The sequence below is a fragment of the Aestuariibacter sp. GS-14 genome (assembly GCF_006494365.1).
Lineage (GTDB): Bacteria > Pseudomonadota > Gammaproteobacteria > Enterobacterales > Alteromonadaceae > Alteromonas > Alteromonas mangrovi.
The window spans coordinates 1-57,671 of record NZ_VHIP01000018.1 but is presented as its reverse complement, the minus strand read 5'-3'; the positions used below and the strand labels follow the sequence as shown (position 1 = coordinate 57,671).

Sequence of the window (57,671 nt, the reverse complement as noted above, 5' to 3'; positions counted from 1 at the left end):
TACTAATCCCAAAATTGGTCTTGATTACAAACCAACTGAAAACACCCGCCTGCGTGCGCAGTGGGGCACCTCGTTCCAGGCGCCAAGTTTAGCGGATACTGGCGCAGCGGTAGACACTCGGGCAATTGTATTACCGGTTAGCCCTTGGCTGGCCAGTGATGCCGCGGGTACGGACTTCTTCCGCGGCACTATTCTACTGGCGGGTGGAAGCGATGGTTTGAAGCCGGAAGAATCTGAGTCTTACAGCGTTGGTTTTGACTGGACGCCGGATTTTGCCGACGACCTGAGCGTAAGCGTTACTTACTACAACGTGGATTACTCCAGTGCAATCAACCTTGCACCGTTTTATACACCGAGCGTTTACTTTAATACGCCTGGGTACGCAGCTTACTATACCATTAACCCTACCCTTGAAGAGGCGCTGGCTGCCACTGAAGGCTTCCGCATAGACGGTGCGCCGGTAGAGTCGCTGTATGCAGATGGAAATTCTGCGTACATGATAGCGGATGCCCGTCGTTACAACATGACGGCCACGCGCTTGTCTGGTCTGGATTTCGATATTCAGAAAAGCTGGCTGGTGGATTTGGGTAAGATCAGTGCGGGTGTGTCTGGTACTTACACGCTGAAACGTGAAGCTCAGGCGGTAGCGGGTGATGCGTATGTTGATGAATTAGAAACCGGTACATTTGGTAAATACAACGTAGTGGCATCGGTGGGTCTGTCGACTGAAAAAACAAACAGTCTGATCCGCGTGCTGCATAGCGATGGCTGGGAGAACGCTTATGCCTCTCTGGATTCATTAACTACAGTGAATGTATTTACCAGCTACTCGCTGGGTGATATGGGCAGCTTCGAAAACGTGGACATCACCATGAATATCGACAACCTGTTTGATGCCGAAGCGCCTTACTTTGATGACGCAAACGGCTTTGATGGCGGTAACGTGATTGGTCGTGTGTTCTACCTTGGTGTTAAAGCCAAAATGTAATGAGTGTGTAACCTCGTGTGGGTAAAGGCGCGCAGAGTGTTCTCTGCGCGCTTTTTTTCGTTTTAACAGAGAGTAAATGTCACGGGAAGATTAGCGATTTACACTATAGTTGGATGACTCCTGCGCTTAAAATATGTTAAAAATAACAAGTAAACGTACCCTAATTGTTTTGATAAACAGTCATATGGGTTGCGTTTCATTTATCTAACACTCAGGAAGTTATGTACTCTTGCAGTCTCTTTGTCAGAGGCAGGGCAATGGTGCGTAGAAAGGATCTAACATGAAAAAAATAATAACAGCACTACTGCTGCTATGTGCATACATAGGTTCAGTCAATGCCGATTCCATCCCATTAGAATCATTCGCAAAGCACGCTCAGTATCAGTCAGTTAAGATATCACCAACCGGAGAATACCTTGCGTTTGCCGCGTTGGAAGAAGGCAAACGGGTGATTGCTGTGGTACAACGTTCACCGGCCAAGCTACTGAACGTGATTCGCTTCAGAGGCAACGAACAGGCCGGTTCGTACTTTTGGGCAAACGATGAAAGACTGGTTGTAGGTTTGCAGATCACATTGGGCTATTTCGCCAGGCCTATGGGTACCGGCGAATATTACGCAGTTAATTACGATGGCTCAAAAGGCCGAAATATTTTTGGTTACCGCAGCGAAGAGGGGGTCGCGTTTAACCCGGTTTTTGAATCTCCATCGGTTTTGGACATGATGTGGGACGACGATAAACACATCCTGATTCAGGGGATTCCAGTTAATAATGATTCGTCAAATTTAACCAACGTGTACCGGTTGAATATTTACAATGGCAGAAAGCGCCAGATTACCCGCTCCCCTTTGAAACAAGCTCAAATGTTGTCAGATAACAACCAGCAAGTGCGTTATGCAGTGGGTGCTACGGCCAAAGAGGGCAAAAACGTACTGCAAATTTATTATCGCGAAGACAATGACGCTGACTGGTCATTGCAAAAGGAATTTGATAACGATGATGACTCGTCGTTTCAGCCTTTGGGATTTACTGCTGATAACAAAGGCATTTACATACGGTCTGATCATCAGAATGGTCGCGATGGTATTTATCGCTACGATTTGAACAGCGAAGAAATGACCATGGTTTATCAGCATGATCGTGTAGACATTTCTGACTTTGACATAGACCGCAATAACGTGTTGTATGCGGTGCAGGTAGAGCCAGATTACTCATACACTGAAGTGGTTGAGCCTGCGCACCCAATCGGAAAATGGTACCCGCCGCTGATTAAAGCGTTCAACGGTGCCCGCGTGCAGATCACCTCTGCAACCGCAGATTTCACCAAGTTAACGGTATTCGTAAGCAGTGATCGGGATCCTGGTTCGTTTTATCTGTTTGATACCACCAAAGGCGGGGTGGAACAGTTAGCTAAAGTAAAACCCTGGATTGATCCTAAACAAATAGGCAGCGGTTTCCCGGTGGCGATACAAGCGCGGGATGGTTACACCAACTATGCCTATGTTTCTACACCAGTAGGTAAAGAGAAAAACCTGCCGCTGGTAATTATTCCTCATGGCGGGCCGCATGGTCCTCGCGATTATTGGGCATACGACGATGATGTCGCGTTCCTTAACGACAATGGATTTGCAACTATCAAGGTGAATTTCCGCGGCAGCGGTGGTTATGGTAATGCGCATGAATCCGCAGGCTACGGTGAGTGGGGCGGATTGATGATTGACGACATGACCGATGCGGTTAAATGGGCGATTAAAGACGGCCTGGCTGATCCGGATCGCATCTGTATTTATGGCGCTTCGTATGGTGGGTATGCGTCGTTAATGTCGGTGGTAAAAGAGCCGGATCTGTACCAATGTGCGGTAGGGTATGTTGGCATTTACGACATGGCAATGATGTTTGAGAAGGGCGATATTCCAGACAGTCGCTTTGGTCAGAATTTCTTAAAGCAAGTGCTCAGTAAGGACGAAGCCAAACTGGATGCGTTCTCGCCAGCCAGACATGTCGACAAAATAAAGGCCGAACTGTTTATTGTGCATGGTGAACAAGACGAGCGAGCACACTACGATCACGCTCTGTTATTGAAATCAAAACTCGATGAAGCCGGAAAATCCTACGAGTGGATGACACGGGCGGAAGAAGGACATGGTTTCTACAAAGAGGAAAACAGGCAGGCGCTTTACGAAGCCATGCTAACGTTTCTGAATAAGCACATTGGAGAGAAGTGAGTACATAGTAGTGAGTACATAGTTATGTACTCTCACATCGTCCTGTTGCTGGTCTGTGGTTATAGCAGGCCGGCACAGTACAGAATTCTGTACGACTATAGTTAGCATAAAACAGGCTTATCGAGGGGGCGTTAAACGGCGGTCGTACTGGTCTTTCGTTCAATTTACATACGCTATTAGTCTTAAGCGCACCTGCTTGGCCTGCACAGTACTTGTCACGCGGGTTTGGAGTGTGTAAAGTGCCCCACAGTTATAAGTTAATACAAGCGGAGAGCGCAAATATGCGAATAATACTTCTCGGTGCACCAGGTGCCGGTAAGGGAACACAAGCGCAGTTTCTGATGGGCAAATATGGTATCCCGCAAATTTCTACGGGTGACATGCTGCGTAGCGCAATCAAGGCAGGTACAGAAATGGGGCTTGCTGCTAAGAAAGTAATGGACGAAGGGAAGTTGGTATCCGACGATATCATCATTGGTCTGGTAAAAGAGCGCATTGCGCAGGACGACTGTAAAGCCGGCTTTTTACTGGATGGATTCCCGCGCACAATTCCTCAGGCAGATGCCATGAAAGAAGCGGGCGTTACCGTTGATCATTGCATCGAGTTTGATGTGCCGGACGACGTTATTGTCGACCGTATGGGTGGCCGCCGCGTTCACCCTGCGTCGGGCCGCGTTTATCATGTTGTCTACAATCCGCCTAAAGTGGAAGGCAAAGATGATCAAACGGGTGATGATTTGATTATTCGTGATGACGATAAAGAAGAAACGGTACGTAATCGTTTAAGCATTTATCACGAACAAACCCGGCCATTGGTAGATTACTACACTGCCGAGGCTGCTGCCGGAAATTGTGCTTATCACAAATTAGACGGTACTCAGCCGGTTGATCAGGTTAGTCAGCAACTGGCTGCACTACTTGGTTAATCAGACCATCTAAGAAAAGCTGCCGGTTGGCAGCTTTTTTGTTTGTGCGCTCGCTGAATAATACCAATCCGCATAGAAGTTTACCCACTCAGCAACACTGGCAGGCTTTTTAGCTAGGCTTGGTTGCACAGGTTTGGTGGTTCCAAATCAAGCAGGCGTAACAACGCTAAAAAGCCTGCCAGTGTTGCCCAAAGGGAGTGGCCAAAACGACTTATATCTGTGTTGCGCCCTCTGGACATAGAATGGCTATGCCTCAGAGTGCGCGTCGTGATCTAAGTCGTTTTTACTCACTCTGAGTGAGCAAACTTCTATGCGAATTGGTATAAAATCGCTAACAAATCCTTTACCTGCTCGCGGGCAAACTGTCACAATGGCACCGAATTAATTGAAGGAACAGTGCCATGTTGTTACTCCCAGTTACCGCTTTTTACGCCAGTATTCTTGCCCTGGTTTATCTCTATCTTACAGCGCTGGTTATTCGCTTTCGACGCCAAAATCGCATTGGTGTGGGCGATGGCGGCAGTGACGTGTTACAGCGACTTATTCGCGTACACGGTAACTTCGCGGAATACGTACCGTTAACCTTGATCCTGCTTGCGGTGCTAGAAATTAACAGTCAATCCACCTTGTTGATTCACTTGCTTGGCGGCGCTCTGGTGATGGGGCGGGTTTTACATGCGTACGGATTACGCCATTCCGCTGGCGCAACCTGGCAGCGATTGGTGGGTATGGTACTTACGTTGCTCACGTTGTTTATTATTGCCTGTATTAATTTAACGCTGATTTATTGGATGCCATTTCTGTGAGTAAGCTTACGTCTTTAATGACCCCCGCCTGCGTAATTGATGCAGCTAAGTTTCAGCACAATATCCGCCGTATGCAGGCTGTTGCCGCCCGCGATAATCTGGTGCTGCGTCCACATGTAAAAACCTTAAAGTCTTTGGCTGCGGCAGAGTTTTATGCACCTGCCAGCGGCCCGATAACGGTATCGACGCTGGCCGAGGCCGAGAGTTTTGCCAGCGCGGGTTACACAGACATTCTTTATGCAGTGGGATTAGTGCCTAATAAATTTGGTCGTGTCGCAGCGCTTTCAGCACGAGCCAATAGATTTACGGTGGTACTGGACAGCATGGCAGCCGTGAATGCACTGATAGCCTACGCCACTCAGCTGGAACATCCGTTACAGGTGATGCTGGAGGTGGATGTGGATGACCACCGCGCCGGACTGTTACCTGTGTCTGATGAGCTGGTTGCATGTGCAAAAGCCATCGTAAGTACGCCACAACTCCATTTCAGAGGGGTAATGACACACGCGGGTGGCAGTTATGATTGTTTTACCCAGCAAGCGCGGGATGCGATTGCTGAACAGGAATGCCAGTTAATTGCGAAAGCGGCAGCGCGATTAGCCGAACACCAGATTGAATGCGAATTGGTGTCTGCCGGATCAACACCTACCGCATTGGCAAATACTCGTCATAAAGGGATTAATGAGCTTCGCGCTGGCGTTTACGCTACATTTGATTGCGTAATGGCAGGGTTGGGTGTGTGTACTGTTAACGACATTGCGCTCTCGGTGCTAACCAGTGTAATTGGTCATCAGAAAGACAAAAACTGGGTGATTGTTGATGCGGGTTGGATGGCGCTGTCCCGCGACCAAGGCACAGCCTCACATGCTAAAAACTGCGGATACGGGTTGGTCTGTAACAGTGACGGGGAAATTCTGGATGGTTGGTATGTCAGCAGCACCAATCAGGAGCACGGCATTATTTCACATATCGATGGCAAGCAACCTGATGACGCATTGTTTGGCTATGGCACGATGCTGCGTATTCTGCCTATACATGCCTGTGCAACCGCCGCACAATTTGAGGCTTATCAGGTGGTCGATACCGAAGGCAATGTAAAGGACGTCTGGTCACGCATTTCAGGCTGGTAAACTTCTATGCGAATTGGTATCAAACGTTACAAATGATACATATCGACACATTTGGTTACTGCTTAGCGAGCATTGTTACACCTGTTTGGTTGTGTACAGCAAAGGATCCTCTATGATCACAATTACGCAACAGATACTTAGTACAGTTGTTTAGCGTAGTTAACTGAGTCATGGTTGCTAACTGATAATATTCGTTAAGAGGAGCCACAAAATGGATTTTAGCAAATTAAAGAAAATGTTGTTGGTAGCAGCGGTAAGCGCATTACCTGCGCTATCCTTTGCACAGGATGTTGAAGTGATCACCGTTGAAGGCGGAGAGGGTCCAATCCTGAGTCGTAATCAACAGGAATACAGCCTGGCCGTTGAACAAGCGATGCTGGCACTGCACGCAAAGAACTACGAAAGTTCTTACCGTCTGTTGACGAAAGGTGCCCGTTTTGGCAACAAGCAATCGCAGTTTTATCTGGCGATGAGTTATTTCAATGGCTGGGGAACAGAAATTGATAATAAGCAGGGCTGGTTGTGGTTAAACGTGGCAATGGAAGCGCGCAATTCACAGTGGAACCATTCGTTTAAGAAAATAGCCGACGCTATTCCTGAAGAAATTCAAACTGCCTGGCAAGCTGATGTGGCCCATCATATTGAAACCTATGGTGCCCAGGCTACAGAGCATAACTGTAAGCGTTATCGTCCAACCGGCAGCAGCATTACCGAAATTATTTGTGAGCGTGAATTCGATGGTTCTTAAGCGCCATCAACGCAAATGAAATAGCACAGAGAGCCGGTCACGGATTGACTGGCTTTTTTGTTTTTGCTGCGCCCATGCTTGCCATAACTCAATGTTGTCGCGATTTCCCAAGGTTGCATGACAGGCGAATCGCGGTACTATGGTAGCAGGATGTGTCCAGACGTTTTAAACAGCATGAAAAGGTTATTCAGAAGTGTGTGTTTGAGTGTGACGGTCATGCTAAGCAATGGTGTTTTTGCTGATTCATCATTGATGGTCTTCACAGAAAGCTCCCCGCCATATCATTATGTAGAAAATGGCAAAGTAATTGGCGAAGTAACAGACAAAGTGCGCAACATTATAGCGCGGGCAGGGTATACGGCTGAATTCAAAGTATTTCCTTGGGCGCGGGCGGTATTGAACACGCAGCGTCACAATCGGGCGCTTATATTTTCAATTGCCCGTACACCAGAGCGGGAAAATCAGTATCAGTGGATTGCGCCGGTAACTCAGTTTGAGTTGGGTATTCTCGCACTCTCTGCCCGCAACGACATTTCAATTTCAAACTGGCGTGATTTAACGGCGTATTCCGTTGCCACGCAACGGGGTGATATAGCCGAAAAATGGCTCAAGGAGCTCGGCTTTAAGGAAGGTCAAAATCTGATCGCCTGTGCTGATATTGTTTGTTCATGGGAAGAGCTCAAACGGGGCACAGTGGATTTTATTATCGAAGATCCCCGGTTAGTTGCCGATACAGCTGAATTAGTGGGCCTGAAGGTTACCGACGTCACCATGCACCAACTTATCCCTGAGTTATCGGTTACTGCTCATTTGGCTGCCAGCTCAACAATGCCGCCGGCAATTGTTGCCCGATTACGCCGCGCCGCCAACGAAATTGGTTACCGGCCCTAGGCAGGTAATCAGCCGTTGAATCTCACCATGGAGTGACAGAAATGGAAAAACTGTTTTTAGGCATTAAAGGCCACGTTGTGTGCCTGGAGAAAGCGACGGGAAAGACGCTTTGGGATACCAAACTAAAATCGACCTCTGGCGTTACCAATCTGCTATTTGAAGACAACAGAGTGTTTGCGTATTCCGGTGGGCATTTGTTTTGCGTTAATGCAGAAAACGGTAGAATTCTCTGGGAAAACAAACTGGATGGCTTTGGCTATGGTGCCTGTATAATTGCCAGTGAAAACCAAAATGCCAGTTTGATCACCAGTCAGATTCAGGCTCAGCAGTCTTCAGCGGCTACCGCTGGTATTATTGCTGCTACAGCAAGCACATCAGCGGGTGGCGGCGAGTAGAAAGCAGATGTACTACTCAATTTGGATGGGTATTGAGCTGCTACAGAATTGAGCGCGGTGATAATGTTGCAAGTCTCCTTGGTAAGAAAGACTACAAACTCAACCGTTTTTCCCGATATCGCTATGCAAGTCAGTGATGGTGAATAGGGAAGACGACTAACGGGAGCAAGTTATTTAATTAACCGCTCCCGTAACGATTAGCGAATTACGCCTTGTGGCGCTCGCGAAGGATCCCAATAGCATCAGACATCGACATATCGCAGGCATGCAGCAGCACCGTTAAGTGATACAGCAAATCGGCCGCTTCGTTTTTCAGCTCTTCGGTGTCCATAACAGTAGCTGCCAATGCGGTTTCTACCCCTTCTTCACCTACTTTCTGGGCGATGCGTTTTACGCCTTTACTGTAAAGTCTGGCGGTGTAACTGGAGTCTGGATCGGCGTTTTTACGCTCAGCCAGAATGCGCTCAAGATCGCCAATAAAGGTGTAATCAGCAACTTCACCATGGAACCAGCAGCTTTCTTCGCCGGTGTGACAGGTTGGGCCATTTGGCTTAGCCAGTACCAACAAGGAGTCGGCATCACAGTCGGCACTGATGCTGACTAGATCAAGCGTATTACCCGATGTTTCGCCTTTTTGCCATAAGCGCTGCTTGGAACGGCTAAAAAACGTGACTTTGCCACTTTCCAGTGTTGTCGTCAGGGCGTCCTGATTCATATAACCTTGCATCAGTACTTTGCCGGTAACGGCATCCTGCACAATAGCCGGTAGCAGGTTGTCCATTTTATCCCACGCCAACTGCGCAAGTGTTTGTTGTGTCACTTTCATATTTACACCCTTGTTGGTTAACCCTGGCGAAAGCGTTCGCGCATGGCTATGCCTTCGCTAACCAGCGTGGCTTTGAGTTCGTCAATGTCAATAATGCCTTTGTGGAAAACAGACGCTGCAAGCGCGCCATCCACATCGGCTTGCTTAAATACATCGGTGAAGTGAGCAATGGCACCCGCACCGCCAGAAGCAATCAGCGGAATATTACAAATATCACGAACGGCTTTTAGCTGAGCAAGGTCGTAACCCTGACGCACGCCGTCCTGGTTCATACAATTCAGTACGATTTCGCCGGCACCGCGTTGCTGTACTTCTTTGATCCAGTCCAGTGTTTGCCAGGCAGTTTGTTGAGTGCGGCTTTCGTCACCGGTAAACTTGTATACTTCGTACTGGTTGTTGTCTTTGTTGTAAAAGCTGTCGATACCAATCACCACGCACTGCTGTCCGTACACATCGTGAAGCTCGTTGATCAGGTCCGGATTGGTCAGCGCTGGTGAGTTGATTGATATTTTATCTGCACCCATTTCAAGGATGCGGCCTGCATCTTCAACTGATTTGATACCACCGGCCACGCAGAACGGGATATCAATAACCTGCGCGATGCGGCTCACCCAGCTTTTGTCTACCACGCGTTGGTCTGAGCTGGCGGTAATATCGTAAAACACCAGTTCGTCTGCGCCGGCTTTCGCGTATTGTTCCGCCAGCGGTACGATGTCACCAATGATTTCGTGGTTGCGAAATTGTACGCCTTTAACCACTTTGCCATCGCGTACATCCAAACAAGGAATTATCCGTTTTGCCAGCATGCAATAGCCTCCTCAACGTTGAATTTACCTTCCAGTAACGCCCGGCCTAAAATCACGCCGCCGACGCCGGTAGGGCGTAAGGCACGAATGTCGTCCAGCGAACCAATGCCGCCGGAGGCCTGCCAGCTTACTGCCGGAAACTGTTTGCACACTTCGGTGTACAGCGCCACGTTAGAGCCCTGTAAAGTACCGTCACGGCTTATATCGGTGCACAGAACATGTTTAGCACCGACTTCAGCAAACTCGCTCAGGATGTGTTCCAGTGACACACCCGAGTTTTCCTGCCAGCCGTGGGTGGCAATAAACTTGTTACCTTGTTCGTCAATGTTGATATCCAGGGCCAGCACAATGTGTTCAGGGCCGTATTTCTCAACCCAACTCTTCACCAGTGCCGTTTCTTTTACCGCCAGAGAACCAACGACAACACGGCTTACGCCGGACTCTAGCAACTGAGCCACTTCCTGCTCACTGCGAATACCGCCGCCAGCCTGAAACTTCATGCGTTTGGTGTCGACCATGTGTTTAATCAGGGTAAGCTGACGCTTACTGGTGTCTTTGGCACCGGTCAGATCCACAATATGAAGCCATTCTGCACCCTGGTCGGCATAGCTATGCACCACATCAACCGGTGCTAAGGTGTACTGAGTTTTCTGGTTGTAGTCGCCTTGATAAAGGCGAACGACCGCGCCGTCTATTAAATCAATTGCTGGAATAATCATTACATGTTCACAAAGTTAGTTAACAGTTGTGCACCGGCTTCACCAGAGCGCTCAGGGTGGAATTGCACACCGTAGAAATTATTGTGCTGAATGGCTGCCGAAAAGGACTGGCCATATTCACACGATGCCAGCGTATGTTCATACACAGGCACCGCAAAACTGTGCACAAAGTAGAAATACGTACCTGCATCGATACCTGCAAATAAGGCTGAATCTATTTTTGGCGAAATGGTGTTCCAGCCCATGTGCGGTAATCGCAATTCGCCCGCTTTCAATCGGGTAACTTCACCGGGCATCAGTTTAAGGCAATCAATCGTGCCGCTGGTGGCTTCATCAGACTGCTGCACCATCAACTGCATACCAAGACACACGCCTAGTACAGGCTGCGTGAGCTGTTGAAGCGTAGGGATCAGGCCTTTACCGGTAATGCTCTTCATCGCAGCGCCCGCGCTGCCCACGCCGGGCAGAAACACTTTGTCGGCCGCTTTGATGACGGATGGATCGTCTGACACGGTAACGGCAACGCCTAAACGTTCCAGCGCAAATTTTACCGATGAAATGTTCGCACAGCCGGTATTAACAATCACAATGGTTTGTTGTGACATTACAAGGCTCCTTTACTGCTTGGCAGGGCATCACCCTGACGCGTAATCGCCTGGCGCAATGCACGGCCGAAGACTTTGAATAAGCTTTCAACCTGATGATGCGCATTGCCCTCAGTGGTAGATAAATGCAGGGAAAGTCCCATGCTTTGCGACAGCGAATAGAAGAAGTGCTCTACCATTTCAGTGGCCATTTCGCCTACCTGATCGCGACTGAAATCTGCCTCGAATTTGAGGTAAGGGCGGTTAGATATATCCATGATGCATTCCGCCCGGCACTCGTCCATGGGCAGCGCGAATCCAAAGCGTCCAATGCCGCGTTTATTGCCAAGGGCTTTTTTCAGTGCTTCGCCTAATGCCAGCGCGGTGTCTTCAACACTGTGGTGATCGTCGATGTGCAAATCGCCGTCAACTTTTACCTGTAACTCGAAGCCGCCATGGGTGGCAATTTGGTCGAGCATATGGTCGAAAAAGCCAATACCAGTATGAATACTGGACTTGGCCGCAGAATCTAAATCCACGCGCACATGAATGTCGGTTTCAGATGTGGTGCGGGTCACTTCGGCAATGCGGGCTGAGGCTAGCAGTTGCTTTTCAATCATTGGCCAATTCAGGGTGTCGCGATCGTAGCGAATGCCCACTATGCCCATGTTCTCGGCCAATTGAATGTCAGTCATGCGATCGCCAATGACAGCAGAGCGGGTAAAGTCGACTTTGCCTTGTTGCAGGTAGTCTTTTACCAGTCCCAGTTTGGGTTTCCGACAGGTACAGTTGTCGGCATCGAAATGCGGGCAAATCAGCACGTCGTCAAAGGTTACGCCCTGGCTTTCGAAAACCGCCATCATGGCATTGTGTGGTTTTTCAAAATTGGCCATCGGGAAGCTATTGGTGCCCAGGCCATCCTGGTTGGTTACCATAACCAGCTTATAGCCAGCCGCTTTCAGCTTGAGTAACACCGGGATCACTTGCGGCTCAAAGGCCAGTTTCTCAAGCGAATCCAACTGCTTATCGATAGGTGGCTCTTCTACCAGTGTGCCGTCACGGTCGATAAATAAAATGGCTTGCTGACTCATGACTTGGCTCCTGTCTGATTAAAAAATGTATTCAGCAGCGACAGCAGTCGCTGGTTTTGTTCCGCGTTGCCAACAGTAACGCGCAAACAGTGTTGTAAATTCAGTTGCTTGGACTGATCGCGAATAAGCATGCCTTCGCTTACTAAAAATTGCATGATGTCACTGCTTTGCGGGTGACGGAACAATATATAGTTGGCTTTTACATCGCCCATCATAGTCACGCCCGGCAACACGGCGAGGGCGCTGCGAAGGGCATCGCGTTCGGTGTTCAGGTAGCTCACCTGTTCGCGCATGCGGGCAACGTTTTCTTCACTGAGTGCCTGGGTCACGATCTGTGCCACCGGCTCCGGAATAGGGTAAGGCGCAATCACTTTCATCAGCGCCTGAATAATCTCTTCGTTTGCCAGCGTAAAGCCACATCGTAAGCCAGCCAGCGCAAAGGCTTTAGACAGCGTACGCAATACCACCAGATTGGCGTACTGACTGAATTTAGTGGCCCAGGTATTGGCCATATCAAATTCAATGTAGGCTTCGTCCATTACCACCAGTGCACGATCTTTAAAGTGGGCCAGAATGCGTTCCACATCGGCTGCTTTAACTTGTGTGCCGGTAGGGTTGTTGGGCGCACAAATGAAAACCAGGTTGACGTTGTCTACTGCACAAATGCCATCCACATCGAGATTGAAATCTGGTTTAAGTGGTACGCGCTCTATGCCCACATCACAGGTTTCTGCGCTAATTGCATACATTCCGTAGGTAGGCGGACAAATCAGAATGCGATCTTTACCCGGTGTACAAAAGGTACGAATCAGTAATTCTATGCCTTCATCGGCACCCCGGGTGACCATCAGTTGGGATGCCTCTAATCCTGTATAACGGGCGTAACCTTTAATCACGCCCGACGGTTGGCAAGACGGGTAACGATTAAAGTTACTGTCGTCAATGCTATAGGGGTTAGCAAACGGCGATTCGTTGGCATTGAGCCAGTCCTGGCCACCGGAAAATAACCGGCGCGCAGACTCATAAGGCTTCAGTGGCACCAAATTGGCGTTGATAAGGGTATCAACTAACTTACTCATATACGGATCTCTACTTCGAATCGTTACGTTGCAAGGCTTCCAGGCGATAGCGCACGGCATCGCGGTGCGCGTCTAACCCTTCGGCATCAGCCAGTTGCATTATAGCGGGGCCCAGATTGCGCATGCCGTCAGCGGATAACTCCTGAATGGTGTAGCGGCGCATAAAATCGAGCAGGCCCAAACTGGAATAATTACGGGCATAGCCATAGGTAGGCAACACGTGATTAGTACCAGACGCATAATCACCAGCGCTTTCTGGTGACCATGGCCCTAAGAAAATAGAACCGGCGTGTTTAATTGCTGGCAAATGATCCCGGGCGTTGTCTATTTGCACAATCAGGTGTTCCGGCGCATAAGCGTTACTGACTTCAATGGCCTGTTCTATTGAGTCGGCCAGAATGTAACGGGCATTCTGCATGGCTTTGCTTGCAATACTTTCACGCGACAAACGCGCAAGTTGAGCGGTGACTTCCGCTTTCGTTGCCTCTATCAGCGCCTGACTTTCTGAAACCAGAATGGCCTGAGAATCCGGACCGTGTTCTGCTTGTGAAAGCAGGTCAGATGCTACGAATTCCGCACTTGCATTGGCGTCAGCCAGCACCAGTACTTCAGATGGGCCAGCAGGCATGTCGATGGCCGCGCCATCAGCTCGCTGACTAACCTGTTGTTTGGCTTCGGTTACAAAACTGTTACCCGGGCCAAAGATCTTGTCGACCTTTGCTATGGTGTGAGTGCCAAATGCCATTGCAGCAATGGCTTGCGCGCCACCACACAAATAGATTTCTTCGATGCCACACAATTTGGCCGCGTAGGCAATTTCCGGTGCAATGCGCTGTTGCGCATTGGGCGGTGTGCACAGCACGCGGCGCTCACAGCCTGCAACTAGCGAAGGGACGCCAAGCATCATTACCGTAGACGGCAATGGCGCACTGCCGCCCGGGATGTAAAGACCAACCGCTTCAAGGCCGGTAAAGCGCTGTTCGCAAACCACGCCAGGGGTAGTGGTGAGGCGAATATCTTCAGGATATTGTGCCTGGTGGAACTGTTTTACATTGTTGAATGCGGTTTGAATGGCACTTTGTACCTCTGCAGAAACTTGCGCTGCAAGCGCATCCCGCGCTTCAACTGACAAAGGTAGCGCTGACAGCTCAGGGCAATCAAACTTGCGCGTATAATCCAGCACTGCGTCGTCGCCGCGCGCTTTTACGTCGGCCAGAATGCCCGCTACGGTATTGCGCAGTGACTCGCTGTCTGCCATTGCCGGGCGCGACAGCGCTGCGGTTTTGTCGGCAGTGGAAAGCGTTGACCAGTTAATCATTGATAACCTCTCAGTTAACCCATCATTTTTTCAATTGGCATTACCAGAATTGAACTGCAGCCCAGTGCTTTTAATTTTTCCATGGTTTCCCAGAACAGATTCTCAGGGCTTACCACGTGGATAGCTACTGTATCGTCAGAGCCCGCCAGCGGCAGAACTGTTGGGTTTTCCGCACCTGGCAGCAGGCTTTTTACCTGTTCCAGATAAGCCTTGGGAGCGTGTAACATGATGTACTTACTTTCTTTTGCCTGAATCACACCGTCGATACGAGGCACTAAGCGGTTGATCAACGCCTGTTTTTCCTCGCTGATTTCACCGTCGGCGCGTTGAATTAATACGGCTTTTGAACGGAATATCACTTCTTCTTCCTTGAGGCCGTTGGCTTCCAGTGTGGCGCCGGTTGATACCAGGTCGCAGATTGCGTGGGCCACACCTGCACGAGGGGCTACTTCTACTGAACCGGTTAACATTACCGCTTTGGCATTAACGCCGCTCTCTTTGAAGAAACGCTCCAGTAGGTAAGGGTATGTAGTGGCTACTTTTTTGCCTTCCAGTGATTTAACACTTTCGTAGTTAAATTCGTTGGGAACGGCAATCGATAAACGGCAACCGCCGTAATCTAAACGACGCAGTACTTCGAAGTCTGAGGCTTTGCCCGCAGCGCGGCGTTCCAGCATTTTCTCTTCAAGCTCATTTTCGCCAATGAATCCCAGGTCAACTACGCCATCCATAACCAAACCGGGAATGTCGTCGTCGCGGACGCGCAGCAGGTCAATATTTTCATTGGTGGAATGGGCAATCAGCAGGCGATCACGAATGTTAAGTTTAATGCCAATGGCTTTGAGTAGTGCAATGCTGTCGTCACTCAGGCGACCTGATTTTTGAATTGCAATACGTAATCTTCTGCTATCACTCATGGTGATGTTCCTCTGTAAAGTCCTGAATTTGGTACGCCTTAAACGAAAAACCCCCGGAAGTCTCCTTCCGGGGGTCGATAACTGTATCTGCGCCACTGGAAGGAAATAATAACCTTCCAGCACAAACCTGAAAGGTTATGCTCTATGATGGTGGTGATGCATGGCGGCGCGTTGAGTCATTTGAAATCTGTTCACTAAAATTCGACGCGCAAACAATAGCCAAGTCGCGCAATCATTGCAAGCCTTTTGCTACGAATTGGGGCATAAATGCACTATCAAACAGTTATAAGTGCTACGATTTTGGTATGAATCATTTGTTGTTGATGTTATTTTGACCAAATGTATAGGGCATCTTATTTCAACGCTGACTGGATGATAGCGAAATGAGTAACGATCTGTTGTTTTCTGTGATCCCCAGAGAAGGGAAAACCCCCGTTGTCGCAGACGAACGGGTTAAACGGGTGAGCAAAGAAGCGCGCACAAAACAGCTGTCGGACGAAGAAAAGGAAACCCATGACGAAGAGCGATTGGTGAGTGAACAGCAGCAGTATCGCTTGCAGCGAAAACAAGAGGGCGGTGGGGAACCGTCGGATCAGTCTCAAAAGCAGGCAGAACAACAGATGTCGGACGAAGCTGCTGACGATGACATTACCTACGACAGCCACGGGGAAACCGAACACCACTGTGACGAAGATGGCGGCCAGCCTCACATAGATACGTTTTCCTAATTTTTTAGCACTATACTAGACTACAGTTAATAACCTGACTCTCATCGAATTAAGAAATATAAATGGATATCGATTCGCTCACGCAGCTCAGTATAAATTTGTCCAATCCCAGTCTTGAACAATCCAAACAACTGAGAATGGTGTGTTATGCCATAGCCGATACCATTGAAGGGGCTAACCGCGTCAGTTTATGGAAGTTTGATCAGCTGAAAACGACTATAACTTGCACAGCCATGTTAGCCGATGGGGAATTTACCGAGCCTGAAGGCGTAGTGTTAAAAGCGGAAGATTACCCTGAGTATTTTAATGCTATTCTAGCGTCCGATGTTATTCGTGCACCAGATGCACGTAATCACCCGTTTACCCGGTGTTTTAATAAAAATTACTTTCCTGCCGTTAATGTGTACTCCTTACTGGATTACATTTTCAGCAATGATTTTGCGCCATTTGGCATAATTTGTTGTGAAAGCGTGGGCGAAATTGTGCAATGGAGTGACGACGATTTAGCTAACCTTAAACGCGCGGCCAGAATCGTGTCTATTTTTTCAAACATTCGCAATCTGGCCTAGGGCCTGTTGTTCTTCGCTGTACAACTTTTGGTCTATATGAAAGCATTTTAATCGCGAAACAGCCCTGCAGGCATAGTTGTTCTGCGTCAAAGGGCTGTGACAAAGAGTAAAATGCTTTCATGACGACCCCTTCGGGCAGCGCCCGTAGCCGGCTAGCGTGTATCATTTATACTGTGTTGACTGTTTTTGATTTAGTCCACTAGACCTGCAAACAGTCGCCTTGTCTAAATGACACACGGACTGCTGCAAAATTGAACAGCAAAGAACAACAGGCCCTAACAGTTAAGCATCATCACACTCGCTTATTAAACTCAATTATTGCGTAGTTGCTGTGTCATTTTCCGACTTATCCAGCCAAAGCAGGAATGCTGGCAGGAATATCAGATCAATGACCAGTGCACTCACCAGTATAATAGCTGTTAATAAACCCATATCAGAATTCAGCGCAAAACTGGACAGGCTCAATACACCAAAGCCTATAGCCAGCACAAATGTGGTAACCACCAGCGCCTGCCCAATGGTTTTGAACGCGTAACGGTTGGCTTCTATTGCAGACTTGCCCTGTTCCCGTGCTACCCGGTACTTACTCAAATAATGCACGGTATCATCCACGATAATGCCCAGAGTCATACTAAGTACAACCGACAACGCCATGTTAATTTCGCCAGATAGCATGGCCCATATGCCAAAGCCAAGGCCCGCAGGTAATAAATTAGGCACCAGACTGATCAAACCTAGTTTTAAGGATTTAAGGGCAAATATCAGCAGAATCGAAATCAGTACCAAAGCAACCAGCGAACCTTTCAGCATGCTTTGCATATTGGTTTCGCCTATGTGTGCGAACATGAGTGCTGGACTGGCAGCCGTGATTCGCAAATCGGGCGCTAGCTTGTGAAAAAAGTTAGCTGCGCGCTGTTCGAACGCAGTGAGTTCCTTGCTGCCCAGGTTATCCAACGTTACGCTGATGCGCGTGGCGGATTTGTCCATGTCTATCTGGTTGTTCAGATCCAGGCCATAGGGTAGGGACATTTCAAATAACAACAGGTACTGCGCAGCTAAATCCTTTTCCAGAGGTAACTGGTAGAAATCCGGATTGTCGAAATTCATGTTCTTGTTGAGCTTCTTATAGGTATCCGTAATCGATGACACATGATCCACTTCTGGTTGCACTCTGAGCCATTCAGTAAATGCAGCAACGGATGTCAGTACTTCAGGTTTATTAATCCCCGACATTTCATCGGTGTAAATAGCAAAGTCAATCGTAGCCAGACCACTGAGATGGTCCGACTGATAATCGGCGGCCTGACGAAAGGTATTGTCCTGGCTGAAGTACTTAATTGCGATGTCGTTAAGTTGGTTGGTGGATGCAAGGATCACTGCAGCAATAAACACAATAGCGCTATAAGGCAAAATTCGGCGGAAATAACGAATTACCCATTCACCCAACGCAATCAGATTCAATGCCAGGCCCGATGAGCGGTTCGCCGGTGGCCTGACCGGCATAACAGAAAGCAGTGCGGGTAGCAGGGTTAATGCCAGTAAACAGGCCAGCATAACGCCAATAGCCGTTAAATTGCCCAGATCCACCAAAATGGGCACATCGGAAAAGTTAAGGGTTAAAAAGCCAATGGAAGTGGTGACGGAAGTAATAATCACCGGCATTTTGTTAAGCGTAATAGCGCGTTGCAGGGCATCCTGTTTAGACATGCCGTCGCGCATATGTTGAAACCAGGACGCGATAATATGCACGCAGTCTGCTACTGCTAAGGTCATTACCATGGTGGGCACATTAACGGTTGAAACACTCAGGAAAAACCCCGCCCAGCCAGCAAAACCCATGGTGGCAGCGATGGTTGCTCCCACAATTAAAAGCGTTGCCAGCGCTGCCCAGAGGGAACGCAGAAGCACGCCAATTAAAATAATAATGATGGCAAACATAGCAGGAACCAGCGTACTGGCATCGTCGTTAGCCGCTATTTGGAATGCATCGTTTAGCATCACCACCCCGGTAAGGTGGAACTGATGATCGGGATGTGTTGCCGCCGTCTCGCTGGTGAGTGCTTTGATGAACTGGGCAATTTCGGCTACTTCTTTGGTTTGGTCGCCGTCGCTCATTCTTACCGTAATACTGATCACTGCTACCTGGCTGTCGGGCGACACTAATCGATTTACTACGTCGGGTTCAGTCAGTGCTACCGATTTAATATTGTTGATGAGATCATCCGACAACGTTTGCCAGTCGGGGTAAAGTTTGTCTACGATCAGATCGTCACCTTCAGAGTAGGTGTGCTGAAAGTTCGTTACAGAATTTACCCGAATTGAATAGGGTGTTTGCCATGCCTGTTCAGTAAGGGATTTTATTAAATCCAGGGTGTTGGCATTAAACACATTGCCGGTGTCTGGCACGATGAGCAGATTAACGGACTCCGTTTTATTAAACGTATCCTGCATTTCTTCGAACGCAGCGCGCTGAGGGTTGTCTTCTCTGAAAAAGGTTTTGTAATCTCCGCGGAAGTACAAATACTGGCCGCCGGTTGCCAGACCTGCGATAGCAATAAGACTGATAAGAATAATGGTAATGGGGTAGTTATACAGCCTGAATGCAGACCTGTTAGCCATGTGACGTCCTTTGTGTTGTTATAATGGCCTTAACGTGCAAAGCAATTTTGCCTTACAACACTGCCTATTTGTGACCGGAGTTGTATACTCACACTATGACATGGTGATTCGCGTTTTTCCACAGTCGGCGTATTGATAGAGAGGGGTGTATGAGTATTGCCAGTATTATGACCAAGCGTGTGGTGTGCGTCATGATGGATGACTCACTGGATACTGTTCGGCACATTTTTGAAGCCAGCGGATTTCATCATTTACTGGTAGTCGAGGAAAACCGTTTGGTGGGCGTGGTGTCTGACCGCGATTACCTTAAAGCTATCAGTCCTTTCATTGATACCGTAACCGAACGAATTCGCGATCGGGCAACGCTGGATAAACGCGTGCATCAGATCATGTCGCGGGAATTAATTACCTTAAAATCCACAGATACAATGGTTAAAGCCATTGAATTGTTTAATAAACATAAAATTTCTTGTTTACCGGTGCTGGATGAGCGTGGCAAGCCGATTGGCATAATAAGCTGGCGGGATATTTTTAAGTATTTTGCCGCATCGGTAGCACAAAGGCGCATGTCCTGAGTCAGGCGCCTTTGGCTGTTACATCAGGCTTTAGCGGCTAATTCGAGCAGAGCCTGACCATCAAGCCGGTACTTTATCCACTCGCTTTGTGGCTTTGCACCCAGAGATTCATAAAAATCGATGGCGGGCTGGTTCCAGTCAAGCACGCTCCATTCAAACCGTCCACATTGGTTATCTACCGCTATTTTCGCTAGTGCAGTGAGCAATAGTTTGCCCGCACCAATCCCTCGGTGGGATTGCGATACATACAAATCTTCTAAATAAATACCATACTGGCCCTGCCAGGTGGAATAACTGAAAAAATACACTGCAAAGCCAACCGGTTCACCGTTCAGCTCACAAATAATCGCATGGGCTTTGGGATTATCGCAGAACAGGGTGTTATGAACATGCTGAGGAGTGGCTTTCGCCTCGTCTTCGGCCTTTTCGTATATGGCCAGCTCGCGAATAAAGTGCAGAATGGTTGCCGTATCGTCAATAACGGCCGGTCGAATTGTACAAGTCATTATTCAAATCCTAAAGACGCATCAGGTAATGCTATGCAACACCTGATGCGGTTTATACGTCAAAGATCAGAAGATTGGGGCGACTGCGGAAACAGTTTTTGTTTGGTGCGCGCAGCGCCATCTATCAGCCATTTTACGCCATTGCTAATATCCTGCAAAATCAGGTACAAACAAGGCACCAGTATCAGTGTTACCAGTGTGGCGTAAAGTACCGATGACCCCAGTGCTGCGGCCATAGGGATAACAAACTTGGCTTGAAGACTGGTTTCAAACAAAATCGGCAATACACCCGCAAAAGTGGTAATTGACGTAAGGGTAATTGCCCTGAATCGTGCACTACCAGCCTGCCGTGCGGCGTCAAGAATAGAATATCCCTCAGCGCGTTTTTGGTTAATGTAATCGGTCATTACCAGTGAATCGTTGATAACCACACCGGCAGCAGCGATCAGGCCAAAAGTAGACATCAGGCTCAGATCGAGATCCAATAGGAAGTGTGACCAAATCGCCCCGGTCAAGCTGAAGGGGATAACCGACATAATGATAATAGGCTGACCATAACTTTTTAGCGGAATCGCTAACAGGATATACACCATGATCATGGCCGCAGTGAAGAACATAACTTGCTCGTCTTGTTGCGCCTGTTGTTCTTCAATATCCCCGCCTAACTGCATTTGAATATCTGGATATTCTTCAAGCAAAGCTGGCAGGATTTTTTCATCGATAGTGCTAACTACTGCATTAGGCTCAACTAGTTCTTCGTCAATCGCGCCCCATATATACACTGAGCGGAAGCCTTCTTCGCGGCGAATATAACTTATCCCGGGCTCTTCACTGAGCGCGACTACATCACCCAGTAATACTTCAACACCGCTGGGTGTTTGAATGACTGTATATTTCAAATCAGAGAAACGTTCACGGGTTAGGCGAGGGTAACGCACCATAACCCGGACTTCCTCACCGTCGCGAATGACGCGCTGCGCTTCGCCACCATAGAAGCTCAGTCCCACCTGATTGGCAATGCTGCGTAAAGTCAGCCCCAGTTCATACGCTGCCGGTAACAGGGTCATTCGCACTTCTTTGCTGGCAGGATCAATGGTGGAGCTGATATCGTATAAGCCTTTTTCCTGTTGCAGCATCTGAATAAAGCGCAAGCCCGCTTCGTTCAGGGATTTGATATCGGCACCATAAATCAGGTAACCAAATTCACCGTCATCACCGCCACCGTTAACGTCATCTTCGATACTGAAGCTTTTCATACCTGGAATTTCAGGTATGTTTTCACGCCACTTGCGGGCCAATTCGAAGGTGTTGAAATGGCGTTTGTCTTCGTCTACAAGAGGAATTACCAAACGGGCTTCCGTGCGTGATTCATTGAATGCTAACAAGTCCTTGATCATGCCACTGCCGTATTCACGGATGGTTTGTTCTTCGATATCCCAAATAACCTTTTCAATGGTTTTCAGGGCTTCAATGGTAGCCATATCCGACACGTTTTCGTTCATCTCAATGCCAATTGACGGGAAGTCGTGAGGCACCTTGGGATTGGGTACAATACGCACGTGATTGCCGGCTACCAAGCCCCAGCTTAACATGAGCAGCGCAATAAAAATGGCCAGAACCAGCCAGCGGATCTCAATGGCTCTGGTTACCGTGCGACGGTATGGACCATTAACAAAGGCATTAAACCGGTTGTTAAATTTAACACGCCAGCCATTCGGTTTTACCGGTTGGAATTTAATGTTGGCGATGTGTGCGGGCAGGATCAGCTTTGATTCAATTAAACTGAATGTCAGACACAGGATCACTACCACCGCAATGTTATAAAAGAACTCACCTTCAGGGCCGCTACTAAGTGTGAAAGGGGCAAAAACCGCGATGGTAGTTAATACCCCAAAGGTTGCTGGCGTTGCAACTCGCTTGGCGCCGCGAATAACGTTATCAACACCACCTCCCTTGGACTCTATTTCCGAATAGGCGCTCTCACCAATAACAATGGCATCGTCAACCACGATCCCCAGCACCATAATAAAGGCGAACAATGACAATATATTCACACTCACGCTGAACATCGGCATCAGCATTACAGCGCCGAGGAAACAAAGCGGAAGACCAACCATTACCCAGAACGCAAGGCGAAAACGCAGGAACAGGGTAAGCATCATGGCTACCAGAATCGCACCCTGAATCAGGTTGTTCAGCATCATTTCCAGACGGGCATTCAGGTAGTAAGTCATGTCTACCAGTTCTTTTAGTTTTAGACCGGCTGGTAGTTCTTCATTTTTGTGCGCCATATAGTTTTTAACTGTTTCGGCAATGGGCACGATGTTTTGTGATTTGGTGGCATTTACCGCTATGAGAACGGCATTTTGGCCGGTGTAGCGGAAGTAGCGTTCGCCTTCCGTAAAACCGTCTTTGATGACGGCAATATCCGACAGCAGCACTTTTGCACCGTCCGGACCCACTTTAACCGGAATACTTGCGAACTCATCGCCATCGTAGTACTGGTTTTCAATACGCACAGAAACCAGGCCAGCATCTGTGCGTAACTGACCTGCCGATACGTTGGCAGAGTACTGATTAATGGCATTTGCTACATCAGAAATAGTGAGGTTATACATCCTCAACATCTCAGGTTTTACTTCTATACCAATTTCATCGGTAGGTACGCGGGCATTGGCCAGAGAGATAGACGATAACTGTAGCAGTTCATCTTCAATTTCACGGGCAATAGGTTTGAGTTCTTCCAGCGGAATATCACCCACCAGCGCCATTTCATATACCTGTTGCTGGAATTCAGCCTGTGAAATGGTGACCGGTTCCATATCGGCAGGAAAGGTCGCAATACTGTCAACGCGCAGTTTTACCTTGTCGAGTACGTCAGCGAGTTCCTCGTCTTTATCGATTTCCAGTGATACCCGACCATTGTTACGGTAGGCACGGGAAATCGTGCGCTTAATTTCACTGACGTCTTTCAGGCTCTCTTCAATTTTAATCAGGATGCTTTCTTCAATCTCCTGAGGCGAGGCGCCTGGATACTGGGCACTTATATTTATGTAGTTAATTTCGATGTTCGGAAACATCTGTCGCTGAATACTACCGTAACCGGTGGCACCCATGATCAGAATAAAAAACATCAGCAGGTTAGCGGCAACCGGATTTCGTGCGAACCACGCAATTAAGCCACTCTGCGTATCTAAAGGATCTTTCATTTCATGCCTTCCGTGACTTAAGGTTGCTTCGCGACCAGTTTCTCATTGGCTATTACTTTCACAGCCATGCCACTTTGCGGGTATTCAGGTAAGGTCATTACAATGCGATCCTGACTGTTGATATCAGCACGGATCAGAAAGTCACTGCCTACTTCTCGGACCACGGTTACCGCTTTGGGTATCAGCTTATCTTCGCTGTCCAATACCCAAATCTGGCGTTTGTTAATGAGTTCCTGCGGAATTTTGTAGATATTTTCAAGCGTCTTACCGACAAACTGAACCTGGGTGTAAGCGCCGAATTTTAGTGCTGGCAAGCCTGATTTGATGCCGTACGGGTCGTCAACGCGGGCAACCAGATGCGTCATGCGGGTACTGGTATCAACAATGCCCGTATCGCGATGTATAGTACCCACGCGGGAAATAATGTCGTCCTGGCGGTTCATTAAGGTAATCGTGGCTTCTACATCGCCAAATTGCCCTGGCAGAAACGCTTGATCAAAACGAGCCAGTGGAAATACCACTTCCCCCATTTCAATATTATAGAGCAAGGCCGCTGTACTGCCGGCAGCAACAAAATCGCCACTGCCAATGTTGCGCGAAACAATAAGCGCATCGTAAGGGGCAGTAACATCACAGTTGGCTAAATCGCGCTTGGCTATTTTCAATTGTGCCTGAGCCGCTTTTAATGCTGCTTGGGCACTCAAAATTTGCGGTTTGCGCAGATACAAGTCAGTAACCTGTGCATCGGGTAAGGTGGCGGCTTCGCGCTCGGCCACACGTGCCTGCGCTTTTTCCTGAATCAGAGCAGACTCTGCGGAAGCAAGATTCGCTTCCGCTTGAAGCAGCGCAGCTTCATAAGCGTCCTTTTCGATACTGAATAGAATTTCACCGCGTTTAACTATGCCACCAGCTAAAAATTGCGGATTCCAGCTAGTGATTTCGCCGCTGACTTGCGCTGACAGATTAGTGGATTCTAGTGGTGAAAGTTCGCCGAATGCTTCAATTTCAACCGGATACGCCACTGGGGTCAATTGCGTTATTTTCACGGTTGGACGTGTATCCAAAGGTTTGTTTTCACCTTCTTCCTCACCAAGCGCCGTTACGCCTTTCATGGCACCAAAACCTACCAACAAAACTAAAACGGGTAGACCGATTTTTATGATCCATTTCATAGTAAAAAACTTCCAATAACCCTTGTTGATGCACTGTTATCATTATTATTGACGATATCCCGCGCTAAACAGAGAACTCAAATGTAACTGTCTATGAGTAATGTAAAGATACCGTCACAGTTGTGCGTTTATCATTGTGATTTGTAACCGAACGTCAGTCTGCAAAGCGCAGCTAAGGCACACCGACAATGCCTGCCATAACAGCAAGTCGAATTAAGGAATCAGTGTGGTAACTTAGTACAATTTATAGTCTTACTAATGATGACGCAGATAACACCTTATTGCGACCCTTTTCTTTGGCTTTGTAAAGTGCCTTGTCGGCAAGTGAGAGTGCTTTGTCCAAACCTTGTTCAAAATCCAGTTGAGCAACGCCAAAACTCGCCGTCACTGATACGCTCTTTTGCTGAATTTCGATCGGTGCAGAGGCTAATGTCTGGCGTACTTTTTCTGCAAGTACCACGCCGTTTGATTCATCGGTGTCGGGCAGCACAAACAAAAATTCTTCGCCACCCCAGCGGGCCACGCCATCCTGTTGCCGGATAGACGATTTAAAAAGGGATGACACATGCTTAAGAATAATATCACCACCGTCATGGCCGTAGGTGTCATTAACACTTTTGAACCGATCTATGTCGCATAACACCAGAGTGAGCGGGGCTTTTTGACGTCTGGCCCGCGCAGTTTCAAACTCAATAAATTGTTGAATGCCGCGGCGATTAGGTAAAAGGGTAAGCGTGTCTTGTTGTGCCTGTTTCTCAAACTTGGTACTGAGATCTTTTACAATATTGAAGCTGGTTTGACGACTGTGTTCATAGAATGCCGACAAAAAGGTGACTGTTGCAAAGGAATACAGCAACCGCAGTTTAAATTCGGTTGTGTATTCAGCAACAATAAATATGCCATCGGCTGCAAACAATAAGTAACTACACAGCGCCATAAACACAATAACCGTGATCACGCCGTAAACCACGCCGGCAAAGAACATCGCAACGGGTGGCAGCACATAAATCCAAAGCGGACCCGTATTGGCTACACCGCCGGAGGCAACCAGAAATAACATCAAGCCCGCCAGTGACACCACCAGAATCAAAGGCGCAAGTACATGGTTATACAGCAAGCGGGAATGTAAGAGTAATGCCTTGCACAGCCCAAACAGGGTAGCTGAACTCAACAGCACAGCACCCAGCACATTGTCGTTATCTGTGAGAGCCCTTACACCTAACATTAACGTTATTGACATCCCCACCATGGCAAACAGATTAATGACAATGATTTTCCGATTGGTATCTTCATCGTAAACCTGTTTACAACCACTGGTGATTAGCCAGTTTACAAAACGAGTAATGCGCTTGGTGAGGATATTAATAGTGCTCAATTCCTGTCACGATCTGGTTAGCTAACTTCGTAACGAGCTCACGCATTTGTTCAACCGAATGCGCAAATCCGTCTTTATTCAGTGGCGAATTAAAAGCAAACTCAACGATTTTTCCGGATTGCGGTGATCGTCCTAATCGATAAGTGCCACGCAGTATGACCATTCCATTGTGCGAGGGAATAAAATCTTCAATTGAGATATCTAAAATGTAGCCCGACTGTGTAGCATTTGTCCATACACTTTGTGTGTGTAATCTTATTTTGTGGGTATTTGCCAGGTTGTCTTTAAGCGCCTGGGCAAAGCCTTGCTCAAAGGGTTCTGACCACAGGTGTTGCGGTGAAAAGTGCAACTCACTGCTGCTGAGCTGAACGATCAGACTTTGCTGTTTCAGGTAATCGGGTAGTGTGAGCGATCGGAGTTCTATCACAGGCCAGTTTGTAATGTCCTGAATTTCAGCGGTTTGCGCCGTTTCGTGAAGCAAATAGTAGTTCATGGTAACAGGCTTGCTGCTGCAACCGGCTATTGCCATGGCCATTAAAAAACTCAGTGCTGTTTTGGTCATGGGTTTACCCCTTGTGCTTTGGGTTGAATGTCAACCGTGGCATTATCTGAAAATATCAGCCCGTTTGGCGTGGTATTTAATTGACGCAACAATGGCTGTATGGCGCGTAAGGTATCTTGAAGTGCATTCATGGTTTCAGCAATTTCCGCTTTACTTAAGCCCCCTTGAGAGTAGTGCTTCAAAAGGGATTCAAAAGACTGTAACGCTTGTTGAATTTGGGCGTTTAGCTCTTTTGTATTGAAAGCGGCAAGTGTTGCGTCAAAGTTGTCGCTGGTTTGGTTTACCGAAACCGCTGCGGCTTCCAGGGTTTTTACCACATCACTTACCTGGGAAATCAAATCCTCCAGCGGTAAGGCATTGATTTTGTCCATGATAGCGTCAGCCTTCTGGGTTAGCTGCGTAAATTCATTGGATACGGTAGGAATAACATCGTAGCCGTTAATGGTTTGTATTGCGGCTAATTGCTGAACATCCACATGCTGTAAATCAACGTACAAACCGCCAGTCAGCACATTACCCATTCTCAATGTGGCACGCAGATCCTTGCCAATCCAGCGGGCAAGACGCTCTCGTAATAATTTAAGACCGGATTCGCTGTCTTCCAGACGAACTTTCCCCGGATAGAGATTCACGAGTACGGGAATAGGGTAGTCATCGTCAAGTAAACTACCCAGTTCAATTGCGTCGTAATTAATGGCAGCTACTTTACCGATTTGTAAACCACGGTATTCCACAGGTGCGCCCACAGTCAGGCCCCTCACGCTTTCTTCTATCAACAATATGTATTGCGCCGCGTACTTGTAGCGCTCATCTGCGGCAGCGTCGTAGTCGTTGTAAATAACAAATTCTGCGTCATTTTCTATCGCTGCGCCTTTGCTTACTCCCAGCGGATTACCAAAGGTGACGCCGTTGGCTAACAGAGTTTCCAGACTACCGGTTTGAATGGTTAGGCCGGTTGAGGCCAATTGCAATTTAACGCCACTGACATTCCAAAAGCGGGTATTGGCGTTGATGAGGTTATGGTAAGGATCGTGTATGAAGGCGCGGTATTCTATTACCCCTTCTTCAACATTGAAGATAACTTCTTCAAACTCACCTACTTTAAAGCCTTTATAAATAAGAGTGTCACCGGGTTTATAGGTGAGTTCATCATTCTGACTGGTAAGTTTGACGTGGAGCCCCGGTGTGCCTGGTGGTGTAACCGGCGGTCGTTCCAACGCGGTAAAATGAAAGGTTTCCTTATCGCCACTTTCTGCAGTCATAGCAATAAAGCTACCTGAAAGCAGCGTGTTTAATCCCGAGACTTCTGACACCGAAATACGCGGCGCGACTACCCAAAACTGAGTGTTTTCATTTAGCAGATGTGCTGCGTTGTTTTCGATTCTGGCGGTTACTGTAACACCGTTTAAGTCGGGGTTCAGCTCAATGCGTTTTACCTGGCCGATGTCTAAATCGCGCACTTTAATCGGTGTTTTATTGATTTCGATGCCGCTTGCTGAAGGCATGTTAATGGTGATCAACGGCCCTTGATTTTTCCACTGGTAATACACCATCCAGCCACCCACCAGTAAGGCAAGAATAGGAATTACCCAAACCTTGGAGATGGGGGTAGTGGGTTTTATATTTGCATCTTGGGTCATGGTGTACAGACTGTCCTTTGCTGCCAGATTAGTCGGGTATCAAATGTCATTGCAGCCAGCATGGTAACAAATACTAAGGCACAAAACGCCAGCGCTGCCGGTCCGGGATAAATAGATAAGGTACTGCCCAACTGGATCAGCGCTACCAGAATAGCAACAACAAACACATCTATCATCGACCATCGGCCAATAAATTCAATAAAGCGGTAATAGCGGATTTGCCTGTCAGGCCGGGTTAGCTCGTGGTATTGAACTGCATAGGTCAAACCAGCCAAAACCACCAGTTTGGCTATAGGGATGAGTATACTAGCACCAAAAATAACCGCTGCAATAGGGTAGGATCCGCTTTGCCATAAACTGATCACACCGCCCATAATGGTATTGGGTTCGTCATTGCCAAACAATTCAGTATGCATGATGGGGAGCGCATTAGCCGGTATGTAAAGTAGCACGGCCGTAAACAATAAAGCCCAGGTGCGCTGAATACTGAGACTCGCTGCTGCCGGGCTAAGCGGCTTAATTTGAGGTAAATCGCCGTTATACAGCCAGATTTTTATACGCGTATCGTCAAAGTAAAATAGTGCAGCACTCATACAAACACTGAATAACACGAAAGCGTAAAACGACATGCCAATGGCGACATCTGCCAGAGAGGTTATCTTTATCAGGCTCACCAGCGTTCCCAGTAAGAAAATTTCCGCCATGCTCCAGGGCATTAACACTTCTACCCAAAATAATACGGTCTTCATCCAGTTTTGAGGGGTGGCAAACAGGCGGCCCCACAATAATATCGTTAACCCAAGTAACACGAGCCCGGGTAAAACAAGCGTGGCAAGACCTGTTATAATTGCAAGGGAGAGATAATCCTGGTCAATCAGCACAGACAAGCCTCCGGGTAAATCAATGTTGTTTTGCTGGCCGCTGGCACGAAAGGATAAAAAGTTAAAAGGCAATGACAAGCACAGAAAAAACAGCGCGCTAACAGCTAACGACAAGCAAAGTGCGTAATCCTGTTTGTGATAAATGCTCAGAGTGTGACCGCACCTTGGGCAAACTGCGCGTTGTTTGTGCTGCAAATGCGGCACATTCACGGTGGCTTCGCATTGTGAGCAAATGAGTTCGCAGGATGAGGTTGTTTCGGACATGATGAGCGCCAACAAACATGTAGATACACAGATTACCTCAGATGAGGGCTTGTTTGTAGTCTGATAGATTGAGAAGGTTGATAATTAACATAAAAAAGGCAGCGATGACGCTGCCTTTTGTGTTCGTTTTTTAATGCCCGGTTTAGTAACTTGCGTTACCAGGTGTACGCGGGAAGGGGATAACGTCACGCACGTTTTGCATACCGGTTACATAAGCAACCAGACGTTCAAAGCCCAAGCCAAATCCGGCGTGTGGTACGGTGCCGTATCGACGCAGATCACGGTACCAACCGTAGTCTTCTTTGCTAAGGCCCATTGCTTCCAGACGGCTGTCAAATACATCCAGGCGTTCTTCGCGCTGCGAGCCGCCAATGATTTCGCCAATGCCCGGTGCCAGCACGTCCATGGCTGCTACGGTTTTGCCATCGTCGTTCAGGCGCATGTAAAACGCTTTAATGTCTTTCGGATAGTTTTGCATGATGATGGGTGCACCAACATGCTCTTCCGCCAGGTAGCGCTCATGCTCACTCGACAGGTCGATTCCCCAGCTAACCGGGAATTCAAAGTCTTTGCCGCAGTTTTCCAAAATAGAAATGGCGTCAGTGTAGTTCATGCGAACAAAGTCACTGTTTACCAGTTTTTCCAGGCGGCTAATGGCATCTTTATTGATGCGATCAGCGAAAAAGGCCATGTCATCCGCACGCTCTTCCAACACCGCTTTACACACGTATTTCAGCATGTCTTCCGCTAATTGCGCAATGTCACCTAAATCGGCAAAAGCCACTTCCGGTTCAATCATCCAGAATTCAGCGAGGTGACGGGACGTGTTGCTGTTTTCAGCACGGAAAGTCGGGCCGAACGTATAGATTTTTGACATCGCACAGGCATAGGTTTCACCGTTCAACTGACCTGATACCGTCAGATAAGCTTCACGACCGAAGAAATCCTGGCTGTAATCCACTTTACCTTGATCGGTGGTTGGGATGTTCATCATGTCCAGCGTGGATACGCGGAACAATTCACCCGCACCTTCGGTATCGCTGGCAGTGATAATGGGCGTACTTACCCAAAAATAGCCGCGTTCGTGGAAAAACCGGTGGATCGCCTGTGACAAACAGTTGCGAACGCGGGTTACCGCGCCAATCACATTAGTACGTGGACGCAGGTGCGCGTGTTCACGCAGGTATTCGATACTGTGACGTTTTGCAGCCATTGGGTACGTGTCAGGATTTTCCACCCAACCCACAATGTTTACTTCGACGGCATCTAATTCGAGCGCCTGGCCCTGGCCTTCAGATGCCTTCACAGTGGCAGTAACTGCTAAAGAACAACCCGCCGTCAGGCGTTGTATGTCAGCGTAATTAGGTAACGAATTCAGCGCAATGACCTGCACAGGGTCAAAACAGCTGCCATCATGCAAGGCAATGAACGACAAGCCGGCTTTTGAATCACGACGGGTGCGAACCCAGCCTTTTACAGTTACCGTTTCGCCAACCGCGTACTTACCAGCAAGTACGTCGACAACGGGGGCGTGTGTCATGGTTATTCTCTCCAACAAATAGATTTTGTGCTAAAACGCAAATCATCGCACAGCCCTTGGTTGATTGCATCCAGATTTATTAAACAAAAATCGAAAAATGCCGATATCTACAGTGAATCGGTCAAATTTGTATCGCTGGAATTTACGGTTTGATTGATTTTCGAACAAACAAGGTTGCGAAGAAAAGTGAGAGGCAGTATGGCAGTACAACAGGCTATTCGATTTGGTGAAGATCGCCGCAAGAAATCGCGCGAACAGGATGCGTACTATCGGATCGTCATAACCCTGAATTCCCTGGTGTGGTTGGCGTTGGTGGTATGTCTCATTCTGTTTCATTTTGCACGTCCGGAAATGGTGAGTGGTGTGCAGCAATTCTGGGGGATTGACGGGCGTACCAGCTGGTCACCCGAGTACATGAGCGCATTAATCCGATTACTGCAGGTTTGCCTGGGAGCCAGTTTGCTGACGATGTTCTTACGCTCTCGTCGCAGCCGCAGAAAAGAAGACCATTACGGCGTGAATTTATTTATTTTGGCAGGGATCAGCACGGTTAGTCTGGTGACGATTAATTCTGTGTTACTGGCATAGCCGGTTTTACAACCCGGTAATTTCGGTTCTCAACAATGTGCAAAAGGCTGAGCGGAATCGCTCAGCCTTTTTTGTTTTTCAGCCCACGAACGCGCTGGTGATCAGTAAGTAGGTATAGCCAATATAAGCGAGCAGGAATGCGCCGCCTTCAAGTCGGTTCAGACGGCCAGGTCCTTTTATTCCGATACAGAAGATAAACAGCGCTACAGAAACCACTAACATAAACAGCGTGTCGCGGTACATAAAACTGCTTTCAACTTCCATAGGCTGGATCACGCCGGCAATGCCCACCACAGCCAGGGTATTGAACATGTTCGAGCCAATCACATTGCCCAGAGCAAGATCGTGCTCGCCCTTTTTAACCGCAATCAGCGATGAAGCCAGTTCGGGTAACGATGTGCCAATGGCAATAATTGTTAAACCAATAATGACATCACTTACGCCAAAAAACGTAGCAATTTCGACCGCACCCCACACCAGGATTCGGGAGCTGATGATCAGTAATAACAGTCCTACTACAAGCCAGATACCATCGCTTTTTAAATTTGCGGGCTTGCTATTGAGTTCTTCGCTGAACTCCTCGGCGAGCGCGTCTTTGTCTCCGCGGATCCCGGTCCAGATACTCCAGGAAACCAATAATATAAACAAACCCAATAAAGAAAAGGCGTCGTCCTTAGAGAGGGTGAAATCCAGTAATTGCCAGGCCGCAAAAAAGGTTAGCCCCAGCAAAATGGGCAATTCTTTACGGATAATTTCAGAACGGACAGCAATAGGGCTAATGAGTGCGGTTATCCCTAAAATCAATGCGATGTTGGCAATGTTCGAACCAAAAGCATTGCCAAGCGCAATACCCGAACTGCCTTCCATTGCAGCAATAACCGACACAATGATTTCGGGTGCTGAGGTGCCAAAACCAATGATCAGCATCCCGATTAACAGTGGTGATAAACCAAAATGACGCGCCACCGATGCTGCGCCGCCAACGAATTTATCGGCGCTCCACAACAACAACGGTAACCCTAAAACAATAGCGACAATCGCTAACAGCATACACACTCCTTCAGTAACGCAGCGCTAGTTATAGCGCTTTCAGCAGGATAGTGCATAACCTCTGAATTGTGAACTGCTGATCCGACCAATCTACCCAAATAACGCTATGAAACAAAATGATCTGGCGGTGTCGGGAAATTTAGCGGGTATTAACGATAGCAGTCGTGACGACAAAAATTATCCGTTTTAGATGTACGTCAGAGTTCGCTAAACTTGATGACTAATTAATCGCTATGCTGCGCATGCAATTGTGTATGTGTTTGGGCATAGCGGCACAATCAGGAAATCTGAACGCAACTATGCACAACACTTTAATTATTACGGACATCGCTGAACAACTCGACTTGCCAGACTTAACGGTATTGACCTTTCAGCAATACCTGCAGGATTACCCCAAACTGAACGAGCCCAAAACGCGCGTGATTAACCTGTGTGACACAGGAAAATACCTGAGTCAGGGGTACTATTGCTCTTTATTAGCAGAAGCGAGACAGCACCGTGTAATTCCTGGTGTAAACACCATTAACGATTTGCGTCCTGGTCAAAAAGAACTGGAGTCACCCTCCGTTTCAATCAAACCCCAGGAGCGCGAAGCGCTGGAAAGTCTGGGGGGAGAATTATATGTGTGTTTTGGTAAAACGTCTGACGTCCGTTTAAAGCGATTGGCGAAACAGGCGTTTGCTCAGTATCCAAGTCCATTGTTGCAATTGGTATTAAGCAGTGAAGTGTCGGAAGTTCGTTGCAGTGCGGTGGGCCTTAACGAAGTGCCTGAAAGCCTTCAGCCAACGTTCTTTGAGCGATTAAAACAGTTTACTCAACAGCACTGGACCATTAATGCACGCAACAAACAGGCTCGCTGGGATATGGCTATTCTGGTTAATCCGGATGAACCTACACCACCCAGCGACAAGCGCGCCATTGCTAACTTTGTGAAAGCCGCCGGTAAAGTGGGCTTTCATGCTGAAGTTGTTACATCGCAAACGATTGGTGATGTTGAACAATACGATGCACTGTTTGTGCGTGAAACAACCGCAATTGACCATCCAACCTATCGCATTGCCCGCGAAGCCGAGCGCGAAGGCGTGGTGGTGATAGACGATACACAGTCAATTTTGCGCTGCTGTAACAAGGTGTTTTTGCAAGATGCGTTTACCTATAACAAGGTGCCCGCGCCTAAGAGTTTGTTTGTCACCGACGCAGAAGATGCTACCTGTGAAGAATTAATTGCAGAATTAAATCTGCCGTTGATCCTGAAGTTGCCAGAGAGTTCGTTTTCCCGTGGTGTGTACAAAGTAGAAACGAAAGAAGAACTGGTTAAAAAACTCGAAAGCATGCTGAAAGAATCGGCGCTTGTGCTGGTTCAGGAATACATCTTTACTGAGTTTGACTGGCGTATTGGTATGCTGGGTGGTCGCCCTATTTTCGCCTGTAAGTATTTTATGGCGCGTAACCACTGGCAGATTTACAACCACAAAGGCGATAAGGCTGATTCAGGTGGTTTCGTAACCTTGCCCACGTTTGAGGTACCGCGTCAGGTGTTGAAAGCCGCTATCAGTGCTGCGGAAGTGATTGGAGTTGGTTTGTACGGTGTTGACATTAAGCAACGCGGTAACAAGGTTTACGTTATTGAAGTAAACGATAACCCCAACGTGGATTCGGCGGTAGAAGATAAATATCTGGGGCAGGAATTATACTTGTTGATTATGCAGGAATTTGCCAGCCGCTTAGAACGCAGGGGTAGATGATCATGGTTATTTCAGTGGGTCAGTGGCAATTAAGAGCCGGCGCTCTGGGCGATTTAACTAAGCTGGTGGCCCTGGAAAATCATTGCTTCAGTAACGACCGGTTGAGCAGACGCAGTTTCCGACACTACCTGACGGCCAAAAATGCAGAACTGGTTGTTGCTGAAATAGACGGCCAGATAGTTGGCTACGGATTGTTGTTACTTCGCCGCGGTACCCTGTTAACCCGTCTTTATTCGTTGGCGGTGCACGAGAGTGCACGAGGCCAGCGGTTGGCGGAAGGTATGCTGTTATGGCTGGAGCAGCGCGCAACCGCACGTGGCAAACGTTATATGCGACTGGAAGTTGCCGAACATAACAAAGCCGCACAGCGATTGTACGAACGATTAGGCTTCCTGCCGTTTGGTATGTTTGAACATTATTACGAGGACGATACCAACGCTATTCGTATGCAAAAAGCATTGCCGTTAAGCGGACCAGAGAAAACATTACGTCGTTGTCCCTGGTATCAGCAAACTACCTCGTTTACCTGTGGCCCAGCCAGTTTACTGATGGCCATGGCGATGCTGGATCATACGTTGATCCCAAATCAGCGCGATGAGTTTAGCATTTGGCGGGAAGCCAATACCGTTTATATGACAACGGGTCCGGCCGGGACACATCCAATCGGCCTGGCAATGGCGGCGCAAAACAGAGGGTTTGACGTTAAAGTGTATCTGAGCCAGGGCGCGCCCATTTTCATTGATGGAGTGCGCAATGAACACAAACGGCGGACATTGCAGACGGTAGAAGAGAACTTCTTTAACGAAGCTGAACAGCAACAGTTACCGGTGTTCTATTTGGATTGGTTAACCCGTCTGGACAATTATCAGAACATGCAGGATTGTGCGCTGGTGTGTTTGATCAGTACCTATCGGTTCGACCGCAAAAAGGCGCCTCATTGGGTAGTGGTTACGGCTATTGATGATCAGTGCGTATACATCCACGATCCGGATCCGTCTACCCCGGGGGCAATGGACTATCAGCATGTTCCTATTGCCCGGGAAGACTTTATACGTATGGCCAGCTATGGCAAACGTAAAATCAAAGCGGCGCTTGTGTTGCGCCTACAAGCGCAATCATTAGTGTGTAGTGACCTTGATTTGGCTGTTTAATTGACGCAATTGGTCAACCAGCGACATCAAATCTTCGATGTTGCCGCGGAACAATGAGTGTTTGGTCACCATTGTTTTTCCTGAATGACTCAGCTGACCCTGGTTAGCTGGGTCAAACACTGACGTTTCTTTTTCAAGTTCAGCCCACTGAGACAAGCAATTAGCCGGAATAAGGTGGCGCTTGGCAATTAATTTGTCTCTCATTTGCAACAGTTGGCCCATTACTAATGTTTGATTTTTAGGTGTATCGGTCATCTTCATTCTCCTGACATTAACCGCTGTGCCCATAATAAATGGCGGGCTAATGCGATGATGCTTGAATATTAAACAAAAAATATTGTAAATAGGGTGTAAACCACGCTGGGTAGGTAGTAAATTTCATACCTAACACGCTGTTCAGGTATGAAATGCAACTACCTGGCGGTACGCCTATTTCTCAGTTGAAAGAAGTTTTGCAAGTAGTGTGCCTGATGTGCATTATTTTTCATGTAATGCACAGCGTCAGGCAAAAGGCCGCTGCCTGGATGGTTTACGCCTGCGCACAAGTGCTACGCCAGCCCAGGGAAACAGGTAAAGTATGAGGGTGGTTACTAACGCTGAACCCACTGAATCAGGTTGAAGGGGGAGCGAGGGTTCAAATAACTTAAGTACGCTGGTTAAACGCGAGTACTGATTGGGTTGCGCAAAATACCTGACTTGTTCAAAGTAGTTCGCATTCTGCAAATACGCTGCGGCATATTGGGCTTCTTTATACGCTTCAATTACGGTTAGCTTGTGTTTGGCATCGTCTCTTACCAGCGCAGCCGGGTTGCTAAGTAACGCGTTAATCATGTCGTTCACACTGGCATACCCGTGATGGCGGGCAAGCTGTTCATAGTGAGCAACTTCATCGCCGGTAGCGTCAAGGTAGCCATTTAAATACTGCAGGTATTGCTGATTAAGCACAGGTACCTGAAGCGTTGCAATAAACAACATCGCAAACAGTACCTTGTCGATTAACCGCGTTATGATCCCCACAATACTTACCCGTAAAGTTGTTTAAGACTGGTGTAAATAGCCTGCGTCAGTCGTGTTAATTGCGCAGAAGACACAATGTAAGGTGGCATAATGTAAACCAGCTTACCGAAAGGTCTTATCCATACACCCTGCGCGACAAAGCGCTTCTGAATGGCCGCTACATCAACCGGATGTCGTGTTTCCACCACGCCAATTGCGCCCAGGGTTCTGACATCAGCTACACAGGCGAGTTCCCGGCACGGTGCCAGTTCAGCGCGCAATTGACTGCCAATGCTGGCAACCTGTTGCTTCCAGTCTCCCCTGGCTATAATGGACAGGCTTGCGCTGGCAACTGCACATGCCAACGGGTTGCCCATAAAGGTAGGCCCGTGCATAAACACGCCGGGGCTACCTTCACATACGCCCCGGGCAACCTCCTCGGTACATAATGTAGCAGCCAGCGTCATGTAGCCTCCGGTCAGTGCTTTGCCCAGACACATGATATCGGGTGAAATACCCGCGTGATCACAGCCAAACAACTTACCGGTTCTACCAAAGCCTGTTGCAATTTCATCACAGATTAACAGTACGTCGTAACTATCGCAGAGTTGTCTGCAGCGCTTCAGATATTCAGGATGATACATGCGCATGCCACCTGCACCCTGTACCACGGGTTCCAGAATTAGTGCCGCCAGTTCGTGGTGATGACGTACAAATAATTCTTCCAGCGGCAAAATATCATCTTCGCTAAACGGCTGTCCAAAGCGGGTTTGCGGCGCCGGTGCGAAAATCTGCGGCTGAAGTGTTTTGCTGAACAAACTATGCATGCCGTTAACTGGGTCGCACACCGACATCGCAGCAAAGGTATCGCCATGGTAACCATTACGCGGCGCAATCAGGCGCGATTTTTCCGGCCGTCCCTGACAAGCCCAGTACTGCACTGCCATTTTAATCGCGACCTCTACTGAGACAGAACCTGAGTCCGCCAAAAACACACGCTGCATACCCGATGGCGCCATATCCAGCAGTTGTTTACACACACGAACAGCCGGATCGTGGGTAAGGCCGCCAAACATAATATGGCTAAATGCATCAATTTGTTCATGCGCGGCTTTATTCAGTTCCGGATGGTTATATCCGTGAATCGATGCCCACCAACTGGACATACCATCTACCAGGACTTCCCCACTGGCCAACGAGATTTCTGCGCCCCGGGCACCGTTTACTTCGTAACAGGGCAGCGGGTTAACCGAAGAGGTGTACGGATGCCAGATGTGATGCTTATCAAATTCGATGTTGTTTATATTTTGCACAGTAGTAAAGTATTTAATGTTAATTTGGTTGACAAGGTGCGTTGGCTGCATAGACTAAGCCACCATTAAGTAAGAGTAAAGGATAGGCGATGTCTGTCACACAGCACAATATTGTAAAATCGGCGCAAGGCGCCAGTAATTCTGCGATCCGTCATGACTGGACTCGCGCTGAAGTAGAGGCATTTTATGCAATGCCATTTAATGATTTGCTCTTTCAGGCGCAAATTATTCACCGTCAGCATTTCGACCCAAATGAGGTACAGGTTAGTACCTTACTCTCAATTAAAACGGGAGCTTGCCCGGAAGATTGTAAATATTGTCCGCAAAGCGCCCGCTACGATACCGGCCTTGAAAAAGAGCGCTTGCTGGAAATAGAAAAAGTGATCCAGCGCGCCCGGGAAGCCAAGCAAACTGGCTCTACGCGTTTTTGTATGGGGGCTGCATGGCGTAATCCCAAAGAGCGCGACATGCCGTATCTCACACAAATGGTCGCCGAAGTAAAATCCCTCGGACTGGAAACCTGTATGACATTGGGCATGTTAACCCGGGATCAGGCATTGGCTTTGAAACAGGCCGGGCTGGATTATTACAACCACAACCTGGATACCTCGCCTGAATTTTACGGAGACATAATTACTACCCGCACGTATCAGGACCGACTGGACACGCTTCAGCACGTGCGCGATGCTGGGATGAATGTGTGCTCAGGCGGTATTGTCGGAATGGGTGAAAGTGTTGCTGACCGCGCCGGGCTATTAATGCAACTGGCGAATCTGCCAGAACATCCCCAAAGTGTGCCTATTAACATGCTGGTGAAAGTAGAGGGTACGCCGCTGGATAAACTGGACGACATGGAGCCGTTTGATTTTATTCGCACCATTGCCATTGCCCGTATCATGATGCCAGCTTCGCATGTTCGCTTATCTGCAGGACGCGAAAACATGAACGAGCAAATGCAGGCGCTGTGTTTTATGGCAGGTGCCAATTCTATTTTCTATGGCTGCAAACTGCTGACTACCTCTAATCCGGACACCCATGAAGATGTCATGCTGTTTAAAAAGCTGGGCATTAATACGGAGCGCACCAGGGATTATTCTGACGAAGCCCACGCATTGTTGCTTGAAGAAGCCATGGAACAACAGCAACAGGCCCCGGACGACCTATTTTACGATGCCACGGCAGGCAAAAAAGCAGGTAAGCAAGCCGAGACCGTATAATGGCCTTTGAGTTTATCGACACCCAACTGGCACTGCGTCAGCAGGATGGTTACTACCGACAGCGCACCTGCATTGATTACGAACGCGATGGTGTGATTGCTATTAATGGTAAACATTATCTCAATTTTGGTAGTAATGACTATTTAGGATTGCGCCACGATCAGGGGGTGTTGCAAGCCTGGGTAGAAGGGCTTGCCCAGTTTGGTGGTGGCAGTGGTGCGTCACCATTGGTTACCGGATACAGTGCAGCGCATCGCGAATTGGAGCAGGTACTGGCAGAAGCGCTGAACCGCGATGCCGTGTTGTTGTTCTCGTCGGGCTTTGCGGCTAATCAGGCGCTATGTCAGGCATTGTTTGCGGAGCAGGGCGATATTGTCGCCGACAAATTCATGCATGCTTCGTTTATTGAAGGGGCAACTGCCAGTGCAGCACGTTTACGACGCTTTGCGCACAACGATTATGAACACCTGTCAGCAATACTGGCGAAATCCACTTCTGAGCATCGTCTGATTGCATCTGAAGGGGTATTCAGTATGGATGGCGATTCACCCGATATGGCTCAGTTGGTTGGGCATGCCGAATCCTCGAACAGTTGGCTGATGCTGGATGATGCTCATGCATTTGGTGTAACGGGTAAGTTTGGTTTGGGCAGTATCGACGCCTATCAGCTGTCACAACAACAGTGCCCGGTGGTGATGGGAACCTTTGGCAAAGCTGTAGGGACCGCCGGCGCGTTTATTGCCGGCAGCCATGCCCTGATTGATTACCTGGTAAATTATGCGCGTCACTATATCTATTCCACCGCATTTCCACCGGCACAGGCCGTTGCCACGTTACACGCGTTGTCACGGGTAACTCAAGGAAGCGAGCGAGAGAAACTTCACAGCAATATTGCCCATTTCAGAGCAAGAGCGAGGCAGGAAGGCTTGCAATTAATGGATTCCCAGAGCGCAATCCAGCCTGTTGTGGTAGGTTCTCCAACACGCGCTATGGCGTTGTCGGTTGAGCTGGCAAATCGAGGGCTGTGGGTGCCTGCGATGCGTCACCCTACCGTCCCAAAAGGCACTGACAGACTGCGCATTACCCTGAGCGCCAGTCATGCAGAGCGCGATGTCGACGCACTTATCGATGGATTAATGTTGGCCCAGCAACGAGTGCAGTTTAATAACGACTGCTCAGAAATTAACGGGTAACCGCATGGCACTGATCGAACCCGTAACTTCACCTCAGCGTTGTGCCGACAAGCAGGACATTGCTGCGCGTTTTAGCGCGGCCGCGGCAAAATATGATGCCCTGGCAGGGATTCAGCACATTATCGCTGACGCAGCACTATCGCGACTCAGCAAAATGGGTAGTACCGGTAATTTTCAGGGAATATCTGCGCTGGATATTGGTTGCGGTACGGGTCGCAATACTGCAAAGCTAATCAATATCTGGCAAGACGTGTGTGGTATGGATTTAGCGCCCGGTATGCTAAAACTGGCACAGGCAAATTATCCCTTTATCCGCTTTGTGCAAGGTGATGCTGAGCAGCTTCCATGGCAATCGAATAGTTTCAATGCCTTGTTTTCTTCGATGGCGCTGCAGTGGTGTGATTCACCGGATAAGGTGATCAGTGAAGTGCACCGGGTATTACAGCCAGGTGGATGTGCAGAGCTAGCTGTTATGGTAGAGGGGTCATTTCCCGAGTTAAACCAGGCAGCCTGCAAAACTGGTATATCATTGTCGCTTAATACCTTGCCCACCGCAGAATACTGGCTCGATGTTATATGCCAGCAGCCCTGGCTTAGCATCAACCAGGAAGTAGTGAACTACACCGACAGATTTTACGACATTATTTCGCTGCTTAAATCGATCAATGGCATTGGTGCAAGCAGTCAAACGGACGCCAGACAACGCGACCCGTTAACGCGCAACAAGTTGCAAGCCGTCAGCCAAGCCATTGCCCAACAGTCTGATGGGACATTATTCAATACCTACCGCATACTGCACGTGAGTCTGGAGAAACCCTTGTGACAAAAGCGTATTTTGTTACCGGTACTGATACCGAAGTGGGCAAAACCTACACCAGTTGTAAAATCCTGCAAGCCTTTACCCAGCATGGCAAAGTTGCGTTGGGTTATAAACCGGTGGCTGCTGGGTGCGAATGGCAAAACAACCAATGGGAAAACGAGGATGCACTGGCGCTGCAAGCTTCATCCAGTTTGCATGTGCCATTAGCCGAGATTAACCCCATAACATTACCTGAACCTATTGCGCCTCACATTGCTGCGCAGCGTCAGGGCAATACAATAAGCGAAAAAGTGATTGTGGATGGCCTACAGTCTTTGCAGCAATATCAGCCCGATATTCTGTTGATGGAAGGCGCGGGAGGTTGGCGGCTACCCCTATCTCAAGAGCGATTTCTGAGTGATGTGGTAAGAGACCTACAGCTGGAGGTGATTCTGGTAGTGGGCATGCGGCTGGGCTGCTTAAACCATGCATTACTTACCGCCGAGGCAATAATAGCGGATGGATTAACCCTAAAAGGCTGGGTGGCCAATCAACTGTCGGCCAACATGCCTGTGTTTGAAGAAAACCTGGCAACACTGGATGCACTTATGCCGGCACCCAGGCTCGGCCTGGTGCCGTATCGTGATGAACCTGATCTCAGTGGTTTAATTGAGGTACTCGGTTAAATCCTGCTCTGGTTCAATAGCCTGCTTCTGAGCACCACTAAACACGAATCCAGATAAACTGCCTTTCAGGATTAATCGGTGTTCGCTTAATAGCAGTGCTGAACCTTCGCGAATCGCCAGCACCGGGGTGGAGGGATTGAGCGCTGTGAACTCATACAAGCGATCATCACGGGTTTCGCCGTTATGATTAGGCGGCTGATAGTCGGTGTAGTGCGGGTTTAACTGGCAGGGTAAAAATCCCAGTGCCGCAAAGCTGCGTGGCTCAACGATGGGCATATCGTTGGTAGTACGTATGCTCTGCCCGCAAATATTACTGCCTGCACTCCACCCGATATAGGGCGTACCTGCCGCTACTTTCTCGCGAATTGCCTGCAGTACGGCATTTTCGTATAGCTGGTGAAGTAAGTTAAACGTGTTACCACCACCTACTACTATCGCGCTGGCTGACGTTACCGCTTCAACCGGATCGGCTGCGGTATGAATACCCTGGACTCTGACTTCAGGTAGCGCTTGCTGAACCTTATTTACGTAGTCATCCCAGCCGAGTGTAACGCCTGCATAGGGGATAAACAGCACATCGCGGCAATCCCGAAGGTGTGCCAGAATCATTGGACGCGCGTGGGTAAGGTACGCTTCGTTGCCCATGCGGGAACTCGATAGCATCAGTACGTGATGTGCAGAATGTGTCATAGTCTCTTCCGGTCGAATGCATGTGATTGCCCGGGAAGGATTAACATGATTTTGCGCTCTCCCGGCAACAATGTGCATATTTGGCCAGATACCTTGAGTGTTATCAACCTCTTAATTTGTCATGCTGCATCTACCTGCACAGTCAACGATGAATGCGGCTTACTGGTTTCTGCGGCGACGATAACGATACTTGGGATTGCGCAATGAAATCACCAATAACGCCGCCATAATAATGGAAAACAGGGTATCTGCCTGAAAGACCGTGTCCCCTGTTTTGTCTGCGTCGTGTTCGGCTGGCACTGACGTTTCTGATAAAGACACGTGCGGAGTGCTGATGTAAAACGCCGACGAGGTATTCTCTGAGTCGCTCAGCATCGGCATACCCTGATAGACTTGCCGGTTTAGTGATACGGCCGTAAATGGTGCTGTGGTGGCCTGACAGACGTAGATGGCGGATAGTGCCATAATCATAATGCAAATTTGTTTTTTCATTTTGCAACCTCAAACTGCGAATTATTGTGGTTTAGGGGGTCTTAAACTGTTGTTCGCAAGTTATGGGCCAGACTGCCAGATAACAGAGGTGAGAAAGTGGCAGGTTTACGCTAACACCGTTCAATCGGATGGTTAAACCCGTTCCAAATACCGCCAGGTTGTGGCACTCTTAGCAGCCATTTTTATCTAACTTCAGCCCCGGAGCGAAGTTGGTGTAATCACTGACTTCACATAAAACAAAGAAAGCAAAGTTAATGACCAATTCAACCTTACCTGTTTCAGTACTATTTGTTTGCCTTGGCAATATTTGTCGTTCACCTACCGCGGAAGCTGTGTTTCGTCAAAAAGCCGAACAAGCCGGATTAACGTTAACTATCGATTCAGCGGGCACACACGGATATCACATCGGCAGTCCGCCAGATAAGCGTTCCCAGGCAACCGCAGAGGCACGTGGTTACAGTTTTAAAGGGTTAAAATGCCGTAGAGTGGCCGAAGACGACTTTGAAAAGTTTGACCTTATTCTGGCCATGGACAGCGATAATCTGAAAAATCTGAGAGGCATGAGCGATCCTGGTCATCATCACAAAATAAAGCTGTTTCTGGACTACGCAGGTTATCAGCACGAAGATGTGCCTGATCCTTATTACGGTGGTAAAAAGGGCTTTGAACTGGTACTGGATTTAATTGAAAGTGCCAGCGACGGATTGATAACGAGTCTGCAATCCCGATGAAACAAGCACCTGCCCAATGGCTGGCAGCGTTGTTTGCCTTTATGCTGTGTGCGGCAGGGTTATTGTTATTTAGTGGTTGGCAGTGGGATTTATCCGTAGACGTGAATCGCCGGATATTGTGGCAATTGCAATTGCCACTAACGATAACGGCGATGATCACAGGCGCAGCGCTGAGTGTGAGTGGGGCGTCATTGCAGGTGGTGCTACGCAATCCACTGGCCGATCCCGGGATCATCGGTATTTCCAGCGGTGCGAGTCTGGTAGCGGCATTTGTACTCATTCTGGCGCCAGAAGCCTTGGTGGCGCACTTACCTTATACCTTGCCTGTTGCGTGTTTTACCGGGGCGTTGTTCTCTACTTGGTTGATTTATCGATTATCAGTAAGAATGCGAGGTGTGAATACCGCTGTGATCCTGGCAGGGATTGCTATTACTACACTCACCAGCGCAATTATGGGCTGGCTGTATTTGTTTGCCGATGCGCAATCCATGCGCAACCTTACCTTTTGGATCATGGGCAGTTTACATCAGGCCGACCTATGGGTACTGGCGGTGAGTGCACCCATTATTGTGCTGAGTTTACTGGTTATTGGCCGTCATGCCGGGGCGCTCAACGTACTCTACACTGGTGACATTACAGCCAAAAGTGCCGGCGTGGATCCGGAGAAATTAAAGCTCACCATTATGGTAGCGTGTGCCCTGGCTGTGGGCGCAGCAGTGGCTATAGCCGGTTCTATTGCCTTTTTGGGGTTGCTGGTACCGCATTATTTGCGTTTGCTACTTGGCTACGATAACCGCTATTTGTTACCTGCATGTGCGATGTCCGGTGCAACCATTTTACTGCTGGTGGCGCTACTGAGTGAGTGGGTCGCGTTTGCGGCACTACCGGTTTCCATGGTAACAGCCACCATTGGCGGCCCATTGCTGCTGTTTGCATTGGTAAAAGGGCAACTTAAATGAGCCTTACTATTCAAGCCGAGCACATTTGCCTGTCAGGCCGTTTTAAGCGACTGTCGATACATCATTCCGGGTCGGGCATTGTATGCCTGTTGGGGGCAAATGGTGCGGGTAAAAGCTCATTGCTGGAGGTATTGGCAGGATTAACACCCACCACCGAAGGTGATGTGTGCTGGAATCATCAGCCGGTTGCCCACATGAGTCTGATGGAACTCGCCCGAACACGGGGTTATCTTGCTCAAAAACCCTCTATGCAGTTTGAACTAACCGGCAGAGACTGCTTGCAATTCTTCAATGTCAGTGACTCGGGGGATATTCCCGCATTACTGATTGAAAAGCTAGGTTTGTCTGCGTTACTCGACAAGGCCTACACCCGCATGTCCGGTGGTGAGCAGCAACGCATTTTCATCGCGCGTACGCTTATTCAGGTGTGGGAACCACTGATGCAGGGCAATGCATTGCTTATACTGGATGAACCCTTGCAAAGTCTCGATATTCGCCATCAGCTGGCATTAATGCACTGGTTAGCTGATTTAGGAATAAGAGGAAATCAAATAGTCATGAGTTGTCACGACGTTAATATTGCTAATACCTTCGCGGATACGGTATGGTTAGCGCGTTCAGGGGAGTTGCTGGCAAGCGGCCCGGTCGAAGATGTCATGACCCTGAACAATCTAAGGCGAACCTTTGATTGTCAATTTGATTTTCTTGAACGCGAACCGCGCGGCGTTTTTGTACCCGTTTCGGTATAGCCTGATTCATCAGGTAAGCCCATTTTCTGAATTTTCCCGTTTTTTATGAGGTGCTAAGTGAACAATTGGCAACCAGACAGTTGGCGAAGCAAGCCAATTCTGCAACAGCCAGAATACGACGATAAGGCCGAACTGGCCCAGGTAGAGAAGACTCTAAGCAGCTATCCTCCATTGGTATTTGCCGCTGAAGCGCGCGAGTTGCGCCGTCAGCTTGGTCAGGTATGTGAAGGTAAGGGCTTTTTACTGCAAGGGGGCGACTGCGCCGAGTCGTTTAGCGAGTTTAATGCACCGAAAATTCGCGACACCTTTAAAGTGTTACTGCAAATGGCTATTGTAATGACTTTTGCGGGCCGATGTCCGGTAACTAAAGTGGCCCGTATGGCGGGGCAGTATGCCAAGCCGCGTTCATCAGACTATGAAACCAAAGACGGTATTACCCTGCCAAGCTATCGCGGTGATATTATCAACAGCTTCGAGTTTTCAGAGGCCGCGCGCCGCCCTGATCCAAAGCGGTTAATTGAAGCGTACCACCGCAGTTCTGCCACACTTAACCTGTTGCGCGCTTTTGCTCAGGGCGGGTTAGCCGATTTACATGAAGTAAACCGCTGGAACATGGCTTTTGTGGAAAATAATCCACTGAAAGATAAATATCTGGATATTGCGCGTCGTATTCAGGACAGCCTCGAGTTTATGGATGTGATTGGTATTAATTCCACTAACACGCCAACTTTGCACGAAACGTCTTTGTTTACTTCGCATGAAGCCTTGTTGCTGAATTACGAAGAAGCGCTTACGCGTGTTGATACACTCACTGGCAAGCCATACGATTGTTCGGCGCACATGGTGTGGATTGGTGAGCGTACCCGTCAGTTGGACCATGCGCATATTGAATTCTTCCGCGGTATTCACAACCCGATTGGGGTGAAAGTGGGTCCGTCGATGGTAGAAGATGAGCTGATTCGCCTGATAGACGCACTTAACCCAACGAATGATCCAGGGCGTTTGACCTTGATCACGCGCATGGGTGCTGACAAACTGGAAGCCAACTTACCGCGTTTATTACGCCGTGTGAAAGCAGAAGGTCGCAATGTAGTATGGAGTTCAGACCCCATGCACGGTAATACCTTTAGTGCTTCCAGTGGTTACAAAACCCGCAACTTCGACGCTATTTTAAGTGAAATACGTCAGTTCTTCTCGGCTCATGAGGCGGAAGGAACCTATGCTGGTGGTATTCACCTGGAGATGACGGGGCAGCATGTAACCGAGTGTACCGGTGGCGCTTACCAGATTGGCGATGACGATCTGGCGGAAGCTTATAAAACCCAGTGTGATCCGCGTTTGAATGCCGATCAGGTACTGGAAATGGCGTTCCTTGTGTCAGAACACCTGCGAATCAAGTAATTCAGAAACACCCTTCATTTATTCAAAGGGCGCAGCGAGGCAATCGTTGCGCTCTTCTTCACTTAATATACCCGTAAAGATAGTGGCTCTTCGCAAACGCGTGGTTGTACTGTCATTGGATGTCATTGCAGCAATAAACCGCTCATTATTAGGAAATTCGGCCAGAATTGCCTGCCAGTGCAAATAACTGCCATAGCCCATTAATTTGTCTTGGTAACGCCGATTTAACCGTTCGGTTACCGTATCCATGAGTTCAGGCTTTGCCAGTACTTTTTGGGCAATACACAAATGCAATTGCTGACTTTGCTGATCGATGCGCTGATGTTGCTGGCGTTTACGCTGATAAACCAAAATAAACCCCGTTAATCGTTGTCGATGAGTGGCGTGAGCATGGATTCCATGCCATTGAGCTTAATCTCATACATCAGGGCGAGTTGTTGGCCCAGTTTGCCTTCCGGAAACCCTTGTTTGGCAAACCAAACCAAATAGGGTTCTGGCAAATGGATCAGTTTTCTGCCTGCATATTTACCAAAAGGCATGATTTGATTAATGGTGAGTTTAAGTTGTTGCGGATCCATTAGCGATTTGCCTGTTTTTGTTGTGCCTGCCATAAACCGGCATAAATCCCCTGACGAGACAGTAATTCACTGTGCGTACCTTGCTCAACAATTTGACCTTGCTGCATTACCAGTATGTTGTCGGCATCGATAATGGTTGACAGTCTGTGTGCTATTACCAGACTGGTGTGACCTTGAGCTACTTCACGCAGGGCGGTTAAAATGGCCTGCTCTGACTGACTATCCAGTGAGGAGGTTGCTTCATCGAACACCATAATGGCAGGGCGTTTTAGTATTGCGCGGGCTATAGCAACACGTTGTTTTTCACCGCCAGAGAGTTTTAAGCCGCGCTCGCCAACCTGCGTGTGAATACCATCCGGCAAACTGGCAATAAAATGTTCAAGGTGGGCGAGTCGAATTGCCTGCTGAATGTCTTCTTCGCTGGCTGTGGGGCGGCCATAGCGAATATTTTCCCCCAGGGTATCGTTAAACAACACGGTGTCCTGCGGCACAATGCCAATATGCTTGCGTAAACTGTGCTGGGTAACTTCGCTGATATCCTGTCCGTCAATTCGCACTGCGCCTGAAACCGGGTCGTAAAACCGAAACAACAGTTTTACCAGGGTGGATTTACCCGCACCACTTTCGCCTACCACGGCGACTTTGGTACCAGGCTCAATAGTAAAACTCACGTGATTTAGAATACGTCGCTCGGGGCGATAATAAAAACTCACGTTGTCGAAATGAATTCGACTCTGTTGGATATTAAGCTCTCTGGCGGAATCGGCATCGGCAACCATAGGAACCGTGCCCAGTAAATTAAACAGGTTTTCAATATTGGCCAGCGAACCGCGAATTTCCCGGTAAACAAAACCCAGAAAATTTAATGGCATAAAAATCTGCATGGTGAAGGCATTAATCAGTACAAAATCACCAATGGTCATGTTGCCGCGACTCACCTCTAATGCCGCTAACAGCATCATTGAGGTCATTGATGCGGCAATGATTAATGCCTGTCCCCCGTTCAACGCAAACAGCGATAAGCGGTTTTTGCGACGTGCCTGCTCCCAGTTGGCCAGGTTTGTGTCGTATTGACTGGCTTCATACTGTTCGTTATTGAAGTACTTCACGGTTTCGTAGTTAAGCAAACTGTCGATGGCGCGGGTGTTGGACGTTGAGTCCGCCAGGTTCGCCTGGCGCACAAACTCGGTTCGCCAGTCGGTGGCTTTCATGGAAAACCACACATAGGCCACTACTGAGCACAGAATGATCATGGCAAAGCTCATACCGTACTGAGTGAGTAAAACGCCTACAACCAGCGCAATCTCTAATATTGTTGGGCCAATATTAAACACCATAAAACGCATTAAAAAACTGATGCCGCTGGTGCCGCGTTCGATATCGCGTGACAGCCCCCCGGTTTGCCTGGACAAATGAAACGTTAAGTCGAGACGGTGCAGGTGTTCAAAAACTTCCAGGCCCACGCGCCGCATGGCGCGCTCCGTTACCCGGCCAAACAGGGTGTCCCGTACTTCTCCCAACAACACATTGATTAAACGCAAAACACCATAGGCGGCAACCAGCGCAATCGGTACAGCAAGCGTAACAATGGGATCCTGGTTCAGGTTGTCAACTGTGTGCTTTAGTACAAATGGTAAGCCAATACTGGCAAACTTAGCCGCAACCAGGCACAACATGGCTAGTGCAACGCGTTGCTTGAATTCAAGTAGATAGGGCCACAAACGTGCAAACACATGCCATTGCATGGGCGTGTCGGGGTTAACGGGTAATCGGGTAGGGCGCATGTATTCTTCTGGTTAAAGCGAGGCAGTACATAAAATATCGTTGCAGGCAAAGCGAGTCAAACGCCTTCGACCACCGGATTTGTTTTAAGTAAGTCCGGAATGCTATTGGTATCAACCGCTGCGCTATGTTACCGTGATGCCATTCTGGTTTAAATACACAGTGTAAAACCTTGCTACAAGATACCTTTGGCCGACGCTTTTACTACCTGAGACTTTCCATAACTGATGTATGCAACTTTCGATGTCAGTATTGCCTGCCTGATGGATACGAAGGCAAGGCCGAAACGTTTTTGTCAGTAAAAGAAATCGATACCCTGGTGAAAGGCTTTGCGGGTTTGGGGACCTGTAAAATTCGCGTCACCGGTGGCGAACCGACGCTTCGCAAAGATGTCAGCGATATTGTAGCGGCTTGTGCTAGCACGCCGGGTATCCAAAAAGTGGCCATGACCACTCACGGTGGCAAATTGGCCAGCTATGCTAAACAACTGGCGAATGCAGGGTTAAGCCAGGTGAACATTAGCCTGGATAGCCTGGACCCAGCTCAGTTTGCGTTGATTAGTGGCCAGGATAAACTGGCGGCGGTACTCGATGGCGTGAATGAATCCCTGATCCACGGTATGGCGGTAAAGGTAAATACCGTCTTACTCAGGCCTTTCGCTGAATCCCAGTTGAGCACGTTTTTGGCCTGGTTAAAGGATATGCCGGTAACGGTACGCTTTATTGAGCTCATGGAAACCGGTCAGCATAAAGCCTTTTTTAAGTCTCATCACACCAGTGCAGAGCCTTATCTTGCGCGCTTAAAAGCCGAGGGGTGGGAAGTGTTAAAACGCGGGGCAGACGCAGGGCCTGCGGTAGAACTACAACACCCCGATTACGCTGGCCGGATAGGTTTTATTATGCCTTACAGCTCTGATTTTTGTAGTAGCTGTAATCGCTTGCGTGTTACCGCGCTGGGCAAACTTCATTTGTGCCTGTTCAGCGATAACGGCTTGTCGTTGCGTGATTATTTACTACAAGGCGATGTAGCCGGGCTACAGGACTTCATTACAGACAAGCTGGCTGATAAAAAAGTGTCTCACTTTTTACAGGATGGCGTAACCGGCATTACTAAAAACTTATCCATGCTAGGGGGATAGATGGCAATTGCATTGCCTTCCTCGCCACGCCTGAATTATCGCTTACTGGACGAAACCGACGGCGATTTTTTGTGGGAGCTGGATCAGGACGAAGAGGTAATGCGGTTTTTGAACGGTGGCCGCAAAACCAGCAGAAAAGACATTAACGATATTTTCATACCCCGAATGCTCAGCTACCGCAATGCGCCGGCAGGCTGGGGATTGTGGCAGGTTTCACTCAACGATAACAGCAATAGTGCGATTGGCTGGATTTTAGTCAGGCCCAAAGGCTTTTTCAGCAGCCAAAGAGACGACAGTGTAATAGAACTGGGTTGGCGATTTAAACGCGAAGCGTGGGGCCTGGGATATGCTACTGAAGCGGCGCAAGCCGTTATGGAATACATGCAATCGCTTGGGAGTGCGGCTTTTTGTGCTATTGCCTTGCCGCAAAATACGGCGTCTATTCAAATCATGAAAAAGCTGGGTATGACTTATCGTTATTCCGAGCTTTATCAAGATTCGGTGTGGTGTGAGAATGTGGTTGTGTACCAAACGGCCTAGTGTTCCACGGCAGTGTTCCACTCTCGTGTTTCACTCTAGTGTTTCACTTCAGACAATTGGGGTTTGTTGATCGCTGTAACTGACTTGCCATACCAGGCGATGTTGGCTTTACCTGAGCGTTTAACCTCATAAAGTGCATCATCTGCCTGTTTCATAGCAACGTCAAAATAGGTCGTATCGATAGCCTGCGGACTTTTTCTGAACATGGTTGCGCCAATACTCACGGTAATGTGGTTAAGCGGCCCCTGTTCGGTATTCAGCGTTATTTGTTGAATTTGTTCCAGCATGGTTTGCAAAATGTGTTGGCACACTGCGTTATCCTCGGTATCCAGATAGATGCCAAATTCTTCGCCGCCTAATCTGGCTACCATGTCGTTGTTGCGAATATTTCGACGTAACACATCGGCCACTTCTTTGAGTACCTTATCGCCAACCGGATGCCCATAGGTATCGTTTAATAACTTAAAGTTGTCTATGTCAACGATAGCCAGGCCGTGGGGGGCATTGCTTACTGCAGCTCGTTGTTGGATCTGATCAAAATAGGCCCGTCGATTCATTAAGCCGGTTAACGGGTCAGTTGCTGCAAGGTAAGCCAGTCGCTCTTCGGCTTCGAATCTGGCTTGTTCAACCTCTACCGCTTTAAACAGGTTGGCCAGAGTTTCAGTTAATGGCGTTAAAAACTCAACATCTTGCTGAGTGTAATCTTCCAGCTTGTTTGCCAATCCAATCATGCCCACCACTTTTCCTTCCCGCTGAATCGGCAATCCCAGAAAGCGCTTAAGTACAGGGTGACCGGAAGGCGTACCTTTGGAGGCTTTGTGCATCATAGGCTTATTGGCCATCACGGGGGAGTTGGAGGTCACTACGTGGCCAAACAAGTTGTTTAAATTAGTAAACCGAAGTTCTCCTTGCTTGAATTTGTTGTATTCGGCTTTCGATGACTCACTCCAACTTACATCAGAAATGGCATAGATTTGCAAACAAGGCACGCCGTTTTCACATTCCATTTTGCCAATAAAACCGTAGGCACTTTCCGCTAGTTCCATTAACTCGGGAAAGATCTGCTCGCAGGCAAGTTGCAAATCCTTCTGTGCTACGAACAGATTTTGGGCATGATTTATAAAGCCAAATAGCCTGCGCTGTTTTTCCGCATGCAGTTCTGCCAGTTTTTTCTCTGTAATATTGCGATGAGTGGCTGCAAATCGAAGTGCCCGGCCATCCTCATCCCGTGTAACTACCTTGCCGTAGGTTTCAACCCATAAATGCTGGCCTTCAGCGTCCCGGATTCGGTATTCAATATCAACAACGGCATTTTTACTTTTCAGGCTGTGCTCGATTTGTGATACCAGCTTTTCTTTGTCTGCAGGATGAACTAATTGCATCCAGAACATACTTTGGGTGTCCACACTATCGGGATGTAGTTTTAACATGTCGCAAATGCGATTGTTTACTCTTAACGAGTCGTTTTCTATATCCCAATCTGATGTCCCCAACCCTGATGCTTCCAGCAGCAAGCGCATTCGCTCGTTGGTATCCATAATTCGGCTTTCAAGGTATTTTTGCTCGGTATTGTTTAACAGTAATCCTTGAATGGCGATAACCGTTTTCCCTTCAAATATCGCGCGAGAAACGAGTTTGTACCAGGTTGCCCGGTTACCGGACACTTTAATTCTAAAGTCACATTCGCAAATCTCAGCACCCTGCTGATGGTTTCTTACCGTAAACAAAAAATTATCCGTGTCATCCGGATGAATAACGCTGTCCAGTTTAAACAGCGACACATCCTGCGGAATGGTGATACCCAGCAGTTTACTCATGTTGGCTGACAAATAGGATGTTTGAAAATTGGGGCGTAACTGCCAGCGAATGAGTGCTGCTGGCGAATTGTTCAGTAACTGGTGTTCGTCTTCTGTACGTATATTTTTGTAGATCAGTTCGACTTGCTGGCCAACGTGCCGGGCAAAGCCAGAAAGCAGTTTCAGTTCTTTTTCTGACATGGTTCTGCTAACAGAATCAATAACGCAAAACGAGCCGATGGTATGGCTTTGAATAGAAAAGGGGACGCCAGCATAAAATCTTACGCCGTGATCAGCAATCACCGCCGGTTTTTTGCTTGTACGCGGGTCCTGTGTGGTATCGGGAATATATACAAGATCATTGGTTTCAAATACCAAATTGCAAATAGCATCGTGTAACGGCACCTGTTCAACCGCTGTGCCTACTCCGGCTTTAATCCATAAGGTGTCATTGTCACTGATACCTAAAAATGCAACGGGCACGTCAAAAAGTGCGGCTACGGATTGCACGTATTGCGTGAGTAATGTTTCGTATTCAGGTCTGTGAAGACCGTACTTCTCGATTAGCGTTTGGTTCATTTTTCAATAGTTAACTATATAAATAAAAAGGCGTTCGCCTTAATAACGTCGTTTAATAGTCGCCGTCTTTTTAAATTAGAATGAGGGCTTCAGAACAGCTTTACAGTGCTAAATGTCGCACTAATTTTCAGCAAACGGTTTATTCAAAAGTAGTACAGATTATAAAATTCGCAATAACTTGCGCCGCAGCACTATATAAAAGCGGCAAGGTAAAAAGCAGATAGGGAAGTGGTTAAGTCAGATCTTTAAGCACGTTTTTAACGCGCTGATAACGCTGTTCCTGTTCTTCGGTTAAGCGACCAGATTCAATGGTCTTCAGGCAATTGTGAATTAATGTGCTGTTGAGCGATTCTTTGGCTTCATCGCTACTGGATTCTTTTAAATTAATCGCCGTGGCCTGTAGCAGGTTAAGCGCAATAGAGGGGTTTTTCGGCATAATGGTAAACGCCTGACGGAAGGTTTCCAGTGCCTTTTTCAAATCGCCGCGCTGATATTGAATTACCGCGTTATTGTTAAGCTCTTTAGGACTGAGTTTAATTTCAGTCTTTTCTGCTTTTTCCTGTTGTACATATTGCAGGAACAAGTCGCTTTGCGCTGGATCGCTGTTACAGCGACGCTCAATCATATCGAGCATCTTCAGTGCATGGTCCTGAATGCCCACTTCGTGGAATGCTTTGGCTTTATCAAGCAGCCCTTCAATACTTTCAGTTTCCCAGGAGTCATTATTTAACTGGTTGAGCAGGGCAATGGCATTATCCACTTCATCCTCCAAATACAGCAAACGGGCATCAATTACCTTTAACTGGTCGTCAATGTCTGCCTTGGGGAAGCTGCTTTTTAACTGCTTGAGGAATTCGGTAGATTGTTTGATCAGCTTTTTTGTATGCTCTTCTTCCGCTGTCATCGCAAAGTCAATGCCAGCACGCGCAACATTGAGGTAAATCTCTGGCTTGTCGTGAATGGAATTCTTGGCAATCTTTACAATCTTTTTGGCTGCTTCAAACTGCGACTCATAATCGTGCGTCAAGCGGGACAGGTTTAGCGCTTTGGCGTGACGATGCAGATTGCGGGGCGAAATTGCGCTGGCCACCTCCACGCTTTCCAGTGCGTCCTCAAATTCGTGATGCTTTATTTGCAGCGCGGCCAGTAAATCGTAAGCAGCTAGCATGGAATCCTGCTTAAGTGCCAGTTCAATCACCAGCTTTTCGGCTTCTTCGTCTTTATCCAGTGAGATAAAGCTTTTAATCAGCCCCAACTGTGCCCAGGTAAAATTCTGAACATTGATGATGGCCTGGTAAAACTCTTTTGCCTCTTCGTAATGACCGCAAGCGAGTAATAGTTCGCCTTTTAGTTTTAAGGCCAGCGGGAAAAATTCAGAGTTCTTGGGCTCAGTCAGGAAGTTTTCGAGTTCGAGCAGCGCTTTGTCTAATGTGCTTTGCTCAATTAAATGGTACACCGGCTGCAGTGCTTTTTTACGGGTAAGTAAACGGCCCAAACGGCGATCCAGTTCCCGTACCGTAAACGGCTTTGCCAGAAAATCGTCGGGCTGAAGTTCTACAATACTGTGAACAATATCGGCGGTGGTGTCGGCAGAAATAAAAACAAATGCGGTACTGGGAGGCAGTTCATTATGTTCTTTAAGCTGGTCGTAAAGGAAATATCCGTCCTGCTCATTTTTCAAATCGTAAGAACAAATGATCAAATCATAATGATTGCGGCGAATCGCCGACAGGGCAGTGCTGGCGCGATCGGCGTATTCAATATTCTGAAAACCGAGCTCTTCCAGTGAGTACTTAAGGTAGCCTTTGGCAAGCACCTGATCATCGATCACTAAAACACGTGTTTGTCTGGCCAGCTTTAAGTTCATTACCGCCTTATCCATTTGGTTTAATAATGCTTTATCGGCAATCACGCCGAAAATATTATTAAAACCTGAATAAACAGTTCTGTCACGAAAAACAGGATAAAGTGTTTGATATAGGGATATAAAAATAGATGGTGGACGCAGCAAGGCTTGAACTTGCGACCCCCGCCTTGTAAGGGCGGTGCTCTCCCAACTGAGCTATGCGTCCATATTGTATTTTGATGACAAGAAAAGAGATGGTGGACGCAGCAAGGCTTGAACTTGCGACCCCCGCCTTGTAAGGGCGGTGCTCTCCCAACTGAGCTATGCGTCCGTCTTTTTTGTCTGCCGTACTCGGCAAGTGGGGCGTATTATAGGGAGGCGAGAAAAACTGTCAACAACAAAATTTAAAAAAATAATCGTTTGCCTGAAATATAACCTATAGGGCGTTAGATTGCTGAAAATCCCTTCAATTTGGTGAAATCATCATCAATCTGTTGCTAGGGATTGGTAGGTTGGGGCATTGACTGATAAAATGCGCGCACTTTTTTATTGCAGAGATGAATCATGGCGGTAGTTACCCGATTTGCACCCAGCCCGACCGGCTATCTTCACGTTGGTGGCGCACGAACAGCGCTGTATTCCTGGTTATATGCCAAAAGCCAGGGCGGAGAGTTTGTATTACGTATAGAAGATACCGACATTGAACGTTCAACTGAGGAAGCCAAACAGGCCATTCTGGATGGCATGCAATGGTTAGGGTTAACCTGGGACACGGGCCCGTTTTATCAGACCGAACGTTTTGATCGTTATAAAGCCGTCATTCAAACTATGTTAGATGAAGGTAAAGCATATAAGTGCTTTATGTCGTCGGAAGAGCTGGATGCAATTCGCGAAGGACAAAAAGAGCGCGGCGAAAAACCGCGTTACCCGGGAACCTGGCGCAACCGTACCGATCACCCCGAAGGGCAACCTTATGTGATTCGATTCAAAAACCCACTGGAAGGTTCGGTGGTATTTGACGATCACGTTCGCGGTCGCATCGAAATCAGCAATAGTGAATTAGATGATTTGATTATTCTGCGCTCAGATGGCACTCCGACATACAATTTCTGTGTGGTAATTGACGATTGGGACATGGGGATTACACATGTTGTGCGTGGTGAAGATCATATAAATAACACTCCCCGCCAAATTAATATTTTAAAGGCGTTAGGTGCGCCGGTACCTGAATACGCGCATGTATCTATGATTTTGGGTGACGACGGTAAAAAGTTGTCAAAACGTCACGGTGCAGTAAGTGTGATGCAATATCGGGATGAGGGTTTCCTGCCTCAGGCAGTGAAGAATTATCTGGTCCGTTTGGGCTGGTCACACGGTGATCAGGAAATCTTCACTGAACAGGAAATGATTGAGCTGTTCAGTTTAGATGCGATTGGTCAGTCTGCGTCGGCATTTAATACCGAAAAATTGATTTGGTTGAACCAACACTACATTAAAACCTTGCCAGCGTCTGACGTTGCAGAACATGCCAAATGGCACTTTGAGCAATTGAATGTAGATTTAACCAATGGACCGGCATTAGAAGACGTGATTGCTATACAGTGCGAACGTGTAAAAACGCTCAAAGAGCTGGCTGAAATCAGTGTGTATTTTTATCAGGATTTCGACCAGTTCGACGACAATGCAGCTAAGAAGCACCTTCGCCCGGTCGCGAAAGAGCCATTGGAAGTCGTTCAGCAGCACCTGGAAGCATTAACCGAATGGACACCAGAAACTATTCATCATGCCATTAACAGTGCAGCAGATTCGTTGGGTGTAGGTATGGGTAAGGTTGGCATGCCTCTGCGTGTTGCTGCAACGGGAAGCGGTAATTCTCCATCGCTGGATGTGACTTTACATTTGCTGCCAAAAGCAAAAGTTGTTGAGAGAATAAACAAGGCGCTCACTTTTATAGCAAACAGAGAAAATTCCTAAAAAAACCGTTGACAGGAAAACGCCGGATGCCTAGAATGCGCCCCGCTGTCACGGAACAGTCACTGACAAATTTCCGATGATACGGGGCCATAGCTCAGCTGGGAGAGCGCTTGCATGGCATGCAAGAGGTCGGCGGTTCGATCCCGCCTGGCTCCACCAAATTTCTGCTCATAGATGTCTTGGTATCTGTGGGGTAGGCCGGAAGCTTAATTGCTTTCAGGACTAAAATCATTTTGCAAAGGTATTAAGCAAGGTCGCTCAGTTCGCTGGCTCACTTCGCCTTTACAAAAAATCTGCGAAGCGTTGCTTCGCAAAGAAGATTTTTTGTCCCCTTCGTCTAGAGGCCTAGGACACCGCCCTTTCACGGCGGTAACAGGGGTTCGAATCCCCTAGGGGACGCCATATACACCGCGTCACAGTCGGCTAATACTGTGGAATAGGCTTAGAGAGTTCGCTCTCTGACAAAAAGTCAGTAAGGAGTAATGTCGCTCAGCTCGCAGAGCTCGCTTCACCTTACAAAAAATCTGCGAAGCGTTGCTTCGCAAAGAAGATTTTTTGTCCCCTTCGTCTAGAGGCCTAGGACACCGCCC

General features: G+C 48.1%; 53 protein-coding genes, 4 tRNA genes and 1 other annotated feature (1 of these 58 running past the window's edge). Of the genes, 27 read left to right on the top strand and 30 right to left on the bottom strand.

What is annotated here, in order from left to right; genetic code table 11:
• The 8 genes from FJ444_RS19745 to FJ444_RS19710 all read left to right on the top strand — a co-directional run.
• On the top strand, positions 1–988 hold the final stretch of the coding sequence (locus FJ444_RS19745) for a TonB-dependent receptor domain-containing protein (protein ID WP_140961370.1). Its footprint begins 1,658 nt before the window's first position; the window shows 988 of its 2,646 coding nt (coding positions 1,659–2,646); the start codon falls outside the window, past its left edge; the stop codon is at positions 986–988.
• A gap of 280 nt (positions 989–1,268) precedes the next feature.
• The gene (locus tag FJ444_RS19740; protein WP_140961368.1) at positions 1,269–3,212 is read left to right on the top strand and encodes a S9 family peptidase; all 1,944 of its coding nucleotides are present in this window, start codon (positions 1,269–1,271) and stop codon (positions 3,210–3,212) included.
• A gap of 281 nt (positions 3,213–3,493) precedes the next feature.
• A complete protein-coding gene (gene adk / locus FJ444_RS19735; RefSeq protein ID WP_140961366.1) occupies positions 3,494–4,138 on the top strand; it encodes an adenylate kinase in 645 nt (214 codons plus the stop codon).
• 401 nt (positions 4,139–4,539) lie between these two features.
• A complete protein-coding gene (locus tag FJ444_RS19730) occupies positions 4,540–4,944 on the top strand; it encodes an MAPEG family protein (protein WP_370298076.1) in 405 nt (134 codons plus the stop codon).
• Positions 4,941–6,074: an alanine racemase gene (locus tag FJ444_RS19725; RefSeq protein ID WP_219993928.1), complete on the top strand. Its 1,134-nt coding sequence runs from the start codon at positions 4,941–4,943 to the stop codon at positions 6,072–6,074. Before FJ444_RS19730 ends, FJ444_RS19725 begins: the two co-directional genes overlap by 4 nt.
• A 211-nt stretch (positions 6,075–6,285) precedes the next feature.
• Positions 6,286–6,822, top strand: a complete 537-nt coding sequence (locus tag FJ444_RS19720; protein ID WP_140961364.1) for a sel1 repeat family protein — start codon at positions 6,286–6,288, stop codon at positions 6,820–6,822.
• A gap of 207 nt (positions 6,823–7,029) precedes the next feature.
• Complete coding sequence (locus FJ444_RS19715) at positions 7,030–7,713, top strand: ABC transporter substrate-binding protein (protein ID WP_255439354.1); 684 nt, start codon at positions 7,030–7,032, stop codon at positions 7,711–7,713.
• A gap of 41 nt (positions 7,714–7,754) precedes the next feature.
• The gene (locus FJ444_RS19710; RefSeq protein ID WP_140961360.1) at positions 7,755–8,108 is read left to right on the top strand and encodes a PQQ-binding-like beta-propeller repeat protein; all 354 of its coding nucleotides are present in this window, start codon (positions 7,755–7,757) and stop codon (positions 8,106–8,108) included.
• 205 nt (positions 8,109–8,313) lie between these two features.
• On the opposite strand, the gene hisIE is transcribed toward FJ444_RS19710, so the two are convergent.
• Genes hisIE through hisG form a run of 8 tightly spaced genes read right to left on the bottom strand, consistent with a single transcriptional unit; the run spans position 8,314 to position 15,448 of the window.
• Entirely contained in the window at positions 8,314–8,934 is a 621-nt protein-coding gene (gene hisIE, locus FJ444_RS19705; protein WP_140961358.1) for a bifunctional phosphoribosyl-AMP cyclohydrolase/phosphoribosyl-ATP diphosphatase HisIE, read from the bottom strand.
• 17 nt (positions 8,935–8,951) lie between these two features.
• Positions 8,952–9,740, bottom strand: coding sequence for an imidazole glycerol phosphate synthase subunit HisF (gene hisF / locus FJ444_RS19700; RefSeq protein WP_140961356.1), 789 nt, complete (start codon positions 9,738–9,740; stop codon positions 8,952–8,954).
• Positions 9,722–10,459, bottom strand: a complete 738-nt coding sequence (hisA, locus tag FJ444_RS19695) for a 1-(5-phosphoribosyl)-5-[(5-phosphoribosylamino)methylideneamino]imidazole-4-carboxamide isomerase (RefSeq protein ID WP_140961354.1) — start codon at positions 10,457–10,459, stop codon at positions 9,722–9,724. The genes hisF and hisA overlap by 19 nt, the downstream gene beginning before the upstream one ends.
• Positions 10,459–11,064 (bottom strand): imidazole glycerol phosphate synthase subunit HisH, encoded by a 606-nt coding sequence (gene hisH / locus FJ444_RS19690; protein ID WP_140961352.1) that lies wholly within the window; start codon positions 11,062–11,064, stop codon positions 10,459–10,461. Before hisH ends, hisA begins: the two co-directional genes overlap by 1 nt.
• Positions 11,064–12,134 carry a bifunctional histidinol-phosphatase/imidazoleglycerol-phosphate dehydratase HisB gene (hisB, locus tag FJ444_RS19685; RefSeq protein ID WP_140961350.1) on the bottom strand — a complete coding sequence of 357 codons (1,071 nt, stop codon included), beginning with the start codon at positions 12,132–12,134 and terminating at the stop codon, positions 11,064–11,066. Before hisB ends, hisH begins: the two co-directional genes overlap by 1 nt.
• Entirely contained in the window at positions 12,131–13,213 is a 1,083-nt protein-coding gene (gene hisC, locus FJ444_RS19680) for a histidinol-phosphate transaminase (protein WP_140961348.1), read from the bottom strand. Before hisC ends, hisB begins: the two co-directional genes overlap by 4 nt.
• A gap of 10 nt (positions 13,214–13,223) precedes the next feature.
• Entirely contained in the window at positions 13,224–14,531 is a 1,308-nt protein-coding gene (hisD, locus tag FJ444_RS19675; protein ID WP_140961346.1) for a histidinol dehydrogenase, read from the bottom strand.
• 14 nt (positions 14,532–14,545) lie between these two features.
• On the bottom strand, positions 14,546–15,448 hold the full coding sequence (gene hisG / locus FJ444_RS19670; protein WP_140961344.1) for an ATP phosphoribosyltransferase: 903 nt from the start codon (positions 15,446–15,448) through the stop codon (positions 14,546–14,548).
• Positions 15,449–15,493: 45 nt separating this feature from the next.
• Positions 15,494–15,608, bottom strand: a sequence feature (His leader region).
• Between the two features lie 223 nt (positions 15,609–15,831).
• On the opposite strand from hisG, the gene FJ444_RS19665 reads away from it, so the two are divergent.
• Together FJ444_RS19665 and FJ444_RS19660 are read left to right on the top strand one after the other, a co-directional pair.
• Complete coding sequence (locus FJ444_RS19665; protein WP_140961342.1) at positions 15,832–16,176, top strand: hypothetical protein; 345 nt, start codon at positions 15,832–15,834, stop codon at positions 16,174–16,176.
• Between the two features lie 62 nt (positions 16,177–16,238).
• Positions 16,239–16,745 carry a GAF domain-containing protein gene (locus tag FJ444_RS19660; protein WP_140961340.1) on the top strand — a complete coding sequence of 169 codons (507 nt, stop codon included), beginning with the start codon at positions 16,239–16,241 and terminating at the stop codon, positions 16,743–16,745.
• 315 nt (positions 16,746–17,060) lie between these two features.
• Here FJ444_RS19660 and FJ444_RS19655 read toward each other — a convergent pair whose 3' ends face one another.
• On the bottom strand, positions 17,061–19,364 hold the full coding sequence (locus tag FJ444_RS19655; RefSeq protein ID WP_140961338.1) for an RND family transporter: 2,304 nt from the start codon (positions 19,362–19,364) through the stop codon (positions 17,061–17,063).
• 149 nt (positions 19,365–19,513) lie between these two features.
• Here FJ444_RS19655 and FJ444_RS19650 point away from each other — a divergent pair, with 149 nt between their 5' ends.
• Positions 19,514–19,939 (top strand): CBS domain-containing protein, encoded by a 426-nt coding sequence (locus FJ444_RS19650; RefSeq protein ID WP_140961336.1) that lies wholly within the window; start codon positions 19,514–19,516, stop codon positions 19,937–19,939.
• A gap of 23 nt (positions 19,940–19,962) precedes the next feature.
• On the opposite strand, the gene FJ444_RS19645 is transcribed toward FJ444_RS19650, so the two are convergent.
• The 8 genes from FJ444_RS19645 to asnS form a co-directional block, all read right to left on the bottom strand.
• On the bottom strand, positions 19,963–20,445 hold the full coding sequence (locus tag FJ444_RS19645) for a GNAT family N-acetyltransferase (RefSeq protein ID WP_140961334.1): 483 nt from the start codon (positions 20,443–20,445) through the stop codon (positions 19,963–19,965).
• A 59-nt stretch (positions 20,446–20,504) separates the two neighbouring features.
• Entirely contained in the window at positions 20,505–23,654 is a 3,150-nt protein-coding gene (locus FJ444_RS19640) for an efflux RND transporter permease subunit (RefSeq protein WP_140961332.1), read from the bottom strand.
• 17 nt (positions 23,655–23,671) lie between these two features.
• Complete coding sequence (locus FJ444_RS19635; RefSeq protein WP_140961330.1) at positions 23,672–24,826, bottom strand: efflux RND transporter periplasmic adaptor subunit; 1,155 nt, start codon at positions 24,824–24,826, stop codon at positions 23,672–23,674.
• A 244-nt stretch (positions 24,827–25,070) separates the two neighbouring features.
• Positions 25,071–26,201, bottom strand: coding sequence for a GGDEF domain-containing protein (locus FJ444_RS19630; RefSeq protein ID WP_140961328.1), 1,131 nt, complete (start codon positions 26,199–26,201; stop codon positions 25,071–25,073).
• Positions 26,188–26,763 (bottom strand): membrane integrity-associated transporter subunit PqiC, encoded by a 576-nt coding sequence (locus FJ444_RS19625; protein ID WP_140961326.1) that lies wholly within the window; start codon positions 26,761–26,763, stop codon positions 26,188–26,190. The genes FJ444_RS19630 and FJ444_RS19625 overlap by 14 nt, the downstream gene beginning before the upstream one ends.
• Positions 26,760–28,403, bottom strand: coding sequence for an intermembrane transport protein PqiB (gene pqiB, locus FJ444_RS19620; protein WP_140961324.1), 1,644 nt, complete (start codon positions 28,401–28,403; stop codon positions 26,760–26,762). Before pqiB ends, FJ444_RS19625 begins: the two co-directional genes overlap by 4 nt.
• Positions 28,400–29,548 (bottom strand): paraquat-inducible protein A, encoded by a 1,149-nt coding sequence (locus tag FJ444_RS19615; protein WP_140961322.1) that lies wholly within the window; start codon positions 29,546–29,548, stop codon positions 28,400–28,402. Before FJ444_RS19615 ends, pqiB begins: the two co-directional genes overlap by 4 nt.
• Positions 29,549–29,690: 142 nt before the next feature.
• The gene (gene asnS, locus FJ444_RS19610) at positions 29,691–31,088 is read right to left on the bottom strand and encodes an asparagine--tRNA ligase (protein WP_140961320.1); all 1,398 of its coding nucleotides are present in this window, start codon (positions 31,086–31,088) and stop codon (positions 29,691–29,693) included.
• Between the two features lie 198 nt (positions 31,089–31,286).
• Here asnS and FJ444_RS19605 point away from each other — a divergent pair, with 198 nt between their 5' ends.
• Complete coding sequence (locus FJ444_RS19605; protein ID WP_140961318.1) at positions 31,287–31,676, top strand: hypothetical protein; 390 nt, start codon at positions 31,287–31,289, stop codon at positions 31,674–31,676.
• A 78-nt stretch (positions 31,677–31,754) separates the two neighbouring features.
• On the opposite strand, the gene FJ444_RS19600 is transcribed toward FJ444_RS19605, so the two are convergent.
• Complete coding sequence (locus tag FJ444_RS19600; protein WP_140961316.1) at positions 31,755–32,726, bottom strand: calcium/sodium antiporter; 972 nt, start codon at positions 32,724–32,726, stop codon at positions 31,755–31,757.
• Positions 32,727–33,025: 299 nt separating this feature from the next.
• On the opposite strand from FJ444_RS19600, the gene FJ444_RS19595 reads away from it, so the two are divergent.
• Together FJ444_RS19595 and FJ444_RS19590 are read left to right on the top strand one after the other, a co-directional pair.
• The gene (locus FJ444_RS19595) at positions 33,026–34,471 is read left to right on the top strand and encodes a RimK family protein (protein ID WP_140961314.1); all 1,446 of its coding nucleotides are present in this window, start codon (positions 33,026–33,028) and stop codon (positions 34,469–34,471) included.
• Positions 34,468–35,622 (top strand): GNAT family N-acetyltransferase/peptidase C39 family protein, encoded by a 1,155-nt coding sequence (locus FJ444_RS19590; RefSeq protein ID WP_219993927.1) that lies wholly within the window; start codon positions 34,468–34,470, stop codon positions 35,620–35,622. The genes FJ444_RS19595 and FJ444_RS19590 overlap by 4 nt, the downstream gene beginning before the upstream one ends.
• Here the strand turns inward: FJ444_RS19590 and FJ444_RS19585 are convergent.
• From FJ444_RS19585 to bioA, 3 genes are all read right to left on the bottom strand, one after another.
• A complete protein-coding gene (locus FJ444_RS19585) occupies positions 35,590–35,877 on the bottom strand; it encodes a hypothetical protein (RefSeq protein WP_140961312.1) in 288 nt (95 codons plus the stop codon). The genes FJ444_RS19590 and FJ444_RS19585 overlap by 33 nt on opposite strands.
• Before the next feature lie 246 nt (positions 35,878–36,123).
• Positions 36,124–36,639: a DUF2937 family protein gene (locus FJ444_RS19580; RefSeq protein WP_140961310.1), complete on the bottom strand. Its 516-nt coding sequence runs from the start codon at positions 36,637–36,639 to the stop codon at positions 36,124–36,126.
• 5 nt (positions 36,640–36,644) lie between these two features.
• Complete coding sequence (gene bioA / locus FJ444_RS19575) at positions 36,645–37,982, bottom strand: adenosylmethionine--8-amino-7-oxononanoate transaminase (RefSeq protein WP_140961308.1); 1,338 nt, start codon at positions 37,980–37,982, stop codon at positions 36,645–36,647.
• A 38-nt stretch (positions 37,983–38,020) separates the two neighbouring features.
• On the opposite strand from bioA, the gene bioB reads away from it, so the two are divergent.
• From bioB to bioD, 4 genes are read left to right on the top strand one after another with little or no spacing between them, the layout of a single operon-like run.
• Positions 38,021–39,148 (top strand): biotin synthase BioB, encoded by a 1,128-nt coding sequence (bioB, locus tag FJ444_RS19570; RefSeq protein ID WP_140961306.1) that lies wholly within the window; start codon positions 38,021–38,023, stop codon positions 39,146–39,148.
• Entirely contained in the window at positions 39,148–40,341 is a 1,194-nt protein-coding gene (locus tag FJ444_RS19565; RefSeq protein ID WP_140961304.1) for an 8-amino-7-oxononanoate synthase, read from the top strand. Before bioB ends, FJ444_RS19565 begins: the two co-directional genes overlap by 1 nt.
• A gap of 4 nt (positions 40,342–40,345) precedes the next feature.
• Complete coding sequence (locus tag FJ444_RS19560; RefSeq protein ID WP_140961302.1) at positions 40,346–41,164, top strand: methyltransferase domain-containing protein; 819 nt, start codon at positions 40,346–40,348, stop codon at positions 41,162–41,164.
• Entirely contained in the window at positions 41,161–41,826 is a 666-nt protein-coding gene (bioD, locus tag FJ444_RS19555; protein ID WP_140961301.1) for a dethiobiotin synthase, read from the top strand. Before FJ444_RS19560 ends, bioD begins: the two co-directional genes overlap by 4 nt.
• On the opposite strand, the gene pepE is transcribed toward bioD, so the two are convergent.
• A complete protein-coding gene (gene pepE, locus FJ444_RS19550; RefSeq protein WP_140961299.1) occupies positions 41,806–42,516 on the bottom strand; it encodes a dipeptidase PepE in 711 nt (236 codons plus the stop codon). The genes bioD and pepE overlap by 21 nt on opposite strands.
• A 159-nt stretch (positions 42,517–42,675) precedes the next feature.
• Positions 42,676–43,008 carry a hypothetical protein gene (locus FJ444_RS19545; protein WP_140961297.1) on the bottom strand — a complete coding sequence of 111 codons (333 nt, stop codon included), beginning with the start codon at positions 43,006–43,008 and terminating at the stop codon, positions 42,676–42,678.
• Positions 43,009–43,262: 254 nt separating this feature from the next.
• Between FJ444_RS19545 and FJ444_RS19540 the strand changes: the two genes are divergently transcribed.
• The 4 genes from FJ444_RS19540 to FJ444_RS19525 are packed head-to-tail and all read left to right on the top strand — an operon-like array spanning position 43,263 to position 46,848.
• On the top strand, positions 43,263–43,739 hold the full coding sequence (locus FJ444_RS19540) for a low molecular weight protein-tyrosine-phosphatase (RefSeq protein ID WP_140961296.1): 477 nt from the start codon (positions 43,263–43,265) through the stop codon (positions 43,737–43,739).
• A complete protein-coding gene (locus FJ444_RS19535) occupies positions 43,736–44,698 on the top strand; it encodes an iron ABC transporter permease (protein WP_140961294.1) in 963 nt (320 codons plus the stop codon). The genes FJ444_RS19540 and FJ444_RS19535 overlap by 4 nt, the downstream gene beginning before the upstream one ends.
• The gene (locus tag FJ444_RS19530) at positions 44,695–45,447 is read left to right on the top strand and encodes an ABC transporter ATP-binding protein (RefSeq protein ID WP_140961292.1); all 753 of its coding nucleotides are present in this window, start codon (positions 44,695–44,697) and stop codon (positions 45,445–45,447) included. The genes FJ444_RS19535 and FJ444_RS19530 overlap by 4 nt, the downstream gene beginning before the upstream one ends.
• 57 nt (positions 45,448–45,504) lie before the next feature.
• The gene (locus FJ444_RS19525) at positions 45,505–46,848 is read left to right on the top strand and encodes a class II 3-deoxy-7-phosphoheptulonate synthase (RefSeq protein WP_140961290.1); all 1,344 of its coding nucleotides are present in this window, start codon (positions 45,505–45,507) and stop codon (positions 46,846–46,848) included.
• Between the two features lie 18 nt (positions 46,849–46,866).
• Here FJ444_RS19525 and FJ444_RS19520 read toward each other — a convergent pair whose 3' ends face one another.
• Genes FJ444_RS19520 through FJ444_RS19510 form a run of 3 tightly spaced genes read right to left on the bottom strand, consistent with a single transcriptional unit; the run spans position 46,867 to position 49,210 of the window.
• A complete protein-coding gene (locus FJ444_RS19520; protein WP_140961288.1) occupies positions 46,867–47,199 on the bottom strand; it encodes a hypothetical protein in 333 nt (110 codons plus the stop codon).
• A gap of 11 nt (positions 47,200–47,210) precedes the next feature.
• Complete coding sequence (locus FJ444_RS19515) at positions 47,211–47,426, bottom strand: DUF3820 family protein (RefSeq protein WP_073322631.1); 216 nt, start codon at positions 47,424–47,426, stop codon at positions 47,211–47,213.
• Complete coding sequence (locus FJ444_RS19510) at positions 47,426–49,210, bottom strand: ABC transporter ATP-binding protein/permease (protein WP_140961286.1); 1,785 nt, start codon at positions 49,208–49,210, stop codon at positions 47,426–47,428. Before FJ444_RS19510 ends, FJ444_RS19515 begins: the two co-directional genes overlap by 1 nt.
• Before the next feature lie 170 nt (positions 49,211–49,380).
• Here FJ444_RS19510 and moaA point away from each other — a divergent pair, with 170 nt between their 5' ends.
• Together moaA and FJ444_RS19500 are read left to right on the top strand one after the other, a co-directional pair.
• The gene (gene moaA / locus FJ444_RS19505; protein WP_140961284.1) at positions 49,381–50,346 is read left to right on the top strand and encodes a GTP 3',8-cyclase MoaA; all 966 of its coding nucleotides are present in this window, start codon (positions 49,381–49,383) and stop codon (positions 50,344–50,346) included.
• Positions 50,347–50,886, top strand: a complete 540-nt coding sequence (locus FJ444_RS19500; protein ID WP_255439343.1) for a GNAT family N-acetyltransferase — start codon at positions 50,347–50,349, stop codon at positions 50,884–50,886.
• Positions 50,887–50,921: 35 nt separating this feature from the next.
• On the opposite strand, the gene FJ444_RS19495 is transcribed toward FJ444_RS19500, so the two are convergent.
• From FJ444_RS19495 to FJ444_RS19480, 4 genes are all read right to left on the bottom strand, one after another.
• Complete coding sequence (locus FJ444_RS19495) at positions 50,922–53,261, bottom strand: diguanylate cyclase (protein WP_140961282.1); 2,340 nt, start codon at positions 53,259–53,261, stop codon at positions 50,922–50,924.
• A 232-nt stretch (positions 53,262–53,493) separates the two neighbouring features.
• Positions 53,494–55,128 carry a tetratricopeptide repeat-containing response regulator gene (locus FJ444_RS19490; RefSeq protein WP_140961280.1) on the bottom strand — a complete coding sequence of 545 codons (1,635 nt, stop codon included), beginning with the start codon at positions 55,126–55,128 and terminating at the stop codon, positions 53,494–53,496.
• Between the two features lie 129 nt (positions 55,129–55,257).
• Positions 55,258–55,333, bottom strand: a tRNA-Val gene (locus FJ444_RS19485).
• A gap of 29 nt (positions 55,334–55,362) precedes the next feature.
• Positions 55,363–55,438: transfer RNA gene (locus tag FJ444_RS19480), tRNA-Val, on the bottom strand.
• A gap of 233 nt (positions 55,439–55,671) precedes the next feature.
• Here FJ444_RS19480 and gltX point away from each other — a divergent pair.
• The 3 genes from gltX to FJ444_RS19465 all read left to right on the top strand — a co-directional run bounded on the left by gltX (position 55,672) and on the right by FJ444_RS19465 (position 57,483).
• Complete coding sequence (gltX, locus tag FJ444_RS19475; RefSeq protein ID WP_140961278.1) at positions 55,672–57,081, top strand: glutamate--tRNA ligase; 1,410 nt, start codon at positions 55,672–55,674, stop codon at positions 57,079–57,081.
• A gap of 83 nt (positions 57,082–57,164) precedes the next feature.
• Positions 57,165–57,240 (top strand) — tRNA-Ala (locus FJ444_RS19470).
• A 167-nt stretch (positions 57,241–57,407) separates the two neighbouring features.
• A tRNA-Glu gene (locus FJ444_RS19465) sits at positions 57,408–57,483 on the top strand.
• Positions 57,484–57,671 lie beyond the last annotated feature (188 nt).

What these genes read in the sequence shown, in the direction of transcription:
- FJ444_RS19740 (WP_140961368.1), top strand. Translation starts at nt 1,269, where the DNA reads ATGAAAAAAATAATAACAGCACTACTGCTGCTATGTGCATACATAGGT.
- adk (WP_140961366.1), top strand. Translation starts at nt 3,494, where the DNA reads ATGCGAATAATACTTCTCGGTGCACCAGGTGCCGGTAAGGGAACACAA.
- FJ444_RS19730 (WP_370298076.1), top strand. Translation starts at nt 4,540, where the DNA reads ATGTTGTTACTCCCAGTTACCGCTTTTTACGCCAGTATTCTTGCCCTG.
- FJ444_RS19720 (WP_140961364.1), top strand. Translation starts at nt 6,286, where the DNA reads ATGGATTTTAGCAAATTAAAGAAAATGTTGTTGGTAGCAGCGGTAAGC.
- FJ444_RS19710 (WP_140961360.1), top strand. Translation starts at nt 7,755, where the DNA reads ATGGAAAAACTGTTTTTAGGCATTAAAGGCCACGTTGTGTGCCTGGAG.
- hisIE (WP_140961358.1), bottom strand. Translation starts at nt 8,934, where the DNA reads ATGAAAGTGACACAACAAACACTTGCGCAGTTGGCGTGGGATAAAATG.
- hisF (WP_140961356.1), bottom strand. Translation starts at nt 9,740, where the DNA reads ATGCTGGCAAAACGGATAATTCCTTGTTTGGATGTACGCGATGGCAAA.
- hisA (WP_140961354.1), bottom strand. Translation starts at nt 10,459, where the DNA reads ATGATTATTCCAGCAATTGATTTAATAGACGGCGCGGTCGTTCGCCTT.
- hisH (WP_140961352.1), bottom strand. Translation starts at nt 11,064, where the DNA reads ATGTCACAACAAACCATTGTGATTGTTAATACCGGCTGTGCGAACATT.
- hisB (WP_140961350.1), bottom strand. Translation starts at nt 12,134, where the DNA reads ATGAGTCAGCAAGCCATTTTATTTATCGACCGTGACGGCACACTGGTA.
- hisC (WP_140961348.1), bottom strand. Translation starts at nt 13,213, where the DNA reads ATGAGTAAGTTAGTTGATACCCTTATCAACGCCAATTTGGTGCCACTG.
- hisD (WP_140961346.1), bottom strand. Translation starts at nt 14,531, where the DNA reads ATGATTAACTGGTCAACGCTTTCCACTGCCGACAAAACCGCAGCGCTG.
- hisG (WP_140961344.1), bottom strand. Translation starts at nt 15,448, where the DNA reads ATGAGTGATAGCAGAAGATTACGTATTGCAATTCAAAAATCAGGTCGC.
- FJ444_RS19665 (WP_140961342.1), top strand. Translation starts at nt 15,832, where the DNA reads ATGAGTAACGATCTGTTGTTTTCTGTGATCCCCAGAGAAGGGAAAACC.
- FJ444_RS19660 (WP_140961340.1), top strand. Translation starts at nt 16,239, where the DNA reads ATGGATATCGATTCGCTCACGCAGCTCAGTATAAATTTGTCCAATCCC.
- FJ444_RS19655 (WP_140961338.1), bottom strand. Translation starts at nt 19,364, where the DNA reads ATGGCTAACAGGTCTGCATTCAGGCTGTATAACTACCCCATTACCATT.
- FJ444_RS19650 (WP_140961336.1), top strand. Translation starts at nt 19,514, where the DNA reads ATGAGTATTGCCAGTATTATGACCAAGCGTGTGGTGTGCGTCATGATG.
- FJ444_RS19645 (WP_140961334.1), bottom strand. Translation starts at nt 20,445, where the DNA reads ATGACTTGTACAATTCGACCGGCCGTTATTGACGATACGGCAACCATT.
- FJ444_RS19640 (WP_140961332.1), bottom strand. Translation starts at nt 23,654, where the DNA reads ATGAAAGATCCTTTAGATACGCAGAGTGGCTTAATTGCGTGGTTCGCA.
- FJ444_RS19635 (WP_140961330.1), bottom strand. Translation starts at nt 24,826, where the DNA reads ATGAAATGGATCATAAAAATCGGTCTACCCGTTTTAGTTTTGTTGGTA.
- FJ444_RS19625 (WP_140961326.1), bottom strand. Translation starts at nt 26,763, where the DNA reads ATGACCAAAACAGCACTGAGTTTTTTAATGGCCATGGCAATAGCCGGT.
- pqiB (WP_140961324.1), bottom strand. Translation starts at nt 28,403, where the DNA reads ATGACCCAAGATGCAAATATAAAACCCACTACCCCCATCTCCAAGGTT.
- FJ444_RS19615 (WP_140961322.1), bottom strand. Translation starts at nt 29,548, where the DNA reads ATGTCCGAAACAACCTCATCCTGCGAACTCATTTGCTCACAATGCGAA.
- asnS (WP_140961320.1), bottom strand. Translation starts at nt 31,088, where the DNA reads ATGACACACGCCCCCGTTGTCGACGTACTTGCTGGTAAGTACGCGGTT.
- FJ444_RS19605 (WP_140961318.1), top strand. Translation starts at nt 31,287, where the DNA reads ATGGCAGTACAACAGGCTATTCGATTTGGTGAAGATCGCCGCAAGAAA.
- FJ444_RS19600 (WP_140961316.1), bottom strand. Translation starts at nt 32,726, where the DNA reads ATGCTGTTAGCGATTGTCGCTATTGTTTTAGGGTTACCGTTGTTGTTG.
- FJ444_RS19595 (WP_140961314.1), top strand. Translation starts at nt 33,026, where the DNA reads ATGCACAACACTTTAATTATTACGGACATCGCTGAACAACTCGACTTG.
- FJ444_RS19590 (WP_219993927.1), top strand. Translation starts at nt 34,468, where the DNA reads ATGATCATGGTTATTTCAGTGGGTCAGTGGCAATTAAGAGCCGGCGCT.
- FJ444_RS19585 (WP_140961312.1), bottom strand. Translation starts at nt 35,877, where the DNA reads ATGACCGATACACCTAAAAATCAAACATTAGTAATGGGCCAACTGTTG.
- bioA (WP_140961308.1), bottom strand. Translation starts at nt 37,982, where the DNA reads ATGCAGCCAACGCACCTTGTCAACCAAATTAACATTAAATACTTTACT.
- bioB (WP_140961306.1), top strand. Translation starts at nt 38,021, where the DNA reads ATGTCTGTCACACAGCACAATATTGTAAAATCGGCGCAAGGCGCCAGT.
- FJ444_RS19565 (WP_140961304.1), top strand. Translation starts at nt 39,148, where the DNA reads ATGGCCTTTGAGTTTATCGACACCCAACTGGCACTGCGTCAGCAGGAT.
- FJ444_RS19560 (WP_140961302.1), top strand. Translation starts at nt 40,346, where the DNA reads ATGGCACTGATCGAACCCGTAACTTCACCTCAGCGTTGTGCCGACAAG.
- pepE (WP_140961299.1), bottom strand. Translation starts at nt 42,516, where the DNA reads ATGACACATTCTGCACATCACGTACTGATGCTATCGAGTTCCCGCATG.
- FJ444_RS19545 (WP_140961297.1), bottom strand. Translation starts at nt 43,008, where the DNA reads ATGAAAAAACAAATTTGCATTATGATTATGGCACTATCCGCCATCTAC.
- FJ444_RS19540 (WP_140961296.1), top strand. Translation starts at nt 43,263, where the DNA reads ATGACCAATTCAACCTTACCTGTTTCAGTACTATTTGTTTGCCTTGGC.
- FJ444_RS19535 (WP_140961294.1), top strand. Translation starts at nt 43,736, where the DNA reads ATGAAACAAGCACCTGCCCAATGGCTGGCAGCGTTGTTTGCCTTTATG.
- FJ444_RS19530 (WP_140961292.1), top strand. Translation starts at nt 44,695, where the DNA reads ATGAGCCTTACTATTCAAGCCGAGCACATTTGCCTGTCAGGCCGTTTT.
- FJ444_RS19515 (WP_073322631.1), bottom strand. Translation starts at nt 47,426, where the DNA reads ATGGATCCGCAACAACTTAAACTCACCATTAATCAAATCATGCCTTTT.
- FJ444_RS19510 (WP_140961286.1), bottom strand. Translation starts at nt 49,210, where the DNA reads ATGCGCCCTACCCGATTACCCGTTAACCCCGACACGCCCATGCAATGG.
- FJ444_RS19500 (WP_255439343.1), top strand. Translation starts at nt 50,347, where the DNA reads ATGGCAATTGCATTGCCTTCCTCGCCACGCCTGAATTATCGCTTACTG.
- FJ444_RS19495 (WP_140961282.1), bottom strand. Translation starts at nt 53,261, where the DNA reads ATGAACCAAACGCTAATCGAGAAGTACGGTCTTCACAGACCTGAATAC.
- FJ444_RS19490 (WP_140961280.1), bottom strand. Translation starts at nt 55,128, where the DNA reads ATGAACTTAAAGCTGGCCAGACAAACACGTGTTTTAGTGATCGATGAT.
- gltX (WP_140961278.1), top strand. Translation starts at nt 55,672, where the DNA reads ATGGCGGTAGTTACCCGATTTGCACCCAGCCCGACCGGCTATCTTCAC.